The sequence below is a fragment of the Vibrio sp. 2134-1 genome (assembly GCF_033339495.1).
This window is the reverse complement of record NZ_JAWOUS010000023.1, coordinates 1-51,698: the sequence shown is the minus strand read 5'-3', so window position 1 is coordinate 51,698 and position 51,698 is coordinate 1. Positions and strand designations below refer to the sequence as shown.

The following is a 51,698-nucleotide window of genomic DNA, read 5'->3' as shown; positions in this document are numbered from 1 at the left end:
ATGCCAGGCGACAACGTACAGATGACTGTAGAGCTAATCGCACCAATCGCAATGGACGAAGGTCTACGTTTCGCGATCCGTGAAGGTGGCCGTACAGTAGGTGCTGGTGTTGTAGCTAAGATCTTCGACTAATTCATAACGAATTAAACGAAATCTTGCACTGTTCTTCTTTTTGAAGAAAGCGCATCGAAAAGGGAAGCTTAGGCTTCCCTTTTTCATTTCTAGATTACATTTAGTTATAAGTGTTGAAATAAAAGACGTCACTTTTTCGATTTAAAAACAGAGTTTTACCGAATTTATTTCTTAACGCTTTTACTCACCCCTCTTAACCCTTTGATCTTTTCCTGCTGCGGTAAAATCGTTATAACCAAATATTCTGAGCGGACACCATAATGCGACTGGTAACAAGAACTATTCTTGTTTATATTGTTTGTCACAGATTAGTTTTATAGGTTTTTTGAGTATGTACGTTTGTCTTTGCCATGGTGTCTCCGACAAAAAAATCAGGAAGTTGGCGATAGATGAAGGCGTAACAGATATTAAAGGAATCAAAAAGTGCACGGCATTGGGCAGCCAATGTGGTAAGTGCATCAGACAGGCCAAGGAAATTTTAGCGGAAACTAGTTACACGGAATTTAAACAAGCCAGCTAATTGCTGTAAGTATGCAGTAATTATTTGCCTTACATTTTGACACCTTCTCATTTGCTTCTACATTTAAATGAAGCCAAAGAGGAGGGTTTTGTCATGAAAGGCGATCCAATCATCATTCAACATCTCAATAAAGTGCTCGGTAACGAGCTCGTCGCTATTAATCAGTATTTTCTTCATGCCCGAATGTATAAAGACTGGGGCTTAAAGCACCTAGCAGACAAGGAATATCACGAATCTATCGATGAGATGAAACATGCCGATCATCTAATTGAGCGTATTTTGTTCCTTGAAGGCTTACCGAACCTACAAGATTTAGGTAAGTTGATGATTGGTGAAGATACCAAGGAAATGCTCGAGTGTGACTTAAAGCTTGAAATGGCGGCTATTCCAGATTTAAAAGATGCGATTGCCTACGCTGAAGACATTCGAGATTATGTGTCTCGAGATCTCTTCCAAGATATTCTTGAAGATGAAGAAGAACATGTTGATTGGCTAGAGACGCAACTTGGCTTGATTGAAATGTCTGGTATTGAGAATTATCTCCAAGCGCAATACGTGGACGAAGAGTAACGATACTTTCTGAGTTTGCATACTCCAATAATAGTAATAAGAAAGAGCACCTGACTCGAAAATCAGGTGCTTAACCCCGTTATCTGGTCTAATCTCTTTTATTATCGGCTTTTTAAGGATATTGCTCGCAATCTTGCCTATGAAGTTTGATTTCTATCCGATAGAATTTATGCCCCCTTACCTAAAAATAAAAAAGAGAAACGTCCATGTCTGAAGACAACCACCAAGCAGCCACTCCAGAAGAAGAACATCGCCAAAAAGCATTGGATTACCATGCTTATCCAACTCCAGGAAAGATTGCTGTCGAACTGACAAAGCCTGCGGAAACGGCGGGTGATCTTGCCCTTGCATATAGCCCTGGTGTTGCAGAGCCAGTGCGTGAAATCGCACAAAACCCGGATAACGTGTACAAGTACACTGCAAAAGGGAACATGGTTGCTGTTATTTCTAACGGTACCGCTATTCTAGGTCTAGGTAACCTAGGTCCACTTGCATCTAAGCCAGTGATGGAAGGTAAAGCGTTACTGTTTAAGCGTTTTGCAGGTCTTGACTCTATTGATATTGAAGTTAAGCACCGCACGATCGATGAATTTGTTGATACTGTTGCGAGCATTGCAGACACTTTTGGCGGTATTAACCTTGAAGATATTAAAGCACCAGACTGTTTTGAGATTGAAAAACGTTTGATTGAGCGTTGTGATGTACCAGTATTCCACGATGATCAACATGGTACTGCTATTGTAACGGCAGCGGGTATGCTGAATGCAATCGAACTTCAAGGTAAGAAACTTGAAGATTCAACAATTGTTTGTCTTGGCGCTGGCGCTGCCGCTGTAGCGTGTATGGAGCTTCTGATCAAATGCGGCGCAATGCGCGAAAAAATCTACATGCTAGATCGCAAAGGTGTGATTCACACTCGTCGTGATGATCTTAATGAATATAAGCAGCTATTTGCGAACAATACAGATAAGCGCACACTAGAAGACGTGATTGAAGGTGCAGATCTGTTCCTAGGTGTATCTGGTCCAAACCTATTGCCAGCGGAAGCGTTGAAGTTGATGGCAGATAAGCCAATCGTATTCGCATGTTCTAACCCGGATCCTGAAATCAAGCCGGAACTTGCTCACGCAGTTCGTGATGACTTGATCATGGGTACTGGCCGTAGTGATTATCCTAACCAAGTTAACAACGTATTGTGTTTCCCATTCATTTTCCGCGGTGCTCTTGATGTGCGTGCAAGTGAAATCAATGATGAAATGAAACTTGCAGCCGTTGAGGCGATTCGTGAGCTAGCAAAAGAGCCTGTACCTGAAGCCGTATTGAAGGCTGCAGGTGTTGATAAGCTAGAGTTTGGTGCGGACTATATTATTCCAAAACCAATGGATTCACGTTTGCTACCACGTGTTGCAAAAGCGGTTGCTCAGGCGGCGGTTAATTCAGGTGTAGCTCGTATCGAGATGCCTGAAAACTACATGGCAGAGTAATATATCTTTCAGATGTGATACACAAAAATGGGACGCTATTGCGTCCCATTTTTTATGTCATTCATTTGGCTCGAGGCAAGAGTTATTACCTGAAACCTCTTATCAGGCTTTTTTATTCTTCGTCGAATGACTCAAATTCGATGCCCATTTCCGTCATCAGCGCTTTTACTTCTGTTGGAATATCATCAGGACGGTCTTTACGAAGGTCTTCATCTGTCGGAAGTGGCTGACCTGTGTACGCGTGCAAAAATGCCTCGCATAGCAATTCGCTATTGGTTGCATGGCGTAAGTTATTGATCTGACGGCGAGTACGCTCATCAGTTAGCACCTTTAAAACTTTTAGCGGGATAGAGACGGTAATTTTTTTTACTTGTTCGCTTTTTTTGCCGTGCTCTGCATATGGGCTAATGTATTCGCCATTCCAGTCAGCCATTGCACACCTTCATTTATGTAATCGGTTAAAAATAATTTAGGTGCTGATTTTAGCTGCATTTACCGCCATAAGCAAAGACATATAGACGTCTAGAAGTGTTGACGTCTCATTTTTTGACGAGTAAAGTGAACATAACAGCAAAGGAAGCGTGTTGATCACTTTATGTTACTCATTAGATATAGCGCATTCCTATTTAGAAGTCATTACCCGTGAAAGGATACACCCATGAGCACTCGCAAACCTGCGACCATTGCAGTACGCACTGGTATTGAATCAGACAGCCAATATCATGCTGTCGTTCCACCTATTTATCTTTCCACTAACTATGGTTTTCCTGCTTTTGGTGAAGTGCCCAAGTATGATTACACACGATCTGGTAATCCAAATCGCGGACTGTTGGAAAGTGCGCTATCTGAACTCGAGTCTGGAAAAGGAGCGGTTGTTACTAACTGCGGTACGTCGGCATTAAATTTATGGGTTTCCGCTTTTCTCGGCCCAGATGATCTCATTATTGCTCCTCACGATTGTTATGGTGGTACCTATCGTCTTTTTAATACCCGAGCTAACAAAGGCGATTTTAAGGTTCAGTTTGTCGATCAATCAGACGAACAGGCTTTAGATGCTGCATTGGCACAAAAACCAAAACTCATTTTGCTAGAAACTCCGTCAAATCCTCTGGTTCGCGTAGTGGATATTGCAGCTACTTGTGAAAAAGCGAAACAAGTCGGCGCGTTAGTTGCGGTGGACAATACCTTTTTGACACCCGTGTACCAAAAACCTTTAGAGCTAGGTGCGGATTTTGTTATCCACTCCACAACAAAATACATCAACGGTCATTCGGACGTAATTGGTGGGGTAATCATCACCAACACAGAAGCGCATGCAGAAGAGCTTGCATGGTGGGGCAATTGTATTGGTGCAACGGGTACACCATTCGATAGTTACATGACACTGCGAGGTATTCGTACGCTTGGTGCTCGTATGAGAGTACATGAAGAGAGCTCACAGCAGGTACTGGCTTACCTACAGAAACAAGCGTTAGTTAAAACTATCTATCATCCAAGCCTGCCGGAACATCCAGGTCATGACATCGCTAAAAAGCAGCAAACGGGCTTTGGCTCTATGTTGAGTTTTGAGTTTTCTGGTTCGTTTGAACAGTTAAAGGTGTTTGTGAAAGAGCTCCAACTGTTTTCATTAGCAGAGTCATTAGGTGGTGTAGAAAGTTTGATTTGCCACCCAGCATCCATGACGCACCGTGCAATGGGTGAGGAGGCGCTGGCGGAGGCTGGGGTCTCTCATCAACTATTGCGTTTGTCTGTCGGTTTGGAAGATGCACAAGACCTCATCACAGATTTAGAACAAGCGTTCGCTAAAGCTACCCAGTAATAGGAGACGATAACAATGACTGTACAACGTCAGCTGCATAAGTTTGGTGGCAGTAGCTTAGCAAACCCAGAATGCTACTTACGCGTTGTGGGTATTCTCAAGGAGTATTCGACAGAAAATGATCTTGTGGTCGTCTCTGCTGCAGGAAAAACCACTAATCGCTTGATTGAGTTTTTGGAAGGGTTAAATAAAGATGGCCGAATTGCGCATGAAGCGCTTCAAAGCTTGAGACAGTTCCAAACTGAGCTAATAGAAAGCTTGTTGGAGAGTGAAGCAAAAGAAGAGCTGTTAGCTTTATTACATGATGAGTTCAGTACTCTCTCGGAGCTGACTGCACCACTCACTAATGCGCAAAAAGCTGCGGTACTGGGACACGGAGAAGTATGGTCTGCTCGCCTATTGGCCGCGTTATTATCTCAACGTTCTATCCCTGCGGTTGCACAAGATGCACGAGCGTTTTTACGTGCAGAAGCGGGAACTCAACCAGAGGTTGATCGCGCTCGTTCATACCCTTTAATTAAAGAGATCCTCGCGCAGCATAACCATAAACGTGTGGTAATTACTGGCTTTATGGCTCAGAACGAGGCAGGAGAAACCATTCTACTTGGTCGTAACGGCTCTGACTATTCTGCAACGGTCATAGGCGCGCTTGCTGAAGTCAGTACTGTCACGATTTGGAGTGATGTTGCTGGTGTTTATAGTGCCGATCCACGTTTGGTGTCTGACGCTTGTTTATTACCGTTACTTCGATTGGATGAAGCCAGTGAACTTGCTCGCTTAGCTGCCCCAGTGCTACACAGTCGTACGCTTCAGCCTGTGGCGCAAAGTACCATGGACCTTAATCTCAAGTGTAGCTATCTGCCAGAGTCGGGTTCTACTCGTATTGAGCGTGTATTGGCATCTGGTCGTGGCGCTAAAATTATTACTTCACTGGATGATGTTTTATTGGTGCAGTTGTCTTTCATGCATGGGCACGACTTCGAAAAAACACAGAGTGATGTATTACAAGCGTTGCAGCGCGCGCAATTAGAGCCACTGGCATTTGAAGCTCAATCCGATCAGCACACGCTACGCTTGGCTTACACCGCAGAAATCGCCGGTGGTGCATTGAAACACTTGCAAGAGCTTGCGGTAGAGGCTGAAATTAAGCTAAAAGAAGGTTACTCGCTCTTAGCTGCGGTAGGTGCAGGCGTTACGAAAAACGCCAATCATTGCTTTGGCTTTTATCAGAAGCTAAAGCACTCTCCGGTAGAATTTATCTCTGAAACAGACTCAGGGCTGAGCCTAGTCGCTGTTTTGCGCCGTACTGATACTGAGGCGTTGGTTCAAACGATTCATAGCCAGTTGTTCCAAGCGCAAAAACGCGTGGCAGTGGCTTTATGTGGCAAGGGTAATATTGGTTCTAGTTGGTTAAATTTATTTGCGACGCAAAAAAGTGAGCTCGAAAAACGTCATGGTATGAGCTTTGATCTTGTCGCGGTTGTGGATAGCCAAACCTATTGGTTCGATGAGCAAGGTATTGAGGCGGCGAGTGTTGCTGAACGATTTGATGATGAAAGCATAGCAAACAATGGGGATTGGCTGGCACGTTTGGGAGCGCTTAAAAGCTACGATGAAGCCGTCGTGCTTGATGTTACCGCGAGTAAAGAGTTGGCTCAGCGCTACGTAGAAATCGCACAGCAAGGCATTCATTTGATTTCCGCTAACAAAGTTGCCGGTTCCGCAGATAGCCAGTACTACCATCAGGTTCAAGATGCATTCGCTAAAATTGGTCGTCATTGGCTATACAACGCAACGGTTGGTGCTGGGTTACCGATAAACCATACCGTGCGAGATCTTCGTGAAAGTGGGGATGAAATCGTCGCTCTATCGGGTATTTTCTCGGGGACGCTATCATGGCTGTTCCAACAGTTTGATGGTTCTGTGCCATTTAATGATTTAGTCGATCTTGCTTGGCAGCAAGGTTTAACCGAACCTGATCCTCGTTCTGATTTAGATGGCTCCGATGTAATGCGCAAGTTAGTCATCTTGGCTCGAGAGTCGGGCCTAGATATAGAACCAGACAGCGTTAAAGTTGAGTCTTTGGTGCCAGAAGAATTAAGAGAACTGAGCTTAGATGATTTCTTCGATAATGGAGCGTTGTTGAGTGAAATACTTCAAGAGCGTCTGACAAAAGCACAGAGAAACGATCAAGTGCTTCGCTATGTGGCGCGTTTAGAAAAAAATGGTAAAGCAACGGTGGGAGTCGAAGCGTTATCTCGTGAGCACGCGCTCGCCAACTTATTGCCATGCGATAACATTTTTGCCATAGAGAGCAAGTGGTACAAAGATAACCCTCTGGTCATTCGAGGACCAGGCGCAGGCAGAGAAGTGACAGCCGGCGCTATTCAATCCGACCTCAACCGATTGGCTGGTTTATTTTAAAGTTGCGATTGACCTAAAAACCCTGGAATTAATCCAGGGTTTTTTATTCCCCTATCAGTGCCATACTGAAGTCATAACCCGTGCAAAATGGTGAGATGATGCTCAAGTAGAAACTTGAACTATCTTCATTATTAACTTGAGAAAAATTCATAATTACAAGGTTGACATTAAATCGTATTCAATACATTCTGTAGACATATAGACGTCTAAACGTCGATTTTAAGGATTTGTTTTCGTGGCGGAGTGCCGCAGGGAGAGTAAGATGGGATATACGCACGCAGGCCATATCGACGCCTTGAACCAGAATATTGCTGAGTTATCAGATAACATCAATGTATCGTTTGAGTTTTTTCCGCCAAGCAGCGCTAAGATGGAAGAAACACTTTGGAATTCAGTGCACCGTCTTAAAACGCTTCAACCTAAATTTGTTTCTGTGACTTACGGTGCGAACTCCGGCGAGCGTGACAGAACACACTCCATCATTAAAGAAATTAAAGCAACAACCGGATTGGTTGCCGCTCCCCATCTCACTTGTATTGATGCGACTCGTGAAGAGTTGATTAATATTGCCGATGATTATTGGAACAATGGTATTGAAAATATCGTCGCTCTGCGTGGTGATATTCCTCCTGGTGGCGGTGCGCCTGATATGTATGCCTCGGATTTGGTTGAGCTGCTGAAATCACGCCACGATTTCGATATCTCCGTTGCTGCATTCCCTGAGGTTCACCCTGAAGCTAAAAGCGCTCAGTCTGACTTATTGAACCTAAAACGTAAGGTAGATGCAGGTGCAAACCGTGCTATTACTCAGTTCTTTTTTGACGTTGAGTCTTACCTGCGATTCCGTGACCGTTGTGTCGCAGCAGGAATTGACGTAGAAATTGTGCCAGGAATTTTGCCTGTATCGAACTTTAAGCAAGCGTCTCGCTTTGCGGCACAGAACAATGTGAAAGTACCAGGATGGATGAGTAAACAATTCGATGGCTTGGATGATGATCCGGTGACTCGCCAGCTTGTAGGAGCTAGCCAAGCTATTGATATGGTGCGTGTACTGAGTCGTGAAGGGGTTAAGGACTTTCACTTCTACACACTAAACCGTGCAGAGATGACTTACGCGTTATGCCATACGTTGGGTGTTCGTCCTCGCGCAGTAGTCGGTGCGTAAATCTGGTTTCAAAAAGATAAAAGGCTTGCCAAGTGGCAAGCCTTTTTCGTTTTATCAAAGCAAAAGGAGTTTAACCAATCACTTCAAGTTCAGTTAGAACTTCTTCTGCCCAAGTGATCCAAGTTTCACGTAACAGAAGGTTACGGCGAAGCGTTAGACGTTCTAGGCGAGCTTGTTTATCTAAAGTTGACGGCGTTGCGTAGTAAGCCGCTTCAATTTCTTTGTAGTGAGAAACCAGTTTGCGAGACTCTTCAACTAGCTCGGCGAGTTGGTCACGGAATGGAGCTGCAGGTTGAACGGCACATGCCATCAATTTCGCTGAAAACTCATCACGAACTGTTGGGTGTGCAGTTGGTTGATCAAACCACTCTCCTAAAGCGCTGCGACCAGCGTCTGTAATGGAGTAAACCTTGCGGTCTGGTTTGCCTTCTTGGGGTTCTAATACGCAAGTAACCAGTTCTTTCTCAGCCATTTTGTTGAGTTCACGGTACACCTGTTGGTGGCTTGCTTTCCAGAAGTAACCGATGCTAGCAGAGAATTCTTTAGTGATATCGTAACCGGTTGCGTCGCGAGTGCTAAGAACAGTTAAGATTACGTGTGGTAATGACATGTCTTCAATCCAAATGGTCAATAAACTTGTAAACAAGCTACTTATACTTTCAGCTGCGCTCTTACTGGCACTTGAGTTTTTTAATGTATAAGTAGCACCAACAATGTTGGTCCTGTCACCTTAAAGCCGTTTATCACCTAGAGAGATGGGGAGTCCCATCAAGGCTGGAGCAGGTATGATTGGATTTATGAGCTCTCAGCAGGCAAGTAGTATATAAATAATAAGCATGAAGTGGAATAGTAGGACAAAATTACCCTAAAAAACTAACATAATAATCAATAGTGTTAACTTGTGGTTTTTTATTCTTTTGTTTTGGTATTTTTTGGGTCTATTATGGTTTATTTGACTGCTTTTGTTTTGGTGCGATTATCCTGTGATAATAAAAAGCTGAGCATATGCCCAGCTTTTTATTAAAAATGAAACGATTAGCCTGTGTTGCGCATACCAGCAGCAATACCAGCAATCGTCACCATCAACGCTTCTTCCAAGTTTGCAGAGGCTTCTTCGGTTTGACGCGTGCGGTATAGCAGCTCTGCTTGTAGCATATTCAATGGCTCAACGTAGATATTGCGTAAGCGAATCGACTCGAGTCCCCAAGGGTCATGCTGCATCAAGTTTTCATTGTTCTCTACATTCAGTACCGCTTTGATGTCTTCTTGAAGCTGAGCACGAAGTTTTTCACCGAGTGGACGGAGCGACTCATCCACCAATCGCTCATCGTAGTAGCGAGAGATATCAATATTACACTTCGAGTACACCATTTCCAGCATGCCGAGACGAGTTGAGAAAAATGGCCATTCGCGGCACATCTCTTCGAGCAATGCTTGGTGGCCTTTATCGATCGAGTATTGAATCGCTTCACCTGCGCCTAGCCATGCAGGAAGTACCAAACGGTTTTGACTCCATGAGAAGATCCACGGGATTGCACGTAAGCTTTCTACTCCGCCCTTAGGGTTGCGTTTTGCAGGACGAGAACCAAGTGGCAACTTGCCGAGTTCGAGTTCTGGTGTTGCTTGGCGGAAGTAAGGCACGAAATCTGGCTCGCCACGAACCACATTTCGGTAAGACTCACAGCTTACTTCTGATAGCACTTCCATCAAGTCGCGCCATTCTTGTTTTGGCTCTGGTGGCGGTAACAAGTTGGCCTCCAGAATCGCACTTGCGTATAGGTTAAAGCTGTTTACTGCGACATCTGGGAGCCCCAGTTTAAAGCGGATCATCTCGCCTTGTTCTGTTACACGTAAACCGCCTTTCAAGCTTTTTGGTGGTTGCGACAAAAGCGCAGCATGCGCAGGTGCACCACCGCGACCGACTGTGCCCCCACGACCATGGAATAGAGTTAGCTCAACGCCTTCTTCCTCAGCCACTTTAACTAACGATTCCATCGCATGATACTGAGCCCAGCCAGCAGACATAACACCTGCATCTTTCGCTGAGTCAGAGTAACCAATCATGACCATCTGGTGGTTTTGGATAAAACCACGGTAAAGGTCAATCCCCATAAGCTGCTTGATGACCGATTCTGCGTTGTTCAAATCGTCTAGCGTTTCGAACAGAGGACACACATCCATGCGGTAAGGGCAACCCGCTTCTTGTAGCAGTAGATGAACGGCTAGTACGTCAGAGGCGGTACGTGCCATTGAAATAACGTAAGCGCCAAACGCTTCACGCGGTTGTGCTGCAACAATCTTGCAGGTATCCAAAACCTCTTTGACGGGTTCAGACGGTTCCCAATCACGAGGGAGAAGCGGACGTTTAGATGCAAGCTCGTTAGTTAGAAAAGCAATCTTATCTTGCTCACTCCATTGTTCGTAATCACCAATACCTAAGTAGCGAGTTAGTTCAGACAAGACGTCTGAGTGACGCGTGCTCTCTTGGCGGATATCAAGACGTACAAGATGGATACCAAATGCTTTTACGCGGCGTAGTGTATCCAGTAGTGAGCCGTTGGCTATTACACCCATGCCACATTCGTTTAGTGACTGGTAGCAGGCATACAGCGGTTCCCAAAGTTGCTCGACTTTTTGCAGTGGTGCTTTAACAGCCAGCTTTTGACCGTGGATCTTAGCATCGAGAATATCTTTGGTTTCATTGAGCAGAGTGCGTAATTGCTTCAGGATCGCACGGTATGGTTCGTGCTGATCTTCGCCAGCAAGTTCACGGACTTGATCGTTTGAAACTGTCATAGACAGCTCGCTGATCAACTCGTTGATGTCATTGAGATAAAGATCGGCGGCTTTCCAACGAGACAATAGTAAGACTTCACGCGTAACGTTGTGAGTAACAAACGGGTTACCGTCACGGTCACCGCCCATCCAAGAGGAGAAGTGCACTGGGCGAGCATCAATGGGTAAACCTTCTCCAAGGTAAGATTTTAGACGGTCATTCATCTCACGTAGGAAGTCCGGTACTGCTTCCCATAGAGAGTTTTCAACGACCGCAAAGCCCCACTTTGCTTCATCCAACGGAGTAGGGCGTTGTTGTCGAATCACGTCTGAATGCCAGCCTTGGGCAATCAGTTGCTCTAGGCGGCGTTCGGTTTTTCTGCGCTCTTTAGAAGAAAGATCGCTTAGCTCCAACTTTGATAAGCACTCGTTTATCTTGACCAGTTTGTTGATCATCGTGCGGCGCGTAATTTCTGTTGGGTGAGCCGTCAATACCAATTCAATATTCAGATCACGAACCGCTTGGGCAGTGTCCAGTTTGCTCACATCGTTTTGTACCAGTTTAGAAAACAGCGAGTTAATCGCGTCTGGTTCGCAAATGTGCTCTTCACAATGGCGTGAAATCGTGTGGTATTGCTCAGCGATATTGGTGAGGTTTAGAAATTGGTTAAACGCGCGAGTAACGGGCGTTAGCTGCTCATCAGGTAGATGTTTGATTTCTTCGATCAAGCTGTCCCTGTCTGCTTGATTCCCTGCTTGAGCTGATTTGGATAATTTACGAATGGTTTCCACTTTCTCGAAGATTTCTTCGCCATGGGCATCGCGAATGGTGTTACCCAATAAGTGGCCTAACATGCGCACATTACTTTTGAGTGCGGCGTATTTCTCGTTCATTGTCGTCCTGCCTCGTAAAAAAACTACATCCATTGTCCTTGTTAAGACTCCAATCTAGCGAAAAGCACCAGTTATAGTCAAATAAAGCAGACTAAGTTTGCAATTATTCCGCTGTCTCCTGATTTAGAGCAAATTTACGGCAGCCATAGAGTAAGAAGTGAAAATTAATTACAAAATAACAAGTTAAATAAGTGTTAAGACTAGCGCTGAATTGTGAAGATAAAAAGATGCAGCTCAATCGAGCTGCACAGACTTTCGAGCTTAAACGCGTATTAACAGCAGTACTTGACCATTGCCTTTGAAAGCACATCAATTGTGGGGTCGATAAAGTCGAAGGATAGAAACTCATCCGGTTGATGGGCTTGGTCGATTGACCCAGGGCCGAGCACCAAGGTTGGACACAACTGTTGTAGAAATGGTGCTTCAGTACAGTAGTTCACGGTTTCTGAACTGGTTTGGCAGATCTCTTCAACACCACCAATAAATGGGTGGTCATGTTGGCATTCGTAACCCGGAATAGGCTCATGCAATGGAATAATCTCCAGTCTCCCAGGCCATTTCGCTTCGACTTCTTTTAATGCTCCGCGCAACATGTTCTCTAAACCATCAAGGCTAATGCCGGGAAGAGGACGCACGTCGTAATGCAGTTCGCAGCAACCACAAATACGGTTAGCGCTGTCACCACCGTGAATGTGTCCAAGATTTAGGGTTGGGCTTGGAATGGCAAAACCCGGATGGTGATATTCTTTAATCAATTTGTCACGCAGTTGCATCATGGCGAACATGACTTCATGCATGATCTCAATAGCGTTAACGCCAAGCGCTGGGTCCGATGAGTGACCGGACTTGCCTGTTACGCGAATGGCATTTGCCACATGCCCTTTATGACCTCGAATTGGTACAAGGCTGGTGGGTTCACCAATGATGCAGTAATCCGGCTTAAATGGGGCGTTTGCTGTGAAATGTCGCGCGCCCAACATGGTGGTCTCTTCGTCACAAGTGGCTAATACGTAAAGTGGTTTGCTCTGCTTGCTCCAATCGACTTTCTTCACTGCTTCATAAATAAAGGCGAAAAAGCCTTTCATGTCTGCTGTGCCTAAACCGTAGAAGCGGTTGTCTTTTTCCGTCAGTTTATGCGGATCAAAATTCCATCGCCCTTGATCGAATGGCACGGTATCACTATGGCCAGCAAGTAAAAGGCCACCTTCTCCCTCTCCCATACGTGCGATCATATTGTGCTTGCCTGGCTCGACTTCGATCACTTCAACGCTAAAACCCAGATCTTTAAACCAAGATGCGAGTTTTTCGATGACTTTTGTATTGCCCTGATCCCAGCTCGGATCCGTGGAACTGATAGAAGAGGTGCTGATGAGTCCTTCATAGACCTCTAGAAAAGTTGGTAATTGCATGGATTCTTCAAATCTCCTGTTGACAGACAGACCACAAAAATGTAAAACACATATTAAATCATGTTTAATGAATAAAAAATCAAAATAAAGCAAAAATTAAATATGAATAGTCATTTGAGCCTTTAAGTATATGGATGTTACACAATGCTAAAAACCACGATTATTGGAGCCAGCGGTTACACAGGCGCAGAGTTAGCGTTAATGGTTAATAAACACCCACAACTCACGCTATCAGGTTTATACGTTTCCGCCAACAGTGTTGATGCGGGAAAGAGCATCGCGCAGCTGCACGGTAAGCTAGCGGGCATCATTGATATGCCAGTTTTACCACTAAAGGATCCACTGCAAATCGCTCAAGAATCGGACGTGGTGTTTTTGGCAACGGCTCACGAAGTCAGCCATGATTTAGCCCCGACTTTCTTGGAGGCAGGCTGTCAGGTATTCGATTTATCGGGTGCATTCCGTGTGAAAAGTGAAGGCTTTTACGACACTTTTTATGGCTTCGCACATCAACATAACAACTGGCTAGATAAAGCAGCATATGGCTTAGCAGAGTGGAACCAAGAATCAATAAAAACCACTCCTTTGATTGCAGTAGCAGGTTGCTACCCAACCGCTTCACAGCTTGCAATCAAACCTTTATTAGAACATGCGTTGCTTGATACCAACCAATGGCCAGTGATCAACGCAACCAGTGGTGTATCAGGTGCAGGGCGTAAAGCCTCCATGGTTAACAGCTTCTGTGAAGTCAGCTTGCAACCCTATGGTGTATTTAACCATCGTCACCAGCCAGAGATTGCTCAGCACTTGGGTTGCGATGTGATTTTTACTCCGCACCTCGGCAACTTTAAACGCGGCATTCTTGCCACTATCACCATGAAGCTTTCGCAAGGAGTGACAGAATCACAAGTGGCACAGGCGTTTGAACAAGCTTATCAAGGCAAGCCTGCGGTGCGTCTTAAAGGCGACGGTATTCCACGTATTCAGGATGTCGAAAATACCCCTTTCTGCGATATCGGCTGGAAGGTACAAGGCGAACACATCATTGTGATTTCAGCTATCGACAACCTACTTAAAGGTGCATCGAGTCAAGCGATGCAATGTCTCAATATTCATTACGGTTACCCAGAACTGACAGCGTTGCTGTAGTCGTTGAAAGAGGGAAATGCGATGACGCAAACCAATCAAGCTCCTTTAGTCATTAAGCTAGGTGGTGCAGCTCTATCATGCACTCAAACCTTAAGCCAACTTTTTGGTGCCATTGCGGCTTACCAAAAATCGGCACAGCGACAAATCGCCATCGTTCATGGCGGTGGCTACCTAGTTGATGAGTTGATGGCAAAGCTTCAGCTTGAAACCGTTAAGAAAAACGGTTTACGCGTAACGCCTTACGATCAAATTCCTGTGATTGCAGGCGCGCTTGCAGGCACTGCGAATAAGTTACTTCAAGGTCAAGCGATTGCGGACGGTCTTAACGCTGTGGGCCTTAGCCTTGCGGATGGTGGTTTGTGTCTTGTTGAAGAACTTGACCCAGAACTCGGCGCGGTAGGCAAAGCATCACCGGGTGACTCAGCACTATTACAAGCGGTGCTAAACACAGGTGCACTGCCGATCATCAGTTCAATTGGTTTAACCAAAGATGGCCAGATGATGAATGTGAATGCTGATCAAGCAGCAGTCGCGGTTGCGGGCGCATTAGATGCGGAGTTAGTCCTGTTATCAGACGTGAGTGGTGTATTAGATGGAAAAGGCCATTTGATCAAAACCCTGTCAGAGCAGCAAGCTAACTCGTTGATCGATGGACATGTGATCACCGATGGCATGATCGTCAAAGTTAAAGCCGCTTTGGAGGCCGCCAATGATCTTGGCCGTCCAATTGAAGTCGCGACCTGGCGTTACCCAGAAAAATTAGCACAGTTATTCGCTGGTGAAAGTATTGGTACTCAATTCTTGCCTCAATAAGCATCAGCAAAAGAATTCAATATTAGGAAGTCGTAGTTGGCACTGACCGCCGAGCGCAGCGCCAGTTAAGTTTGGAGAAAAAACATGAGCAAAGTGAACGTAAATAAAGTGGTAGTCGCATACTCAGGCGGTCTAGATACTTCAGTAATTATCCCGTGGCTAAAAGAGAACTACGACTGTGAAGTAGTGGCTTTCGTTGCCGATGTTGGTCAAGGTGCCGAAGAGCTAGAAGGCATTGAAGCGAAAGCAAAAGCCTCCGGTGCTTCTGAATGCTACATCGCTGACCTGAAAGAAGAAATGGTCGCAGACTACATTTACCCAACGCTAAAAACCGGCGCGTACTACGAAGGTAAGTACCTGCTAGGTACATCAATGGCGCGTCCAATCATTGCTAAAGCGCAGGTTGAAGTGGCACGTAAAGTGGGCGCGGACGCACTGTGTCATGGCTGTACAGGTAAAGGTAACGACCAAGTGCGTTTCGAAGGTGCATTCGCAGCACTAGCACCGGACTTACAAGTGATTGCACCTTGGCGTGAGTGGGACCTAGTGAGCCGTGAAGAGTGTTTGGATTACCTCGCTGAGCGTAATATTCCTTGTTCTGCGTCTCTTACTAAGATCTATTCACGTGATGCAAATGCATGGCACATTTCGACGGAAGGCGGCGTTTTAGAAGATACTTGGAACGCACCAAACGAAGACTGCTGGGTGTGGACTGTCGACCCAGAGCAAGCGCCAAATGAAGCGGAATACGTCACGCTGAAAGTAGAAAAAGGTGAAGTGGTCGAAGTTGATGGTGAAGCGATGACACCATACAACGCACTGGTTTACCTAAACGAGAAGGGCGCTAAGCACGGTGTTGGCCGTATCGATATCGTGGAAAACCGTCTTGTTGGAATGAAGTCTCGTGGTTGCTATGAAACACCGGGAGGCACCATCATGATGGAAGCGCTGCGCGCTGTAGAGCAGCTTGTGCTAGACAAATCATCATTCGAATTCCGTGAGGAGCTAGGTCTAAAAGCGTCTCACCTTGTATACGATGGCCGTTGGTTTACGCCACTATGTAAATCGATCCTTGCTGCTTCAGAAGAGCTAGCGCAAGACGTTAACGGTGAAGTGGTTGTTAAGCTTTACAAAGGTCAAGCGACAGTGACGCAAAAACGTTCTGACAACAGCTTGTATTCAGAAGAGTTCGCGACTTTTGGTGAAGATGAAGTTTACGACCAAAGCCATGCAGGTGGGTTCATCCGTCTTTACTCGCTATCAAGCCGTATTCGTGCATTGAACAGCCAGAAGAAATAATCCCTTAACATCCATCTTGGATTGAATAAAGACCCGCCATTTATAGGCGGGTCTTTTGGTTTCTAAAAGCGGGTACCTAAATTTGGCTTGAATATATATGTAAAAATATTGAATTTATACTTTATTTTTTATCGAAATTGCCGTAACGTTGACCCATAAGAAAAAGTGAGCAAATGACCATCAAATTGGTTACTACTCATTCGAGAACGTTAGAGTAAGCAATAGTCATCAGGAGAGACGCAATGGCATTATGGGGCGGAAGATTTACCCAAGCGGCAGACACCAGATTTAAAGAGTTCAATGATTCGTTGCGTTTTGACTACCGATTGGCTGAGCAAGACATCGTAGGTTCAATCGCATGGTCTAAAGCTCTGCTTTCTGTTGATGTGCTATCGGCAGAAGAACAGCAAAAACTGGAACTTGCTTTAAATGAGCTGAAGTTAGAAGTGATGGAAGACCCTCACCAAATTCTTCGCTCTGATGCAGAAGATATCCACTCTTGGGTTGAACAGCAGCTAATCAGTAAAGTGGGAGATTTAGGTAAAAAACTCCACACTGGGCGTTCTCGTAATGACCAAGTCGCCACAGACTTGAAACTTTGGTGTCGTCAGCAAGGTCAGCAATTGTTGATTGCTTTAGATCGCCTACAAGCACAAATGGTCCATGTTGCTAAACAGCACCAAGGCACCGTATTGCCAGGCTATACTCATCTTCAGCGTGCTCAACCTGTAACCTTTGCTCACTGGTGCTTGGCTTATGTTGAAATGTTCGAGCGTGACTACTCTCGTCTGAATGATGCCTTACAGCGTCTCGACACTTGTCCACTTGGCTCGGGTGCGTTAGCGGGAACGGCTTATCCGATTGACCGCGAACAATTAGCACATAATCTCGGTTTCCAACGTGCTACGCGTAATTCACTCGATTCGGTTTCAGATCGTGATCATGTGATGGAACTGATGTCGGTGGCGTCGATTTCTATGCTTCACCTTTCTCGTCTTGCAGAAGATATGATCTTCTACAATTCAGGCGAGTCAAACTTCATTGAGTTAGCGGATACGGTGACATCTGGTTCGTCATTAATGCCACAGAAGAAAAATCCAGATGCACTTGAGTTGATCCGTGGTAAGACAGGGCGTGTCTATGGCGCATTATCGAGCATGATGATGACAGTTAAAGCCTTGCCATTGGCGTACAACAAAGACATGCAGGAAGATAAAGAAGGGTTGTTTGACGCTTTAGATACATGGAACGACTGCATGGAAATGGCAGCTCTGTGTTTTGACGGTATTAAAGTGAATGGCGAGCGCACACTAGAAGCGGCGAAACAAGGTTACGCAAACTCGACGGAGTTAGCTGATTACTTAGTGGCGAAAGGCATCCCATTCCGTGAAGCTCACCACATCGTCGGTGTTGCGGTCGTTGGTGCTATTGCTAAAGGTTGTGCGTTAGAAGAACTGTCTATCGAAGAGTTAAAAGCCTTCTCAGAGGTCATTGAAGCGGATGTGTATGACATCCTGACTATCGATTCGTGTTTGGAAAAGCGTTGTGCTTTGGGTGGTGTTTCGCCTCACCAGGTCGCTTACGCGGTAGAACAAGCGGATAAGCGCCTGAGCCAGCGTGACAGCTCGGCGGTGAAAGTGCGTCCTGCACGTTTGACGGACATTGAAACGTTGGAAGGTATGGTTGCTTACTGGGCGAACCTTGGTGAGAATCTTCCGCGCTCTCGTAATGAGCTCGTGAGAGATATTGGCTCTTTCGCGGTGGCTGAGCATCATGGTGAAGTGACGGGTTGCGCTTCTCTATATGTGTATGACTCAGGGTTGGCTGAAATACGCTCTCTTGGTATCGAAGCGGGCTGGCAAGGCCAAGGGCAGGGCAGTGCGATTGTGAACTATTTGGTTGAGAAAGCGCGCCAGATGGCGATCAAGAAAGTCTTTGTTCTAACGCGAACGCCTGAGTTCTTTATGAAGCAAAGCTTTTTACCGACATCGAAGTCATTACTGCCGGAGAAAGTTCTGAAAGATTGCGATCAGTGCCCACGTCAACATGCATGTGATGAGGTAGCGCTTGAGATCAATTTAATGGAGCAAGTGATCCAAAAAACGCATGTGGCATGAACTGAAGTTGTGGAGTGATTTTATTAGCATTCAATGACATAGTCATTTTCCTGCTTACTTACATCAGTATTCGCTAAAAAAATCGAAAAAATTTGGAACCTTTGAGAGGAAGCCCGGTCTATTAAAGTACCACTGCTTTTTCTTAGAAGAATCTAAGAGAGCCCCAGAACTGACATTGGTTTTGGGGCTTTTTTCTATCTGTCACTTTTCTCTTTTTTATTCGCCTTTTTTTGTCCCCGTCGACGCTGCCAAGGCAAGATGACAAAACGCATCCATAAGTGTAAAAACAACAAAACGTTGAAAGCGAAGCCGGCAAAGATCAAAGCGATCGACTCGATGCTTTGTGGATCATCTTTGAGCGTAAACCACCATACAATCCAACACAGTACAGAAAGTACCGTCAATTGATCCAAGCATCGTTGGCAACGTCCAAGTTTTTTCCAAAACCAATGTTCTTCGCAGCGGCGACAAGTCATAGTGTTTTCCAAACCATTAGTGTTGCTTCAGATTATATATCTAACTATATGGTGGAAAGCGTTTCTTGTACCGGACTTAGAGAGCTATGACACAACCAAAAATGGAAAGTTAGCTTTGTAAAAGCTTTGTGGCACGTAATTGATGTATGGTGCTCTGTCAGTCTTTAACAGGAAATATAATGATGTCGACAGAGTTGAAACTTGCGCTAAGTATCGCTGGTGGGTTCTTTATGATCGGTGTTGTCGCGATTTGTATGGTTAGCCGCTATGCAATGATGGCAGCGTAAGAGAGATTTCATTGCGCCAAAGTAGTAAAGCAAAACCTCGTTGATGACGAGGCTTTGCTTATATTTAGATAGAAGCCTGAAAGCGTTAGCAGCCAGGGCCGCAGTCAAGACAATGTTTCACCATTTCTGGCCCTAAGTGTAGTTTTGCATTCAAATCACGTAGAGCGGTGCGGACGCCTTCTTCAATCACTGGGTGATAGAAGGGCATATCTAACATCTCAGAAATCGTCATCCTATTTTGGTGCGCCCATGCTAAAAGGTGAGCAAGATGCTCTGCATTCGGGCCCATCATTTCTGCACCTAAAAAACGTCCAGTGCCTTGCTCTCCGTAGACATGCAGAATGCCTTTATTACGAAGCATGACGCGCGAACGTCCTTGATTTTCAAACGAGACTTCACCGGTTGCGAAACATCCACATGTGCCTAGACGTGTTTCTAGTTGTTTATATGTTTCGCCAACCATAGCAATTTGAGGGTCGGAGAACACGGCTGAAATTGGTGAGCGACGCAGACCCGCACGAATATCTGGGAAACGGCCTGCGTTGTCTCCAGCAATACGGCCTTGGTCAGCGGCTTCGTGCAGCAGTGGAATTTGGTTACTTGCATCACCTGCGATGAAGATGCTCTCTACCGAAGTTTGCAATGTATAGTGATCCGCCGTTGGTACGCCACGTTCATCGAGCGCCACATTGGTGTTCTCGATCGCCAGCTTATCGACGTTTGGACGACGACCCGTTGCGGCCAATACGTAATCGACAACGAAAGTTTCTAATTCGCCATCATGGTTGATGAATTGGATTTCGACCTTGTCTTCGCCGTCATTGTCTGACGAAGCAATGCGTTTCATGCTTTCGACTTTTACATCTGCATCAAGGTAGAACTCTTCCTTAAAGGCTTTATCTGCATACGCCATCACCTCTGGGTCTGTCAGTGGGCCCACTTGTCCTCCAAGGCCAAAGAGCTTCACGTTCACTCCTAGGCGGTGTAAAGCCTGACCCAATTCAAGGCCGATGACTCCTGGGCCAAATACTGCCACGGACTCTGGTAAGTCATCCCAGTCAAATACATCATCGTTAATCACTAGGCGATCACCCAGTTCATTCCAAGCTGCCGGATATGTCGGACGAGATCCTGTCGCAATAACAATGCGCTGTGCGGTGACCTGAGTATGATCATCTATGATGAGAGTGTGGTCATCGGCAAACTTCGCGTAGCCCGATAGTTTGTCTTCAGCGGGAATATCATCGACACTTTCAAGCACAAAGCCAACAAAACGATCGCGTTCGCGCTTTACACGATCCATAACTTCTCGTCCGTTAATTAGTACTTCACCTTGCGGGTGTATCCCAAATCCAGGTGCTTTTTCGATTTGATGAACACTTTCTGCTGCCGCAATTAACAGCTTAGACGGCATGCATCCGACACGAGCACAGGTTGTTCCGTAGGGACCGCCCTCAATCATTACCACGCTGTTGGTATGAGCTTTTGCTGCTCGATAAGCACCAAGACCAGCCGTCCCGCCACCAATAACCGCTACGTCGACATTAACTTGTTTCATCGTGAACTCTCGCTTTTGTTTTAAGCCAAGCTAGCAACATTGAGCTTGGAGAGTGAATTGGATAAGTAGTCACCTTATTGGCAGATGACTACTTATCTAGACTAGTAGAAGAAGTGGTTTAGGGTTGGCCTCCGAGCCAAAGGCACCGGAGACCGAGGGTGTAGGCTATGGACAGCTTAGCCTAGATACGCTTCTAGCTCTTCGCTACCGCCGATGTGCTTGCCACCGATAAAGACTTGTGGAACAGTCGTGCGACCAGATATAGCTCGTAGACTAACTGTTGTTGCGTCTTTACCCAGAATCACTTCTTCATATTGAAGACCGTGGTCAATCAGATTTTGTTTCGCTTTCATACAGAAAGGGCAGCCTGGTTTAGTGAACACCGTGATGGATTCTTGCGTTTTGTAGTCAGGCGCTATGTAGTTCAGCATCGTATCTGCGTCTGACACCTTGAATGGGTCACCTGGTTCGTTTGGCTCAATGAACATTTTTTCCACTACGCCATCTTTTACTAGCATGCTGTAACGCCATGAACGTTTGCCAAAGCCGATGTCATTTTTATCCACTAACATACCCATGCCATCGGTGAATTCACCATTACCATCCGGGATGAAGGTAATGTTTTCTGCTTCTTGGTCTTGTTTCCATGCATTCATCACGAACGTATCATTGACCGAGACACAAATAATCTCATCCACTCCGTGCTCTTTAAATACAGGGAACAATTCGTTGTAACGAGGTAGATGGCTTGATGAACAGGTTGGAGTAAATGCACCCGGTAAGCTAAATACGATGACGGTCTTACCTTTAAATAGCTCATCGGTCGTTACATTCACCCAAGCGTCACCTTGACGAACTGGAAAAGTAACTTGAGGGACTTGTTGACCTTCTTTAGATACAAACATAATGATTTCCTTTAACTATTTTAAATTATGCGTATAGAGCTTAGCGTTTTTCGTCGCTCTGTTTCGTTTTGTTGAGCCCATTATTGTAAAAATCCTTTGATAGCTCTAATCGTTTGGTGTTATGGTTTTGATAGGTATTAGCTATTGTTATAGAAGCGAAGCGTGAATTATGAATATTCGAGATTTTGAGTACTTAGTTGCACTTGCGGAACATAAGCACTTTCGCAAAGCGGCAGAGGCATGTTTTGTTAGTCAGCCAACACTGAGTGGGCAAATTCGTAAACTAGAGGATGAACTCGGGACCACGCTTTTAGAGCGAAGCAGCCGACGTGTTTTGTTTACCGATTCAGGGTTACAGCTGGTGGAGCAGGCTAAACGCATCTTAAGTGAAGTGAAAACCTTCAGAGATATGGCAAGCGGTCAAAGCGGAGCCATGACTGGACCGATGCATATTGGTTTCATCCCGACGGTTGGGCCTTATCTATTACCCAAAATTCTGCCGCAGATAAAAGAAGCATTTCCTGAGCTGGAGCTATTTCTGCACGAAGCTCAGACACATCAATTAGTGCGTCAATTGGAAGAAGGCAAACTAGATTGCTTAGTTTTAGCTTCGGTTGATGAAACTGCGCCATTTAAAGAGATCGAAGTGTATCAAGAGCCATTAAGTGTCGCAGTGCCATGTGACCACGAGTGGGCCTCTCTCGACCATGTTGATATGTTGGAGCTGAATGGTAAAACCGTTTTAGCGTTGGGAGACGGCCACTGTCTGCGAGATCAAGCGTTAGGTTTTTGTTTTGCCGCTGGTGCAAAAGACGATGAGCGTTTTAAAGCCACCAGCTTGGAGACGTTACGCAACATGGTTGCTGCCGGTGCGGGGATTACGTTATTGCCTCAGCTTTCTATCCCTAATGAGAAGCAAAAAGATGGCGTATGCTACGTACCAGCTGTTAACCCAACCCCCTCGCGTAATATCGTTCTCGTATACCGTCCGGGCTCACCATTACGAGCTAGGTTTGAAGCTTTAGCAGCGAAGATTAAAGAGTTGTTGGCTTCTTATCCATCATTGAATGCTGCAGCATAAGAAGCAGACATAAAAAAGGGAGAGCTTGATGCTCTCCCTTGTGCTTTTGTGATTTAGAACAGTTCTTCTGCGCCAGAGCCTGAAGAATAAATACTATCTTCTAAACGGTCGCCAGCGTATTCGGTAGGCTCCGTGCCTTTTTCAAAGTATTCGAACATTGATGTGCTATCTACCTTGTGCGTTAGCATACCGCTGTTGCGATCAATACGAACTCGAATAATATCCTCTGGAATATTTTTACCTTGCTCCGGCGTCCCTTCTAGCGCAACACGCATGAAGTCAATCCAAGCAGGCTCTGCGGTTTTCGCACCCGACTCGGCACCAGAAATTTGGCCTTGCCCTAGGTTGCTGTTAACAGTGGTGCGGCCAAGTGCACGTGAGTGATCATCAAAGCCAACCCAAGCTATCGCAACGACACCAGGTCCATAGCCATTGTACCAAGCATCCTTGGAATCATTCGTTGTACCCGTTTTACCCCCGATATCACGACGACCAAGTTTTTGCGCGCGCCAGCCTGTACCATTCCAACCTGTGCCTTCACGCCAGTTACCGCCACCCCAAATGTTGCTGTACATCATCTCACGCATTAAGAATGCATTCTGTTCAGAGATAACTTGCGGTGCATATTGAGGTTCATCATTTTCAAGGGCATTGTCTGTTGCTAGGCCATCAATTGCGACGTCTTGTTCGCCAAATTCATCAGCGTAGCGATTTTCTGGCTGCTCGCTCATTTGCGGGCAATCCTTATGACAAACACTCTTTGGATTGGCTTTAAACAGTACTTCACCGAATGCATCTTCCACGCGTTCTACATAGAATGGTTCAACGTAATAACCACCGTTCGCAAACACAGAGTAACCTTGTGCCACTTTCATTGGTGTTAAGCTGCCAGCTCCGAGTGCGATGGTCTCAGAGCGTGGTACTTGGTTAATATCAAAACCGAAACGAGTAAGGTACTGACGTGTCTCCTCGAGGCCAACTTCACGGAGTGTACGCACTGCCATGACGTTTTTTGATTGAGCTAAGCCGAGGCGAAGACGCGTTGGACCACCATAAGTTGGTGGTGAGTTTTTTGGTCGCCAAGCTGAACCAGAACCTGCATCCCACTTGTTAATCGGCGCATCGTTAATCAAAGTGGCTAGAGTCAGCCCTTTGTCAATTGCTGCCGAGTAGATGAAAGGCTTGATACTTGAACCAACCTGACGCACTGACATGGTTGCACGGTTAAACTTGCTGTGCACAAAGTTGAAACCACCAACCAGCGACAATATCGCGCCATTTTCTGGGTTCATCGCAACAAACGCGGTGTTTGCTGTCGGCACTTGGCTCAGTTTCCAGCTCAGTGTTGTGTTGTCATCTTCATCGGTTTCACTTACTTCGCGAACCCAAACTTGTTGACCTGTCGCTAGCACATCATGCGCTGACTTTGGTGTTGAGCCTTGGCGGTTATCAGTAATGTACTTACGCGCCCAGTGCATTCCAGTCCAAGGGATGGTTTGCTCTTCATGGTTCTTAACCCATACTTGTGCCGTCTTATCATCGACTTTCGTCACAACCGCAGGGTAAAGGTCACCATAAGTTGGCTGTTTCTTCAGGTGCTTTTCTATTTGCTCATTGTCCCAGGCCGCTTCCCCTTCTTTCCAAAGCACACTTTCTGCACCACGGTAGCCATGACGTTCATCGTATGACAAGAGGTTATTTACCGCAGACGTATTTGCAGCATCTTGCAGTTTAGAATCCACAGTCATGTAGATATTCAAGCCAGAGGTATAAGCTTCTTCTTCACCGTATTCTTTTACTGCCCATGCACGAGCCAACTCTGCTACGTAAGGTGCGGAAAGCTCAATCTCAGCGCTATGATAACGCGCCACAATAGGCTCATTGCGTGCTTCGTCATACTGCTCTTGTGTAATGTATTTCTCATCAAGCATTCGCATTAATACAACGTTACGGCGTTTTGTTGCGCGCTCAAGAGAGTAAATTGGGTTCATGGTTGATGGCGCTTTTGGCATACCAGCGAGTGTTGCAATCTCACTTAACGTCAATTCATCAAGGCTCTTGCCAAAATACACTTGAGCGGCAGCACCAAAGCCATATGAGCGGTAACCAAGGAAGATTTTATTGACATAAAGCTCCATGATTTCTTGCTTACTTAAAAGCTGCTCAATATGGATAGCAATAAAAATCTCTTTAATCTTACGCATGATCTTCTTCTCATTAGATAAGAAGAAGTTACGAGCTAGCTGTTGCGTAATCGTACTTGCACCCTGTTTAGCCGAGCCTGAAACCGCAACAACAACCGCTGCACGAGTGATGCCGATAGGGTCGATACCAGGATGCTCATAGAAACGACTATCTTCGGTTGCGATGAGCGCGTGAATTAAGTCTTGAGGAATTTCGTCATAAGTAACAGGAATACGACGCTTTTCACCGAACTGTGCGATCAGCTTCCCGTCTTGACTAAACACCTTCATAGGTGTTTGTAATTCAACGTCTTTTAGAGTTGCAACATCTGGCAATTCAGGCTTCACGTACTGATAGAAGCCAAATATTGTGGTGACTCCAAGAATTATGCAAATCAATGTTAAAAATAATAAACGCTTTATGAACTTCACCGGAGAATCCCTGATTGGTTGAGGCTGTGTAACGGCAAACCCTTGTACTCTTAGGTCAAAAATTTAGCACATAAGAGATATTAACTCTTATTTGGATGCTAATAACAACCTTTGCACGAAGAAATTTCGGAGCGAGAGTAAGAGATGGATAAGCTAATCGTTACCGGCATCGATATAGGCCATAACAGCCTCAAAGCCGTAGTACTTAAACCCACAGGCAACAATTACGCTCTGTTGGGTTACAAAGAAATATTACTAAAGGAAGGTATTGTCGCTGAAAATAACACCATAAATCATCAAGAAATTGTAAAGACCCTCAAGCAGATAAAAAAAGAACTGCCTTTTGGTGCTAAAAAAGTTGCGATCTCAGTTCCTGATAACTCGGTAATTAGCAAGAAACTGCAAATAGAACAAAATCTTGAAGAGAGTGAAGTTGAGTTTGCAGTGATACAAGCCTTTTCTCATCAATCGCCATTCCCTGTCGAAGAGCTGAGTTTAGACTTCGTTCGTCTTCGCGCTGAGGGCGGGCAGAGTGGCAGTGATAGCTATCAAGTGTTTGCGACAAGAAAAGATGTGGTAGAAGGCCGAGTCGATGCATTACAAAAGTCCGGACTAAAACCTGTTTTAGTGGACGTGCATTCGCAAAGCCTTGGTCATATCTGGAAGCTCACCGCCGATCGCTTTCCTGACAAAAACAAATACTGCTTACTCGATATTGGCACTTTATCGAGCTCCTTCACCATGTTTACCGAACAAGGTGAACTGTTTCACAAAGAGTTTGCTTACGGCACACGCGGAGCAAACAGCGCTTCTCCAGTCGATTTTCTGTCCGATGATGCTCAGGAGAAAACAGAGCTGTTTAACCGTCAAATCGTAGAGCGAGTAAAGCGCCAGATGCAGCTCTATACCTCAATCAATGGCTCACAAAACATCAAGGGTATCTGGTTATCAGGGGAAGGGGCCTCCACTCCCATGCTCGCAGAGGAGTTGTCTCAACAATTGTCGTTAGAGTGTGAATTGCTAAATCCGCTAGGGCTATTTGAGATGAAGGTGTCTAAGCGTAAGCGTCGTGCTGTGGATTGGCAGCATTTCTCAACAGCAGCCGGACTGGCCGTTCGTGGCATTCATTGGCTAGGAGGCGCCCGTGCTTTATCGCATTAATTTACTTCCTTGGCGAGAGAATCAAAGAGAAGAGCACCGACGTCGTTTCATCAGTTTGGTCGCATTAGGTATGTTGGTCGCTGTTGGCATCCAGTGGGGTATTGGAAAGTTTTTTGAGTACCAACAAGATCAACAACAGGAGCGGCTCGATTACCTCACTCACTACATTGCCGAACTCGACCAGCGTATTGAAGCAATGAAAATTGCAGAGCAAGAGCACAGCAAAATCCTCGAACGTCTAAAGGTCGTTGAAGGTTTACAAAACGGACGAAACAAAACGACCGAGTTCATGAACTTAATGCCTGCCGTTATCCCTGAAGGTGTATATGTCGACAAGATCAAAATGAATGATCTGGAAATTGAGATCTCTGGGATCTCAGATAGCACTCCAAAACTTGCCACGATGCTAGACAACATGGAGCGCTCGGCCAAGTTGAACGACGTAGAAATGCATTCCATCGTTCACGGCAAAGCCCGTTTTGGGAAAGAGTTTCAAACATTCAAAGTGTCTTTCATGTTCAAAGTAACGGAGAAGAAATTGGAGGCTCAACGTGGTTGATTGGCAGGATCTCGAAATAGATGAAATGGCCGAGTGGCCATTGTTGCCCCAGATTGTAGTAATCGCGCTTCTGATCATGGTGATTCAAGGCTTAGGTTATTGGTTTTACCTTAAACCGAAAGACGAACAGTTGAATCACTTGATCCAGCAGGAGCAGACACTCAAGGTGGCATTGAAGATCAAAGCGAACAAAGTGGCAGCGTTGCCTCAGCTTCAATCTCAATTGGATGAACTTACCACCCGTTACGAGTTATTACTGCAGCAACTGCCTGCGCAAAAAGAGCTGGCTACAATGCTCGCTTCAGTGAATGAACTTGGCATCGACAATAAGCTGACTTTCACCCGAATCGACTGGGGCGAAAAACAATCAGAGCACTTCCTTTATCGTCTCCCTTTAAACATAGAGTTAACGGGCGACTTTCATGACATCGGCCATTTTTCTCAGGCGATAGCGACGCTACCTCGAATCATCACGTTTAAAGATGTGACTTGGCAACGTGTCAGCCAAGAGAGCGAAACCCTGCACTTTCGGGTGCGCGCTAACACCTATCAGTTTAAGCCGGAGGAGACGAAAAATGACAAGTAAGTCTTTGTTGCTGGTACTGATGGGTTCTCTATTGATGGGTTGCCAGGCGAATGATGAATCATTGACGGATTTTATTCGAGGAGTGGAAACACAGGCGCGTCGAGAGGTCGAGAAGCTTAAGCCCGTAGACAAGTATGTTGCAGTCACGTACGCACCGGAAGTACAGCGTGCACCCTTTGAATTACCCAAAGAAGCCACCATCGCGACTCAGCCAGTTGCAAGAAAAGATTGTTGGCAACCGCCCTCAAGAAGGCGAACTGGAAAATTAGAAAGATTCCCATTAAGCCAATTACGTTTGAAAGGGGTCATGGGCATGGATAACACGGTTTCTGGCCTCGTTCAGGCTCCCAATGGCACCGTCTATAAAGTTAAGCCGGGTCAATACCTTGGACGCAATAATGGCAAAGTGACCCATGTCAGCCACTCCTATTTGTTGATTAATGAAACGTTGCCCGACGGCTTAGGATGTTGGCAAAAACGTAAAGTTAAGTTGGCTTTGAGATAGCCCCATTTATTTTTGATATTGAGTAATGAAAATGAGACAAGGATTAACACGTACACCAAGGATACTTACTGGGCTCTTCTCCTTATGGTTGTTTGTATTTTTAGCCCCTTTAGCTGCAGCAGAAGAAGTTTCGTCCAATGCCCTAAAAAGTATCGACTTTCGAACTAATAAAGATAAAGACGCCGTGATTGTCGTCGAATTGGCGTCACCGGCCGCGATTGTAGATATCAAGCGTGTACAGGAAGGGTTAAGTATCGATTTGCTTAACACTTCAGTAAAAGACGAGCAATTGTATCTCCTAGACGTGAAAGACTTTTCGACTGTGGTTGAGAGCGTAGAAGTGTTTCGCGACACCTCGACGACGCGCTTGGTTGCGCACATCAATGAAGAATACATGCATGATTACCGTTTAACGGGGCGTTTTTTGGAAATCAAAGTAGCGAAGATCAAACCCAATGAGAAAGCCCCAGATAAAAGCATTTTAGAAAGAGAAGGTAAGCTTATTTCGATTAACTTCCAAGATATTCCTGTGCGAAACGTCTTGCAGCTTATTGCTGATTACAACCAATTCAATTTGGTTGTCTCCGACTCTGTAGAAGGCAACCTCACGCTTCGTCTTGATGGTGTCCCTTGGCAGCAAGTGCTGGATATTATTTTGCAAGTTAAGGGGTTAGATAAGCGTGTTGATGGCAACGTGATTTTAGTTGCTCCGACTGATGAGCTGGACTTGCGTGAGAAGCAGCAGTTAGAAAAACAAAAACTGACGGAAGAAATGGGAGAGCTTTCATCTGAAATCATCAAAGTTAATTTTGCTAAAGCATCAGACATTGCGGAGATGATCAATGGAGAAGGAAATATCAGCATGCTGTCAGAGCGCGGCAGTATGACCATTGATGAGCGAACTAACTCGTTATTGATTAGAGAGTTACCTGAAAACATCGAGGTGATTCGAGAAATTATTGAGTCTTTGGATATTCCAGTTAAACAGGTTCAAATTGAGGCGCGTATTGTGACCATCAATGAAGGTAACATGGACGAGCTAGGTATTCGTTGGGGTTTTACGTCTATTAATGGCAGTAATACAGTGGGCGGTTCTATTGAGAACAACCTTGCCACGATCGGTCTCTATAATGGAGAAGGGGGTGATGACGGTGGTGACGGTGATGGAGTAGGGATCGATGACTTCCTAAATGTAAACTTAGCTGCAACCAGTCCGAATGCGACCAGTCTTGCTTTCCAAGTTGCGAAGTTAGGTTCAGACACCTTGTTGGATCTTGAGCTTTCTGCTCTGCAACAAGAGTCTAAAGCTGAGATTATCTCGAGCCCACGTTTGATCACTACCAATAAGAAGCCTGCCTATATTGAACAAGGTACAGAGATTCCTTATCTTGAGTCATCATCAAGTGGTGCAACGACGGTGACGTTCAAAAAGGCGGTATTAAGTTTGAAAGTGACCCCGCAAATCACACCGGATAACCGCTTAGTGTTGGATTTAAGTGTCACGCAAGATAGACCAGGACAAGTCGTGAAGACAGGCACTGGTGAAGCTGTTGCGATTGATACTCAACGTATCGGGACGCAAGTGTTAGTGAATAACGGTGAAACGGTCGTTCTTGGTGGTATTTTTCAGCACAGCATTACTAACTCGGTGGACAAAGTGCCTTTGTTGGGCGATCTTCCGCTATTAGGTGCGCTTTTTCGTCGAAGTTATGAAAATGTTGGTAAAAGTGAGCTGTTAATTTTCGTCACGCCTAAGGTGGTGATTCAGTAGTTCTGTCTCGGGAAAAACTGATTAAATCAAAAATAAAGTTGCAATAGTGGCACCATGCTTGGATAATTTCGGGTCTTATCACGAATTATCTGTGAGGAACTGGTGCCACAAGCCTTGTAGAACAGCAGTTTAGCTGTGTTTTCTTGTGGCGATCTTATTGAATCAATGTTGTAAATTACTGCTAAACATGGCTGAGAAACGTAATATTTTCCTTGTTGGCCCAATGGGCGCCGGCAAAAGTACAATTGGTAGACATCTAGCACAGCAACTGCATATGGAGTTTGTTGACTCCGATACAGTGATCGAAGAACGCACTGGTGCAGACATCTCTTGGGTTTTTGATGTAGAAGGTGAAGAAGGCTTCCGCAAGCGTGAAGAAGCGGTACTTGAAGACCTAACACAAGAGCAAGGCATCGTGCTTGCGACTGGCGGTGGCTCTGTTAAGAGCAAAGAAAACCGCAATCGTCTTTCGGCACGTGGTGTTGTTGTTTACTTAGAAACGACGATTGAAAAGCAACTTGCGCGTACAAACCGCGACAAGAAGCGTCCTTTACTTCAAACGGATAACCCTCGCGAAGTACTGGAGCAATTAGCTGAAGAACGTAATCCTTTATATGAAGAAGTAGCGGATTACACTGTTCGCACTGACGATCAAAGTGCAAAAGTGGTAGCCAACCAGATCGTAAAAATGCTAGAAGAGAGATAAGTCTTTATCTTTTTTTTAATTGGAGCAAACCGATGGAACGGATTACGGTCAACCTAGCTGAGCGTAGCTACCCAATCTCTATTGGCGCCGGGTTATTTGAGGACCCGGCGTACCTCTCTCAAGTTCTCTCAAACAAAAATGCAAAACAAAAAGTTGTTGTGATCAGTAATGTCACAGTGGCGCCTTTGTATGCAGACAAAATTTTAAAGCAACTCGAGCAGCTCGGTTGTAGTGCATCCTTGTTAGAATTGCCTGACGGTGAACAGTACAAAAACTTGGATGTATTTAATCAAGTAATGAACTTCTTACTGGAAGGGAGTTATGCTCGTGATGTTGTGATCATCGCGTTAGGTGGTGGTGTTATTGGCGACCTTGTGGGTTTTGCGTCTGCCTGTTACCAGCGTGGGGTCGACTTTATTCAAATACCGACCACATTACTATCCCAAGTGGACTCTTCGGTTGGTGGAAAAACCGCGGTTAACCATCCGTTGGGTAAGAACATGATAGGTGCGTTTTACCAACCTAAAGCCGTGATCATTGATACCAACTGCCTGTCGACGTTGCCTGAACGTGAGTTCGCTGCGGGTATCGCCGAAGTCATTAAGTACGGCATTATTTACGATGCAGATTTTTTTGTATGGTTAGAAGACAATCTTGAGCGCTTGTATACGTTGGATGAAGAAGCACTAACTTATGCGATCGCACGTTGCTGTGAAATAAAAGCGGAAGTGGTGGCTCAGGATGAGAAAGAATCGGGCATCCGTGCTTTGCTTAACTTAGGTCACACCTTTGGTCATGCGATTGAAGCGGAACTTGGCTATGGCAATTGGCTGCATGGTGAAGCGGTATCTTCCGGCACTGTTATGGCGGCCAAAACGTCGCATCTACGCGGTCTGATCTCGGAAGAGCAATTTGAGCGTATTGTTGCGATTTTGCGTCGTGCAAAACTGCCTGTGCATACTCCAGACAGTATGAATTTCGATGACTTCATCAAGCACATGATGCGAGATAAGAAAGTCCTCTCTGGTCAATTACGATTGGTTTTGCCTACAGGCATTGGCACTGCCGAGGTAATTGCTGATACGACGCAAGACGTACTCAAGCAGGCAATAGACTTCGGTCGCGATATTTAACCTTGTAATGGCGCCTTTGGGCGTCATTCTTGTAGTGTATTAAGGTTATTAGATGAGTGTTGCTCACGTACTGGAATTAGATTCTCAAATCGAGTTGCTTGATAGATTAGGTCTACTGACTAACTTTGGTTCCAATCTCATTGCGATTAATGGTCATGATGGGTATGGGAAATCTTGGTTAGCGCAGCGATACCTTGAAGTGGGTGCCAGTAACAAGAATCAATGTTTGTTACTTTGTCATTCTAATCAAGACGATGTGCAGCATCGCGTCCTTATTTTGAGTCAACTGGTTTCAGACGCATTGTTTAATCAGCAAGAGCCTTTACTTGATAGCCTTGAAAGGCTTTTAGGTGATGAGCCGTGTGACATTGCAATTGTTGTAGATGATGCGCATTTATTGAGTGAGACACTTATCTCTGAGCTTTGGATGCTGGTCCTAGAGGCGCACCATAAGCCAAATTGGACCATCAATGTCTTACTGTTTACACAGTCTGGACGTTTAGAAGGTTTGCTAGCACGTCTCAGTTATGGACAAGAGATAAAGCCTGTTGAGCTTGATATTGATATGTTGTCCGAAGTGGAAGCTCGTCGTTTCTTTGAGTCACTTGTAGCGCGCTACGTCGATGATGAGTCTGAGAAACGGGTTCGAGATGCATTTAAAAAAGTCGACCCAGTACCGGGGGACATCATGGCGTTAGGAGAGATGAAAGTGGAAAAAAGGATCATTATCCGCTCGATTGTCGGTTCACCCCTGAATATTGCGTTGGTGGTATTAGTATTACTGTTGCTTGCTGCTGGTGGCTATTGGTGGATGCTTAGTCAACCAAGTCCTGATGATAAGGCGCAGCAAATTGCTGGCAGTTTAGAGCAAACGGCTATTCCAACTTTTGAAGAGTCAGGAATCAGTGCAGCGCAGTCTTCACTGCAACCTGTAACCGATGGCTCTAGCAGTCTTGATAAGTCTGGTGCGGTTGATGATTCTGATTCATTACCGCCAGCAGTGACAGAAGAAGTAGCGAGCGTAGGCAGTGATGACAATCAACAAAGAGTGGTGATTGAGTCGAATGTGGTCGATGCATTGCTTGAAGGTAAAGCTGATTCAGCAGACACAAAAGCGATTGATGAAGTCGGAGGTACTGAGAAGACAGAAACCGCCGATGAAACTAGTTCCCCTTTGATTAAAGTTGTAAAACCGAATCAAGATATGACGCAAGCACCTGCTCAGTCAGAAGAGGGTGAGGCAAACCAACCTGTTGTGAAATTTTCATTTGCTCGTGAAGAACTAAAAGCGCTATCGCCAAGAGCTTATACTTTACAACTCGCAGCTATGACCTCAATGGAAGATGTACAATCCTTTCTCAATGAGCATCAACTGAATAATCAAGTGCGAATTTATCCTACCGTTCGTAATGACACCGAGTGGTATATCATCACATATCAAGATTATCCGACAATTCAAATGGCTCGTGATGCCGTCGCAAGCTTGCCAGATTCGGTTAAGTCGGTGAGTCCTTGGGCAAAATCACTCCGTCAGGTTCACCGTGAAATTGAACGAGTGAAATAAACCTGAGCTTCCCTGAAAAATATGTTACATTCCGCAGCCTTAATTTTTGGTCGATAGATAGAGCAGTAGATGAAAAAGCAACGAGCCTTTCTTAAATGGGCAGGAGGAAAATACGGACTGGTTGAAGACATCCAACGTCATTTGCCGCCGGCTCGAAAGCTAGTTGAACCTTTTGTTGGTGCGGGCTCAGTGTTTCTGAATACCGATTATGACCATTATCTACTTGCAGATATCAATCCAGATTTGATCAATCTGTACAACCTGCTGAAAGAACGCCCTGAAGAGTATATCTCTGAAGCGAAGCGTTGGTTTGTCGCTGAGAACAACCGCAAAGAAGCCTACCTACACATTCGCGCTGAGTTTAATAAAACCGATGACGTGATGTACCGCTCTTTAGCGTTTTTGTACATGAACCGCTTTGGTTTTAATGGCCTATGCCGTTACAACAAAAAAGGTGGCTTCAATGTACCGTTTGGCTCTTACAAAAAGCCGTATTTCCCTGAGGCGGAACTGGAGTTTTTTGCAGAAAAAGCCAAAAAAGCTACGTTTGTTTGTGAAGGTTATCCTGAAACATTTCGTCGTGCGCGCAAAGGGAGCGTCGTGTATTGCGATCCACCTTATGCGCCGCTTTCAAATACGGCAAATTTCACCTCATACGCAGGTAATGGTTTCACGTTGGACGACCAAGCTGCATTAGCCGACATTGCTGAAAGAACAGCGACTGAACGTGGCATTCCTGTGTTGATTTCTAACCACGACACTACCTTGACACGTCGGTTGTATCACGGTGCGGATCTTAATGTGGTAAAAGTAAAGCGTACCATTAGCCGTAATGGTAATGGTCGTAATAAAGTTGATGAGCTACTTGCGCTTTTTCATGCCCCAGACATGGATAAATCAAACTCTTAATTCTCACACTATTATATCTAAATAGTGGATCTCCCCACTGGCTTCGGTAGAATTGCGCGCAGATTGTTTGCTCATTACTACTGAGGTCAGGTATGAAAGATTTTCTTATTGCTCCATCCATTTTATCGGCAGATTTTGCTCGTCTCGGTGAAGATGTAGAAAAAGTACTCGCAGCGGGTGCGGACGTGGTGCATTTCGACGTTATGGATAACCACTATGTACCAAACCTGACTTTTGGTGCGCCTGTGTGTAAAGCACTACGCGATTATGGCATCACAGCGCCAATCGATGTTCACCTAATGGTAAAACCCGTTGACCGTATTATTCCTGATTTCGCAAAAGCGGGTGCGTCGATGATTACGTTCCATGTAGAAGCTTCTGATCATGTAGACCGTACACTGCAGTTAATTAAAGAGCACGGCTGTCAGGCTGGTGTGGTACTAAACCCAGCAACGCCACTTGCAAGTCTTGAGTTTATTATGGATAAAGTCGACATGATTCTACTGATGTCGGTAAACCCTGGTTTTGGTGGTCAATCATTCATTCCTCATACACTAGATAAACTGCGTGCCGTTCGTAAGATGATTGACGAGTCTGGCCGTGATATCCGCTTAGAAATCGATGGCGGTGTGAAGGTTGACAACATTCGTGAAATTGCAGAAGCGGGCGCAGACATGTTTGTCGCAGGCTCGGCGATTTTCGGTGAGCCAGATTATAAACAAGTGATCGATCAAATGCGCGCTGAACTGGCTGAAGTTAAATAAGCACCGATAAGCCAACGCAATAACACGCTGATTTTAAAGGCTGCTAGCTTGTTGGCAGCCTTTGTGTTTTCTAGTATTAGAAGAAATTAAATATCCGCTGCGCTGAGCAAATAATCACTTGCCTATTTTACGCCCTTTCTGTACTATTCGTGCTCCTTAAACTCAGTCAATTATCTTTAGTTCCTTGCTTCCTCTGGACGACTGAGCCATTTGTGGAAGCTGAATAATCCGTAAGGAGCAACCAATGCGTCATTACGAAATCGTATTCATGGTGCACCCAGATCAAAGCGAGCAAGTTGCTGGCATGATCGAGCGTTACACTGGTTCAATCACTGAAGCTGGCGGTAAAATCCACCGTCTAGAAGACTGGGGCCGTCGTCAACTGGCTTACCCAATCAACAAGCTTCACAAAGCTCACTACGTTCTTATGAACGTTGAAGCTGACCAAGCTGTAATTGATGAGCTAGAAACTGCTTTCCGTTTCAACGATGCAGTTCTACGTAACATGATCATGCGTACTAAAGCAGCGATCACTGAGCAATCTATCATGCTTAAGCAAAAAGAAGAGCGTGCTCCACGTCGTGAAGAGCGTTCTGAAGCTAAGCCTGAAGCTAAGTCAGAAGCTGCTGAGTAAGTTTTCTTATGGCCAATCGAATGGAGCTGAGCGGCACCATTGCCAAACCGCCCATTCGTAGTAAAAGCCCTGGTGGTATTGAACACTGTCGGTTTTGGCTGGAGCATCGCTCTACTATTATCGAAGCTGACTTACCTCGACAAGTTTATTGTCGTATGCCGGTAGTCGTCAGCGGGCTTGGGTCACAAGCACTAACTCAGAATTTAGTTCAAGGCAGTAACATTAAGGTAAGTGGTTTTGTCACTTATCAAACCGGCCGAAATGGCGTGGGAAAATTAGTGTTACACGCCGACAACATTACTCAAATTTAAGATCAGGAGATAGCCCATGGCTCGTTTCTTCCGTCGTCGTAAATTCTGCCGTTTCACTGCAGAAGGCGTACAAGAGATTGATTACAAAGACGTAGCAACTCTTAAAAACTACATCACTGAAGCTGGTAAAATCGTACCTAGCCGTATCACTGGTACAAGCGCTAAGTACCAGCGTCAACTAGCACGTGCTATCAAGCGTTCACGCTACCTAGCTCTACTACCGTACACTGACAAGCATCAGTAATCGGTTCATTTTATTAAGAAAGAGGATTAAGCAATGCAAGTTATTCTACTTGATAAAATTGGTAACCTAGGTGGTCTTGGCGATACTGCAAACGTTAAATCTGGCTACGCTCGTAACTTCCTTATCCCACAAGGTAAAGCAGTTATGGCAACTAAAGCTAACGTTGAAATGTTTGAAGCTCGTCGTGCTGAACTAGAAGCTAAAGTTGCTGAGCAACTAGCTGCTGCAGAAGCTCGCGCAGAGAAAGTTAACGCTCTAGAAGCTGTAGTTATCGCTTCTAAAGCTGGTGACGAAGGCAAACTATTCGGTTCTATCGGTACTCGTGACATCGCTGACGCTATCACAGCTGCAGGCGTTGAAGTTGCTAAGAGCGAAGTTCGCCTTCCTGAAGGTGCTCTACGTACAACTGGTGAGTTCGAGATCAGCGTTCAACTTCACTCTGAAGTTTTCGCAACTGTGAACCTACAAGTTGTTGCTGCTGAGTAATTCAGTATCAAGACGAAATACTAAAAAGCACCTCCTCGGAGGTGCTTTTTTTATTTCTAAAACTGAGAGAAAAAGGGTTAAAAAGCGAAAAGTAAATTAACGGAAAATACGCTGTCCGCTTTGCTTAAGCCTTCAGGAACTTTATCGTGATACTGACGAGAGTGCGCCAGTTTCAGTGCAATATCTTCAGTAATATCATTGGTTACACTGAGTTCACTATCAGTACGTGTGTTACTTCTACCTGTTACCAACGTAATATCAGCTGCGAAACTTAAATTATCCAACGCATGCCAAGTTGTGTTGATATTTCCTCGAAAAATGCCTTCTCTAACGATATCGGGAAAGACAATATCGTCATCATCTATTTCGTCTAAGTTTGGCTCTTGATAGCGAAAACCAGGGCCTACTTCTACCTCTAAAATGAAGTTCTCAGTGTAGGAGAACTGGTAACCCAAACCACCTGACAACGTATAGTCTTTAAAATAAGCACTGTAGCGAGAATCCACCCCTTTAAAGCTGCCATACAAATATGTCTTAGGGCCTAACTTGTAGTCACTCTGTAGGGAGTAGGTGGATGAGCGTTTGTCTTCTTCACCGTCTTTGTACAAGTTGTAGTACTTCCATTCACCATTAGAACGGTGTCGACCTGACGTATATTCAGCACTCAAACGAGCATTCAGGGAACGAGAGTCCGTGTTACCTGTATGAGCTTGATAGCCGAACTCCACCTCGGTTTTTAGTGGGTCGGGTACATCAATATTTTGCTCTGGCTGTACTGATTCGTCAGCATACGATGCACTAGCGCACAGTAGGCTAAAGCTAAGTAACCAGTATCGGGACACATCAACCTCGAACGTAATCAAAAAGGAGGGGCATGATACTGATACAGATATTTGGTTGGGTCAATGGTAGGTTAATTTTTATTAGAGCTAGACGGAAGAACCAGGCTATTACCCGGGTGGTTCACATGATGATTTCTTAACAAGTAATTGTCGCTTCGGGGAAGCATCTCAGTTAGGTTAAGGTTATAATCGTGGGTCAATAGTAGTTATCGAGCAAAGTCATGGCGGAAAACAGAAATCGCAAACCTTCAGACAGTCAGGTCGACGCAATCAAAGTGCCACCTCACTCACTAGAAGCCGAGCAATCAGTAATTGGTGGTCTTTTACTGGATAATGAACGTTGGGACACCGTTGCCGAACGTGTTGTGAGCAGTGATTTCTATAGTCGTCCACACCGCCTGATTTTTGAAGGTGTAAAAACCATTCTTGAAGCGGGTAAACCTCTCGATCTTATTACTTTATCGGAATATCTAGAGCGTCACGAGTTGTTAGAAGATGTAGGCGGTTTTGCTTACCTCGCTGACTTGGCGAAGAATACGCCAAGTGCAGCTAACATCAATGCGTATGCTGATATTGTCGCTGAGCGCGCGATTGTTCGTGGCCTTATTGGTGTCGCGAATGAAATTGCGGACGCGGGCTATGACCCTCAAGGTCGCAGTTCTGAAGATTTAATAGACATGGCGGAGAGTAAAGTTTTTGCTATCGCCGAGTCTCGAACTAGTGAAAACGAAGGACCACAAAACGTCGACAACATCCTTGAAAAGACGTTAGAACGTATCGAGTTGTTGTATAAAACGCCACAAGATGGTGTTACCGGGGTCGATACCGGTTTCACAGACCTCAATAAGAAAACCGCAGGTTTGCAAGGCTCTGATTTGGTGATTGTCGCAGCGCGTCCATCGATGGGTAAAACGACCTTTGCGATGAACTTGTGTGAAAATGCGGCCATGCAACAAGAAAAGCCCGTACTTATTTTCTCGTTAGAGATGCCAGCTGAACAGTTGATGATGCGTATGTTGGCCTCTTTGTCTCGTGTTGACCAAACCAAGATCCGTACGGGTCAGCTAGATGACGAAGATTGGGCGCGTATTTCTTCTACTATGGGTATCCTGATGCAGAAGAAGAATATGTACATTGATGATAGCTCTGGTCTAACTCCGACCGAAGTGCGTTCGCGCGCTCGCCGTATCGCTCGTGAACATGGCGGTCTATCGATGATCATGGTCGACTACCTTCAGTTGATGCGCGTGCCTTCGTTAACCGATAACCGTACTCTTGAGATTGCTGAGATCTCTCGCTCTCTTAAGGCGCTGGCAAAAGAGCTAAATGTGCCTGTTGTGGCACTGTCGCAGCTAAACCGTTCCCTAGAGCAACGTGCGGATAAACGACCAGTAAACTCGGACTTGCGTGAATCCGGTTCCATCGAGCAGGATGCCGACTTGATCATGTTCATCTACCGTGATGAGGTTTATCACCCAGATAGTCCGTACAAAGGTACGGCCGAAATCATTATTGGTAAACAGCGTAACGGTCCTATCGGCTCTGTTCGCCTCACTTTCCAAGGTCAACATTCGCGTTTCGACAACTACGCGGGTCCTGCATTCGATATTGATGATGAGTAATTCCATGAGCTATATGAAAGCGGCCAAGGCGTGCATTGATTTGTCTGCGTTGCAGCACAACTTACAGCGCGTAAAAGCTCAAGCGCCACAAAGTAAAGTGATGGCTGTCGTCAAGGCCAATGGTTATGGTCACGGATTACGTCATGTCGCAAAACATGCTAACCATACGGATGCGTTTGGCGTGGCTCGCATTGAAGAAGCATTGCAACTGCGCGCTTGTGGAGTAGTAAAGCCGATTCTATTGCTAGAAGGTTTTTACTCTCCTGGTGATTTACCTGTTCTTGTGACGAACAACATCCAAACCGTGGTGCACTGTGAAGAGCAGCTTATCGCCTTGGAGGAAGCAGACCTTGAAACTCCGGTTGTCGTGTGGCTGAAGATTGACAGTGGCATGCACCGCCTTGGGGTTCGTCCTGAACAATATGACGACTTTGTAACGCGGCTGAAGGAGTGTCCAAATGTAGCGAAACCGTTGCGTTACATGAGCCACTTTGGCTGTGCAGATGAGCTGGATAGCGATATTACCCCACAACAGATTGAGCTGTTTAAATCGTTGACTTCTGGTTGCCAAGGGGAACGTTCACTGGCGGCATCTGCGGGGTTATTGGCATGGCCTCAAAGCCATTTAGATTGGGTTCGTCCGGGTATTATCATGTATGGTGTGTCGCCATTCGATGACAAAACGGCGCAAGATCTTGGGTATCAGCCTGTCATGACACTTAAATCCCACCTTATTGCGGTACGTGAAGTGAAGAAGGGCGAAAGTGTTGGCTATGGTGGTATTTGGACCAGTGAGCGAGATACAAAAGTTGGGGTCATCGCTGTAGGGTATGGCGACGGTTACCCAAGAAGTGCTCCAAACGGTACGCCGGTGTGGGTTAATGGCCGTAAAGTACCTATTGCAGGTCGAGTTTCCATGGATATGCTGACGGTCGATTTGGGACCAGACGCAACGGATAAAGTCAGCGACGAAGCGATTCTTTGGGGGAAAGAGCTCCCAGTAGAAGAAGTGGCGGGTCACATTGGTACGATTGCGTATGAACTCGTGACTAAGCTAACGCCTCGCGTCGAGATGGAATACTCCAAATAAACAACGAAAGGCTAACCCAAGGTTAGCCTTTGTTTTATCTACTCACCGTTAATCGTAGCAATAACGCGGCGGCCGCCACCAAAGTCTCGATGCTCACCCAAGTAAATACCTTGCCATGTTCCTAAAGCTAATCGACCATTTTGGATTGGTACCGTCACACTACTGCCAAGCAGTGATGCTTTAATATGTGCCGGCATGTCGTCGTCACCTTCATAGGTGTGCTGATAATAAGGAGCACGCTCTGGCACAAACTTATTGAAGTGCGCTTCCATGTCCATACGCACGGTTGGATCAGCATTCTCATTTAAGGTCAAACTGGCGGAGGTGTGCTGAATAAATAAGTGTAATAAACCTACTGAAAGTTCGTTTATTTGTGGTAATTGTTGTTCAATTTCATCAGTTATCAGGTGAAAACCGCGGCTTCTCGCTTTTAATTGCAGTGTTTTTTGTGCCCACATACGTGTTCCTTTGGAAATTTATAAATTGGCGTCTATCCTATTCCAATTAGAGCCTGTCATTAGTAAATGATATGATTCTTGTCATCGTAAATGAATTGTTCAATTTCAGGGCAGGGAACGTGACCTAACTCAATGTGAGTGTAAAAGCTCTCGGTCATAATTGGCGCCTGAAAAAAAATTACAAAGACTTGTTTTGTGGCAATTTGCCCAAACATCTAATTTATATTCTATTTGCTAAATCGGGGATTCCACAGTTTTCGCTAGACTGTAAGGAATGGAACCTACTGTAACATCGGGATAAAGACCATGTTGAAAAATATCAATCCAACGCAAACACAAGCTTGGAAAGCGCTAACGGCGCATTTCGAATCTGCACAAGATATGGATCTTAAAGAGCTGTTTGCTCAAGACGCAGCGCGTTTCGACAAATACTCTGCACGTTTCGGCTCAGACATCCTAGTCGATTACTCAAAGAACCTCATCAATGAGGAAACTCTGAAGCACCTGTTTGCTCTTGCGAAAGAGACCGAGCTGAAATCTGCAATTGAAGCGATGTTCAGTGGTGAAGCGATCAACCAAACAGAAGGTCGCGCTGTTCTTCACACTGCACTACGTAACCGCGCTAATACTCCAGTTATGGTAGATGGCGAAGACGTAATGCCAGCAGTGAACGCGGTTCTAGAAAAAATGAAATCATTCACTGAGCGCGTTATCGGCGGTGAATGGAAAGGTTACACAGGCAAAGCAATTACTGATATTGTGAACATCGGTATCGGCGGTTCTGACCTTGGCCCTTACATGGTGACGGAAGCTCTAGCGCCATACAAAAATCATCTAAACCTTCACTTCGTATCTAACGTTGATGGTACACACATCGTTGAAACGTTGAAGAAAGTTAACCCAGAAACGACGTTATTCTTGATCGCGTCTAAGACGTTTACAACGCAAGAAACCATGACTAACGCGCACACTGCTCGTGATTGGTTCCTAGAATCTGCGGGTGATCAGGCTCATGTGGCTAAACACTTTGCTGCGCTTTCAACAAACGCGACAGCCGTGTCTGAATTTGGTATCGATACAGCGAACATGTTTGAATTCTGGGACTGGGTTGGTGGCCGTTACTCACTATGGTCTGCGATCGGTCTATCAATTGCACTAGCAGTAGGTTTCGACAACTTTGTTGAGTTGCTTGATGGTGCTCACGAGATGGACAAGCACTTCGTATCAACAGATCTAGAAAGCAATATTCCAGTGATTCTTGCTTTGATTGGTATTTGGTACAACAACTTCCACGGTGCGGAGTCAGAAGCTATCCTACCTTACGATCAATACATGCACCGTTTTGCAGCATATTTCCAGCAAGGCAACATGGAATCAAACGGTAAATACGTTGACCGTGACGGCAATGCTGTAACTTACCAAACTGGCCCAATCATTTGGGGTGAACCAGGTACCAACGGTCAGCACGCGTTCTACCAGCTAATTCACCAAGGTACTAAGCTTATCCCATGTGACTTCATTGCACCTGCAATTAGCCACAACCCAGCTAGCGATCATCACCAAAAACTGATGTCTAACTTCTTCGCGCAAACTGAAGCTCTAGCGTTTGGTAAAAATGAAGAAACCGTGAAAGAAGAGTTGGTGAAAGTAGGTAAGAATGCTGAAGAAGTGGCAGCGATTGCGCCATTCAAAGTGTTTGAAGGTAACCGTCCAACAAACTCTATTCTAGTGAAACAAATCACGCCTCGTACGCTAGGTAACTTGATCGCAATGTACGAACACAAAATTTTCGTACAAGGTGTTATCTGGAATATCTTCAGCTTTGACCAGTGGGGCGTGGAGCTAGGTAAACAACTGGCTAACCAAATCCTACCTGAGCTTGCAGACGAGTCTCAAATCAGCTCGCATGACAGCTCAACAAACGGTCTAATCAACGCATTTAAAGCGTTCAAAGCTTAATGTTTGAATAGATAAAGAAAAGGTCAGCAAATGCTGACCTTTTTATTGCCTGAGGCAAAAACAAAATAGGTTGGCCAGTGCCAACCTATTTTTTCTCTTTTATTCGAAGCAAATTTCGATAAAGGCATTTCCCCATTGGGAAGAGAAAGGCATGATAATAATTGAGCCTTCACACTTGTGGCGAATCGTATGACCTCGGCCCGAAACCACAACCGGTGTTGCCATATCAAAGTCAAAACCACTTTCCGCCAGAATGCGTTTCGCACCACCAGTAACCATGTTGGTGATCTCACCCACCATATCGGTCACTTCTTCATTGAGCCCATTTGGACGTTCACCAAGCATGTTCTGCATGATTTCTAGGGCGAGTGCTTCATCAAAGGTGATCGACATTGAACCACGAGTTTGTGGGCCTACCATACCAATCAGACCAGAAACGTCACCTCGTGCGATCTCATCTTTTTTGATTCGCGGTTTTTGTGGCTTCAGCTCAAGAGAAGCCATAGTTTTTAGCACGTTCATTAAAGAAGCTAAAAACGGGTTTACAAATTCAGCGCGCATAACGTTCTTCTATACTTTTTCTTTCGTCTCGGAGGAACAGGCCTGGCATTCACCATGAGTTTCAATAACTTGGTTGGTCAGTTTGAATCCATGCTTCTCGGCGTTTTCGGCTAACAAGGATATCAGCGTCTCATCTTCGAGTTCAACGACATCACCACATTTATCGCAAATTAGTAATTGGAAAAAGTGCTGCTGAGTATTGAAAGAACAACAAGTAATAAAGCTATTTGTCGATTCCACTCGGTGGATGAAGCCTTGCTCTAGGAGAAAATCTAATGCTCGATAAACAGTGGGCGGCTTAGCCTGAGGCTCACTCTCTTTTAGTTGCTCCAATAGCTCATACGCACTTGAGGCGCGGCGATTAGAACAAATGAGTTCAAATACGCGTCGGCGTTGCGGAGTCAGTCGTACTCCACGCTCTGCGCAGATACTTTCAATTTGTTCAATGATTGTTGGGTTCAAACCTTTCACCATAACTATCGGACGTGCTCTATGATAAATCATTTCTATACGAAGTTCGTTTAGAAATGCTTCATTTTACCCACTATCAGAACGAAAATCATGAATTAAAGCAAGTCGGTGGTGGTGTGAAGGCGGAATAATCATCACAGAATGAATCAACGAATGACAGATTCGTATTACTTCTGCGTATTCCTAAGCACTTGGCTAGCCAGCCAACCAAATCATTCTCGCTGAAACTAGCACCCAGAGGTGCTTGGGTATACAATACCCGACTTATTTTTTGAGCGTACTGCTGCGCTCGACCTTGGCAACATAAAAACGGGTGTTTATATTATGACTCATTCTTGCAGGCTCTCCGTAGCACCAATGTTGGATTGGACTGATCGTCATTGTCGCTACTTCCATCGCTTAATGACCAAAGAGACCCTGCTGTACACTGAAATGGTGACGACAGGTGCGATCATTCATGGAAAAGGAGATTTCCTGGCTTATAACGAAGAAGAGCATCCGTTAGCCCTTCAACTTGGTGGTTCAAACCCAGCAGATTCGGCTACGTGTGCCAAGCTAGCGCAAGAGCGTGGCTACGATGAGATTAACCTAAATGTGGGATGTCCATCTGACCGCGTACAAAACGGTCGATTTGGTGCTTGCTTAATGGCTGAACCGCAGTTAGTTGCGGATTGTGTCGCAGCAATGAAAGACGTGGTCGATATCCCTGTAACAGTCAAGACTCGCATTGGTATTGATGATCAAGACTCTTACGAATTCCTAACGGATTTCGTTTCTATTGTTTCAGAAAAGGGTGGCTGTGAGCAGTTCACTATCCACGCACGTAAAGCATGGTTAAGTGGTCTAAGCCCAAAAGAAAACCGTGAGATCCCACCATTGGATTACCCACGCGCTTACCAATTGAAGCAAGACTTCTCACACCTAACGATTGCGATTAACGGTGGCGTGAAATCATTAGAAGAAGCAAAAGCACATCTTCAGCATCTTGACGGTGTGATGATTGGTCGTGAAGCATACCAAAGCCCATATTTACTGGCATCGGTAGACCAAGAGTTGTTTGGCTCTAATGCTCCAGTGAAGAAACGCAGCGAAATTGTTGAAGAGATGTATCCATACATTGAAGCGCAATTAGCGAAAGGTGCGTACCTTGGTCATATTACCCGCCACATGTTAGGTTTGTTCCAAAGCATGCCCGGTGCTCGTCAATGGCGTCGTCATATCAGTGAAAATGCGCACAAACCAGGTTCTGGTCTAGAAGTATTGCAAGACGCGCTAGCTAAGATTCCAAAAGAATTGAATGTGTAAAATTCGCCAGTGAATGGCTAAAATTACCAACTAAAGAATGATAAAGCCAGAGTGCAGAAATGCCTCTGGCTTTGTTTTTTTATTAAAAATCATAGTCTTAAATTCATTTCTGTAAGTTGGTATGGAAACTGCTCTGTTTATTGAAAACAAATGGAGAAGTGATTATGTTGGAGCTAATCTTTATTTTAGTCTTTGCGGCGACCTTGTTGGTTACGGGTATCACAATGATGACCGTATTCGCAGCAACTGGTATTGCGTTAGTTGTGATGTTTTTACTGGGAATGGTTGGAGCGGTACTCAAACTATTACCATGGTTAATCGTGATTGCATTGGGTATTTGGTTCTTCAAGAATTACGTTGCTCAGCCCCGCTATAAATAATGAGTAACATCATTTAGTTGATGGAGAGGCGTGAGAATATGGTATATTTCCTCTCACGTCCTCTACGTGAATATCAGCTATCTCGGAGTAAATACTACATGACAAATAAAGCGAACATCGCTTTAACGGCATTATCGTTGGCAGTATCTTTTCCTGTTTTTGCAGAGTACTCTGTATCGACAAAAGTCGGTGCAGAGGTATGGGCTGCCGACACTAAAGTTAATGAAGTGAGACGAGATAGCAGTACCGCAGGCACTTTTTACGCGGCGATTGAACATGATGTAAAATACGTCCCTAATGCGCGCCTTCGTTACTCAAGTGTTGATGGGGATTACATGGGGTTCGATAAGCTCGATTTAACCTTGTATTACCACGTTCTAGAGCATGATTTATTGCACTTTGATGCGGGTCTCACGTTCAGTAATTTAAGTGACACTAAATACATTGATGCTGGCTCAAGCAGGCGTGTAGAAGAATTTGATGAGCTGATTTGGGCTTGGTATGGTTACGCAGAAATTCAAGTTCCGGATACAAACTTTGATGTGATTGGTGAGATAAACTTTGGTGACAACAAAGGTATCAAAAGCACCGATTTCATGGCAGGTGTTCAATACAATGTACCGCTCGAAAAAGCTCGACTGGCTTTTCGTGGAGGTTACCGTGTGATTGATTTAGAGTCCGATAAATTCATGTCGGATCTAGGGAAAGAGTTTATTTTTGCTAACGGCTTCTTTGTGAGTGCGGAATACGCGTTCTAAACTCAGCCATACTAGATATTCGATTTACTTAAAACGTCGCTTTATAAGCGGCGTTTTTTTATATCACTTCATTATATCCAATCGAAATTTCTCCCTATTTGGCTGACTTAGACCATGCTTACCTAGGAGCAATGTGAAAGTTAAAGCAGGGATAGCGATGACAATAAATGAACTAAGACATCTATTCCGTGAAAATCAGCTTATCGAAGCGATTATTGAGCCTGCAATCCAAGAGGGTGGTTGGGTTGTAGAGTTCAGACATGCGCGCGGTGGTTTTGTTTTTCTAACGGACAGTCACGGCGAAGAATGTCTTTATGAAGATTTGGATACTGCGTCAAAATCGGCAATGGCAGTAGGCTTTCAACAAGTCCGCATTGAAGATCGATGAGCAAAAAGTAAGCCGTTCTTACTTCCAAAAAGTTATAAAACATTCACTTCTATTCTTTCTTGTTATTAAGGAGAGTGGGTACTCTATCGTCACGCAATGAATAGGGATGTCGTGATAATGTCTTTTCAAAAGAATGAGTATTCTCACAAGAATGTGTCTGAAGATAATAATGGGCAAGGAGGAAATCCTCCAATCGCAAGCCCTCTGAATGACCAACAAATTAGCTCACTCCAACAAACTGTCTCTGAGTTGTCTTCACAGCAACTTGCTTGGGTCAGTGGGTATTTTTGGGGATTAGCTCAAAATCAACCAAACACAGCGGTAACGCCAATTGCACAAGCAACGGCAGCCGTATCAGCGAAGCCAGCAGGTAAGTTGAGTATTATTTTTGCTTCCCAAACGGGCAATGCTAAAGGTGTTGCTGAAGCTCTGGAACAGGAAGCAAAAGCAGAAGGAATTGCAGTCGAACTTTTTGATGCAAGCGATTACAAAGGTAAAAACTTAGCCAAAGAAACGCATGTCATTATTGTGGCATCGACTAACGGCGAAGGCGAAGCGCCAGACAATGCCATTGAGCTACATGAGTTTTTGCAATCGAAGAAGGCTCCTAAGCTGCCAAACCTGCAATATGGTGTTATTGCATTGGGAGATTCTAGCTACGAGTTCTTCTGTCAGACCGGTAAAGACTTCGACACTTACCTATCAAAGCTAGGCGCGACTCCATTTATCGAGCGTCTTGATTGCGATGTGGATTATGAAGCCCCCGCAACTGAATGGCGTAAGAATGCGTTAGACAAGGTAAAAGATACACTTTCTTCTGGCTCTGAAGCGGATGTGGTTCAACTTCCTGTGGGTCAAGCTGCGACTGCGCACTCTCCTTACAATAAACAAAATCCGTACACTGCGACGTTACTGACCAGTCAAAAAATCACGGGCCGTGACTCTGGAAAAGACGTTCGTCATATAGAAATCGACTTAGAAGGCTCGGGCTTAACGTATCAGCCTGGTGATGCACTAGGTGTGTGGTTTGAAAATAGCTCGGAACTTGCAAATGCCATTCTTGGTAAGGTCGGTTTGTCTGGGGTTGAGACTGTTGACGTTGATGGTGAAAGCTTGTCAATCCACAGTGCTCTTGTGAGTAAATATGAAATCACAACATCTAACCCACAGCTCATCACAAAGTTTGCCGAGTTATCCGGTAGCAAGAAACTACAAAAGTTAGTTGAAGATAAAGATAAGCTTCGCGAGTACTCTGCAAATACTCAAATCGTTGATGTACTGGCAGAAAAGAAAACCAAGTTAACCGCAGATGAATTGATTGGTTTGCTTCGTCGTCTTACTCCACGCCTTTACTCTATTGCATCAAGCCAAGAAGAGGTCGATGAAGAAGTACACCTAACGGTTGCTTTGGTTGAGTACGAACAAAACGACGAAAAACGATATGGTGGAGCGTCTAGTTTCTTAGCACAGCGTCTCGAAGAGGGAGATGAAGTTAAAGTATTTGTTGAGCATAACAACAACTTTAAACTGCCGGAAGATGATAGCACTCCAATTATCATGGTTGGTCCTGGCACAGGGATCGCACCATTCCGAAGCTTTATTCAGGAACGTGAAAACCGTGATGCTGAAGGCAAAAACTGGTTGTTCTTTGGTGATCGCACGTTCACTCAAGACTTCTTATACCAAGTGGAATGGCAAAAGTATCTCAAGTCAGGAGTACTAAGCCGATTGGATGTTGCCTTTAGTCGTGACCAAGTAGAAAAGGTTTACGTACAACATCGCATCTTAGAAAACGCAGCTCAAGTGTGGCAGTGGATCCAAGAAGGCGCTTATATCTATGTCTGCGGTGATGCAACGCGTATGGCAAAAGATGTGCACGACGCATTGGTTATCGTTGCTGAACAAGAAGGCAAGATGCCGCGTGACGATGCAGAACAATTTATTAATGACCTACGTAAAGCGAAACGTTATCAGAGGGATGTGTACTAATGACTTTTTCTACGGACAATAATAAGCAGGTTGTATTAGGTGAAGAGTTAGGGCCGCTATCTGATAACGAGCGCCTGAAGCGAGAAAGCAACTTATTACGTGGCACCATTGAGCAAGATTTACAGGACCGTATTACTGGTGGCTTTACTGCCGACAACTTCCAGTTAATTCGTTTCCACGGTATGTATCAACAAGACGATCGTGATATCCGTAATGAACGCACAAAGCAAAAACTGGAACCATTACATAATGTGATGCTTCGTGCTCGTATGCCTGGAGGCATCATCACGCCAACGCAATGGTTAGCGATCGACAAGTTCGCAACGGAGCACTCTTTATATGGAAGTATTCGTCTGACGACTCGCCAAACGTTCCAGTTTCATGGGGTATTAAAACCGAATATTAAGTTGATGCATCAAACGCTCAACAGTATTGGCATTGATTCGATTGCAACCGCGGGTGATGTAAACCGTAACGTGTTGTGTACCACTAATCCAGTGGAGTCAGAGTTACACCAAGAAGCTTACGAATGGGCGAAGAGAATCAGTGAACACCTGCTTCCGAAAACACGCGCTTATGCAGAGATTTGGCTAGACGGTGAAAAAGTAGAAAGCACGGAAGAAGACGAACCGATTCTAGGCAAGAACTACTTACCACGTAAGTTTAAAACCACAGTGGTTATCCCACCGCAAAATGACGTAGATGTACACGCTAACGATCTCAACTTCGTAGCGATTGCAGATAACGGCAAGCTGGTTGGTTTTAACGTCCTGGTCGGCGGCGGCTTAGCGATGACGCATGGCGATACATCAACTTATCCGCGCCGCGCTGACGACTTTGGCTTTATTCCGCTGGACAAGACACTTGATGTTGCCGCAGCTGTAGTAACAACTCAGCGCGACTGGGGTAACCGTTCAAACCGTAAGAACGCAAAAACCAAATACACATTGGATCGTGTAGGTAGCGATGTCTTTAAAGCGGAAGTCGAGAAACGTGCTGGTGTTAAGTTTGAGCAAAGCCGTCCATATGAATTCACAGAACGTGGTGACCGTATTGGCTGGGTAGAGGGAATTGATGGTAAATATCATTTAGCGCTTTTCATCGAAAACGGTCGCTTATTAGACTTTCCAGGTAAACCACTTAAGACGGGTGTTGCTGAAATTGCCAAAATCCACAAAGGAGATTTCCGCATGACAGCAAACCAAAACCTAATTGTTGCGAGTGTACCTAAAAACGAAAAAGCGAAGATTGAAAAGATCGCTCGTGAACATGGCTTAATGGACGACGGCGTAAGTGAACAGCGTAAGAACTCAATGGCTTGTGTTGCTTTTCCAACTTGTCCGCTAGCGATGGCAGAAGCTGAGCGTTTCCTTCCTCAGTTTGTTACTGATGTGGAGGGGATTCTGGAGAAGCACAACCTACCAGAAAATGACAACATCATTTTGCGTGTAACTGGGTGTCCAAATGGTTGTGGTCGCGCAATGTTGGCTGAAATTGGTCTAGTTGGCAAAGCGCCGGGTCGTTACAACTTGCACCTAGGTGGTAACCGTGCCGGTACTCGAGTACCAAAAATGTATAAAGAGAACATCACGGATAAGCAAATCTTAGAAGAGATTGATCTGCTGGTGGCTAGATGGTCGAAAGAGCGTGAAGAAGGCGAAGCCTTTGGCGATTTCACTATTCGTGCTGGCATTATCCAAGAAGTGCTCGTATCAAAGAGGGACTTTCATGCTTGATTCTGTAGCATCCAAGCTTGAGCTCACAGAGTTACTGACATTAACAAAGACGGAGCAAATCCTCCGTCTTGCTCAAATTAATGTCGAGCTCGAAAAGCTTTCAGCACAAGAGAGAGTTGCGTGGGCTTTAGATAATCTAGAAGGCGAGTTCGCGGTTTCTTCTAGTTTTGGTATTCAAGCCGCGGTTATGCTTCATTTAGTTACTCGCGCCAAAGCGGACATCCCCGTCATTCTAACCGATACTGGTTACCTGTTTGCTGAGACGTACCGATTTATCGATGAGCTGACAGATGCTCTCAACCTAAATTTAAAAGTTTATCGAGCCAAAGAAAGTGCGAATTGGCAAGAAGCTCGATATGGAAAATTATGGGAGCAGGGTGTAGAGGGAATTGAAAAATACAACAAGCTCAATAAAGTTGAGCCGATGCGTCGAGCGTTAAAAGAGCTTAATGTTGGAACGTGGTTCTCTGGATTGCGTCGAGAGCAAAGTAAATCTCGTGCAGGTTTACCGATTCTATCAATTCAGAACGGTGTGTTTAAATTTCTACCAGTAATTGATTGGACTAATAAAGACGTTCATTACTACTTAGAACAACACGGCCTTAAATATCACCCATTGTGGGATGAAGGTTACCTTTCAGTTGGTGATACACATACCACTCGTAAATGGGAGCCGGGAATGTCAGAGGAAGAAACTCGATTCTTTGGCTTAAAGCGAGAATGTGGCCTACACGAAGATGATGGCTCTGAACAAGATGGGTCTGGCATATAGCCATAATGCTCTTTAAATAGAGTTTAGGTTAAGTTTAATAAAGATAGCTGCAATAAAGCAGCTTTCTTTATTTATGGTACTTGAAAAAACACGCCTCAAAGAACAACTCTGTGGATAAGTTGTGTGAGAGTTTGGGGTAAAGTTGAATAAATAAAGGTTTGATCGAAAACTCATCGTTTAACCATTATTTTTGCAATTTTTGAAAAATAACACTTGCCAATGTGAGCGCGATCTCTATAATGCCTCCTCGTCGACAGGGCAAGGCCTCACAAGGGGTTAAGCAAAGTTGATAAGGCTGAAAAGAAAAACGAAATAATTTGAAGAAAGTGTTTGACACAATAAATTATCTCGCTAGAATGGCCGCCTCTTCCGAAGTGATGTCAATCACAAAGAAGAGTTGCTCTTTAACAATATAGACCTATCAATCTGTGTGGGCACTCGTTGATGATAATCCAATTCGATACCTCGGTATCAAATTAGGTTTCAATGAAACGAAGTGACCATTGAATCTTCGGATTCAGCACAGTCAATTCAAACATTAC

The 51,698-nt window shown here is 45.0% G+C and carries 47 protein-coding genes and 1 pseudogene; 36 read left to right on the top strand and 12 right to left on the bottom strand.

Features of this window, described 5'->3' with window-relative positions; translation table 11 throughout:
• The 4 genes and pseudogenes from tuf to R7R78_RS20485 form a co-directional block, all read left to right on the top strand.
• Positions 1-132, top strand: a pseudogene (gene tuf / locus R7R78_RS20500) (elongation factor Tu); the annotation flags it as partial.
• A 331-nt stretch (positions 133-463) separates the two neighbouring features.
• Positions 464-652 (top strand): (2Fe-2S)-binding protein, encoded by a 189-nt coding sequence (locus R7R78_RS20495; protein WP_005381360.1) that lies wholly within the window; start codon positions 464-466, stop codon positions 650-652.
• 93 nt (positions 653-745) lie between these two features.
• Entirely contained in the window at positions 746-1,222 is a 477-nt protein-coding gene (gene bfr / locus R7R78_RS20490; protein ID WP_005381359.1) for a bacterioferritin, read from the top strand.
• A gap of 206 nt (positions 1,223-1,428) precedes the next feature.
• A complete protein-coding gene (locus R7R78_RS20485; RefSeq protein WP_005381358.1) occupies positions 1,429-2,706 on the top strand; it encodes a malic enzyme-like NAD(P)-binding protein in 1,278 nt (425 codons plus the stop codon).
• Between the two features lie 112 nt (positions 2,707-2,818).
• Here R7R78_RS20485 and metJ read toward each other — a convergent pair whose 3' ends face one another.
• Positions 2,819-3,139 (bottom strand): met regulon transcriptional regulator MetJ, encoded by a 321-nt coding sequence (metJ, locus tag R7R78_RS20480; protein ID WP_005381353.1) that lies wholly within the window; start codon positions 3,137-3,139, stop codon positions 2,819-2,821.
• Between the two features lie 225 nt (positions 3,140-3,364).
• Between metJ and R7R78_RS20475 the strand changes: the two genes are divergently transcribed.
• The 3 genes from R7R78_RS20475 to metF all read left to right on the top strand — a co-directional run bounded on the left by R7R78_RS20475 (position 3,365) and on the right by metF (position 8,114).
• On the top strand, positions 3,365-4,525 hold the full coding sequence (locus tag R7R78_RS20475) for an O-succinylhomoserine (thiol)-lyase (protein ID WP_158174194.1): 1,161 nt from the start codon (positions 3,365-3,367) through the stop codon (positions 4,523-4,525).
• A 15-nt stretch (positions 4,526-4,540) separates the two neighbouring features.
• Positions 4,541-6,949: a bifunctional aspartate kinase/homoserine dehydrogenase II gene (locus R7R78_RS20470; RefSeq protein WP_017633523.1), complete on the top strand. Its 2,409-nt coding sequence runs from the start codon at positions 4,541-4,543 to the stop codon at positions 6,947-6,949.
• A 262-nt stretch (positions 6,950-7,211) separates the two neighbouring features.
• A complete protein-coding gene (gene metF / locus R7R78_RS20465) occupies positions 7,212-8,114 on the top strand; it encodes a methylenetetrahydrofolate reductase (protein ID WP_005381345.1) in 903 nt (300 codons plus the stop codon).
• Between the two features lie 70 nt (positions 8,115-8,184).
• Here metF and R7R78_RS20460 read toward each other — a convergent pair whose 3' ends face one another.
• The 3 genes from R7R78_RS20460 to argE all read right to left on the bottom strand — a co-directional run bounded on the left by R7R78_RS20460 (position 8,185) and on the right by argE (position 13,192).
• On the bottom strand, positions 8,185-8,724 hold the full coding sequence (locus R7R78_RS20460) for a PadR family transcriptional regulator (RefSeq protein ID WP_005382791.1): 540 nt from the start codon (positions 8,722-8,724) through the stop codon (positions 8,185-8,187).
• 425 nt (positions 8,725-9,149) lie between these two features.
• On the bottom strand, positions 9,150-11,783 hold the full coding sequence (ppc, locus tag R7R78_RS20455; RefSeq protein ID WP_005381336.1) for a phosphoenolpyruvate carboxylase: 2,634 nt from the start codon (positions 11,781-11,783) through the stop codon (positions 9,150-9,152).
• Between the two features lie 272 nt (positions 11,784-12,055).
• Positions 12,056-13,192, bottom strand: coding sequence for an acetylornithine deacetylase (gene argE / locus R7R78_RS20450; RefSeq protein WP_086047070.1), 1,137 nt, complete (start codon positions 13,190-13,192; stop codon positions 12,056-12,058).
• A gap of 144 nt (positions 13,193-13,336) precedes the next feature.
• Between argE and argC the strand changes: the two genes are divergently transcribed.
• The 4 genes from argC (at position 13,337) to argH (ending at position 18,570) form a co-directional block, all read left to right on the top strand.
• Positions 13,337-14,341, top strand: a complete 1,005-nt coding sequence (gene argC, locus R7R78_RS20445; protein WP_225474184.1) for an N-acetyl-gamma-glutamyl-phosphate reductase — start codon at positions 13,337-13,339, stop codon at positions 14,339-14,341.
• Between the two features lie 21 nt (positions 14,342-14,362).
• Positions 14,363-15,154 carry an acetylglutamate kinase gene (gene argB / locus R7R78_RS20440; RefSeq protein WP_005381333.1) on the top strand — a complete coding sequence of 264 codons (792 nt, stop codon included), beginning with the start codon at positions 14,363-14,365 and terminating at the stop codon, positions 15,152-15,154.
• An 84-nt stretch (positions 15,155-15,238) separates the two neighbouring features.
• Positions 15,239-16,453, top strand: a complete 1,215-nt coding sequence (locus tag R7R78_RS20435) for an argininosuccinate synthase (RefSeq protein WP_017821738.1) — start codon at positions 15,239-15,241, stop codon at positions 16,451-16,453.
• 242 nt (positions 16,454-16,695) lie between these two features.
• Positions 16,696-18,570 (top strand): argininosuccinate lyase, encoded by a 1,875-nt coding sequence (argH, locus tag R7R78_RS20430; RefSeq protein ID WP_167415490.1) that lies wholly within the window; start codon positions 16,696-16,698, stop codon positions 18,568-18,570.
• A gap of 194 nt (positions 18,571-18,764) precedes the next feature.
• On the opposite strand, the gene R7R78_RS20425 is transcribed toward argH, so the two are convergent.
• The 3 genes from R7R78_RS20425 to R7R78_RS20415 all read right to left on the bottom strand — a co-directional run bounded on the left by R7R78_RS20425 (position 18,765) and on the right by R7R78_RS20415 (position 21,796).
• A complete protein-coding gene (locus R7R78_RS20425; protein WP_017633527.1) occupies positions 18,765-19,046 on the bottom strand; it encodes a DUF3624 domain-containing protein in 282 nt (93 codons plus the stop codon).
• A 372-nt stretch (positions 19,047-19,418) separates the two neighbouring features.
• Positions 19,419-20,891 (bottom strand): dihydrolipoyl dehydrogenase, encoded by a 1,473-nt coding sequence (locus R7R78_RS20420; RefSeq protein WP_225474183.1) that lies wholly within the window; start codon positions 20,889-20,891, stop codon positions 19,419-19,421.
• A 176-nt stretch (positions 20,892-21,067) separates the two neighbouring features.
• Positions 21,068-21,796, bottom strand: a complete 729-nt coding sequence (locus R7R78_RS20415) for a redoxin family protein (RefSeq protein WP_053350732.1) — start codon at positions 21,794-21,796, stop codon at positions 21,068-21,070.
• A 169-nt stretch (positions 21,797-21,965) separates the two neighbouring features.
• Here R7R78_RS20415 and oxyR point away from each other — a divergent pair, with 169 nt between their 5' ends.
• On the top strand, positions 21,966-22,877 hold the full coding sequence (gene oxyR, locus R7R78_RS20410; protein ID WP_225474182.1) for a DNA-binding transcriptional regulator OxyR: 912 nt from the start codon (positions 21,966-21,968) through the stop codon (positions 22,875-22,877).
• 53 nt (positions 22,878-22,930) lie between these two features.
• Here oxyR and R7R78_RS20405 read toward each other — a convergent pair whose 3' ends face one another.
• On the bottom strand, positions 22,931-25,492 hold the full coding sequence (locus tag R7R78_RS20405) for a penicillin-binding protein 1A (protein ID WP_005381325.1): 2,562 nt from the start codon (positions 25,490-25,492) through the stop codon (positions 22,931-22,933).
• Between the two features lie 144 nt (positions 25,493-25,636).
• Between R7R78_RS20405 and pilM the strand changes: the two genes are divergently transcribed.
• The 14 genes from pilM to rplI all read left to right on the top strand — a co-directional run bounded on the left by pilM (position 25,637) and on the right by rplI (position 36,825).
• Complete coding sequence (pilM, locus tag R7R78_RS20400) at positions 25,637-26,653, top strand: type IV pilus biogenesis protein PilM (protein WP_005381324.1); 1,017 nt, start codon at positions 25,637-25,639, stop codon at positions 26,651-26,653.
• Complete coding sequence (locus R7R78_RS20395; RefSeq protein ID WP_005381323.1) at positions 26,637-27,212, top strand: PilN domain-containing protein; 576 nt, start codon at positions 26,637-26,639, stop codon at positions 27,210-27,212. The genes pilM and R7R78_RS20395 overlap by 17 nt, the downstream gene beginning before the upstream one ends.
• Positions 27,205-27,798 carry a type 4a pilus biogenesis protein PilO gene (locus R7R78_RS20390; RefSeq protein WP_005381322.1) on the top strand — a complete coding sequence of 198 codons (594 nt, stop codon included), beginning with the start codon at positions 27,205-27,207 and terminating at the stop codon, positions 27,796-27,798. The genes R7R78_RS20395 and R7R78_RS20390 overlap by 8 nt, the downstream gene beginning before the upstream one ends.
• The gene (locus R7R78_RS20385) at positions 27,788-28,303 is read left to right on the top strand and encodes a pilus assembly protein PilP (RefSeq protein WP_005381321.1); all 516 of its coding nucleotides are present in this window, start codon (positions 27,788-27,790) and stop codon (positions 28,301-28,303) included. Before R7R78_RS20390 ends, R7R78_RS20385 begins: the two co-directional genes overlap by 11 nt.
• A gap of 25 nt (positions 28,304-28,328) precedes the next feature.
• Positions 28,329-30,074, top strand: coding sequence for a type IV pilus secretin PilQ (locus R7R78_RS20380; RefSeq protein ID WP_031779065.1), 1,746 nt, complete (start codon positions 28,329-28,331; stop codon positions 30,072-30,074).
• 187 nt (positions 30,075-30,261) lie between these two features.
• Positions 30,262-30,780, top strand: a complete 519-nt coding sequence (gene aroK, locus R7R78_RS20375) for a shikimate kinase AroK (protein ID WP_005381319.1) — start codon at positions 30,262-30,264, stop codon at positions 30,778-30,780.
• Positions 30,781-30,812: 32 nt separating this feature from the next.
• Entirely contained in the window at positions 30,813-31,913 is a 1,101-nt protein-coding gene (aroB, locus tag R7R78_RS20370) for a 3-dehydroquinate synthase (protein ID WP_225474181.1), read from the top strand.
• Positions 31,914-31,965: 52 nt separating this feature from the next.
• On the top strand, positions 31,966-33,477 hold the full coding sequence (locus R7R78_RS20365; protein WP_225474180.1) for an SPOR domain-containing protein: 1,512 nt from the start codon (positions 31,966-31,968) through the stop codon (positions 33,475-33,477).
• A gap of 69 nt (positions 33,478-33,546) precedes the next feature.
• Positions 33,547-34,386 carry a Dam family site-specific DNA-(adenine-N6)-methyltransferase gene (locus R7R78_RS20360; RefSeq protein ID WP_005381301.1) on the top strand — a complete coding sequence of 280 codons (840 nt, stop codon included), beginning with the start codon at positions 33,547-33,549 and terminating at the stop codon, positions 34,384-34,386.
• Positions 34,387-34,478: 92 nt separating this feature from the next.
• On the top strand, positions 34,479-35,150 hold the full coding sequence (gene rpe, locus R7R78_RS20355; RefSeq protein WP_005381300.1) for a ribulose-phosphate 3-epimerase: 672 nt from the start codon (positions 34,479-34,481) through the stop codon (positions 35,148-35,150).
• Positions 35,151-35,394: 244 nt separating this feature from the next.
• Complete coding sequence (gene rpsF, locus R7R78_RS20350; RefSeq protein WP_005381299.1) at positions 35,395-35,784, top strand: 30S ribosomal protein S6; 390 nt, start codon at positions 35,395-35,397, stop codon at positions 35,782-35,784.
• Positions 35,785-35,792: 8 nt separating this feature from the next.
• Positions 35,793-36,095 carry a primosomal replication protein N gene (gene priB, locus R7R78_RS20345; RefSeq protein WP_005381298.1) on the top strand — a complete coding sequence of 101 codons (303 nt, stop codon included), beginning with the start codon at positions 35,793-35,795 and terminating at the stop codon, positions 36,093-36,095.
• 16 nt (positions 36,096-36,111) lie between these two features.
• A complete protein-coding gene (gene rpsR / locus R7R78_RS20340) occupies positions 36,112-36,339 on the top strand; it encodes a 30S ribosomal protein S18 (RefSeq protein ID WP_000090472.1) in 228 nt (75 codons plus the stop codon).
• A gap of 33 nt (positions 36,340-36,372) precedes the next feature.
• Positions 36,373-36,825 carry a 50S ribosomal protein L9 gene (rplI, locus tag R7R78_RS20335; protein ID WP_005381278.1) on the top strand — a complete coding sequence of 151 codons (453 nt, stop codon included), beginning with the start codon at positions 36,373-36,375 and terminating at the stop codon, positions 36,823-36,825.
• A 77-nt stretch (positions 36,826-36,902) separates the two neighbouring features.
• Here the strand turns inward: rplI and R7R78_RS20330 are convergent, their stop codons facing one another.
• Complete coding sequence (locus tag R7R78_RS20330; RefSeq protein WP_005381276.1) at positions 36,903-37,667, bottom strand: DUF481 domain-containing protein; 765 nt, start codon at positions 37,665-37,667, stop codon at positions 36,903-36,905.
• A gap of 221 nt (positions 37,668-37,888) precedes the next feature.
• Here R7R78_RS20330 and R7R78_RS20325 point away from each other — a divergent pair, with 221 nt between their 5' ends.
• Both R7R78_RS20325 and alr read left to right on the top strand, forming a co-directional pair.
• Complete coding sequence (locus tag R7R78_RS20325) at positions 37,889-39,289, top strand: replicative DNA helicase (protein ID WP_005382759.1); 1,401 nt, start codon at positions 37,889-37,891, stop codon at positions 39,287-39,289.
• Positions 39,290-39,302: 13 nt separating this feature from the next.
• A complete protein-coding gene (alr, locus tag R7R78_RS20320; protein WP_225474185.1) occupies positions 39,303-40,379 on the top strand; it encodes an alanine racemase in 1,077 nt (358 codons plus the stop codon).
• Between the two features lie 38 nt (positions 40,380-40,417).
• Here alr and R7R78_RS20315 read toward each other — a convergent pair whose 3' ends face one another.
• Entirely contained in the window at positions 40,418-40,837 is a 420-nt protein-coding gene (locus R7R78_RS20315; RefSeq protein WP_005381271.1) for a secondary thiamine-phosphate synthase enzyme YjbQ, read from the bottom strand.
• A gap of 306 nt (positions 40,838-41,143) precedes the next feature.
• On the opposite strand from R7R78_RS20315, the gene pgi reads away from it, so the two are divergent.
• Positions 41,144-42,796: a glucose-6-phosphate isomerase gene (gene pgi, locus R7R78_RS20310; protein WP_005381270.1), complete on the top strand. Its 1,653-nt coding sequence runs from the start codon at positions 41,144-41,146 to the stop codon at positions 42,794-42,796.
• Between the two features lie 99 nt (positions 42,797-42,895).
• Here the strand turns inward: pgi and R7R78_RS20305 are convergent, their stop codons facing one another.
• Both R7R78_RS20305 and zur read right to left on the bottom strand, forming a co-directional pair.
• Positions 42,896-43,357: a chemotaxis protein CheX gene (locus R7R78_RS20305; protein WP_005381269.1), complete on the bottom strand. Its 462-nt coding sequence runs from the start codon at positions 43,355-43,357 to the stop codon at positions 42,896-42,898.
• A gap of 9 nt (positions 43,358-43,366) precedes the next feature.
• The gene (gene zur, locus R7R78_RS20300) at positions 43,367-43,831 is read right to left on the bottom strand and encodes a zinc uptake transcriptional repressor Zur (RefSeq protein ID WP_005381268.1); all 465 of its coding nucleotides are present in this window, start codon (positions 43,829-43,831) and stop codon (positions 43,367-43,369) included.
• Positions 43,832-44,152: 321 nt separating this feature from the next.
• Here zur and dusA point away from each other — a divergent pair, with 321 nt between their 5' ends.
• The 7 genes from dusA (at position 44,153) to R7R78_RS20265 (ending at position 51,156) form a co-directional block, all read left to right on the top strand.
• Entirely contained in the window at positions 44,153-45,133 is a 981-nt protein-coding gene (gene dusA, locus R7R78_RS20295) for a tRNA dihydrouridine(20/20a) synthase DusA (RefSeq protein WP_225474179.1), read from the top strand.
• Between the two features lie 164 nt (positions 45,134-45,297).
• Positions 45,298-45,513: an envelope stress response protein PspG gene (pspG, locus tag R7R78_RS20290; RefSeq protein WP_005381266.1), complete on the top strand. Its 216-nt coding sequence runs from the start codon at positions 45,298-45,300 to the stop codon at positions 45,511-45,513.
• A 98-nt stretch (positions 45,514-45,611) separates the two neighbouring features.
• Positions 45,612-46,271: a TIGR04219 family outer membrane beta-barrel protein gene (locus R7R78_RS20285; RefSeq protein ID WP_213874986.1), complete on the top strand. Its 660-nt coding sequence runs from the start codon at positions 45,612-45,614 to the stop codon at positions 46,269-46,271.
• A 157-nt stretch (positions 46,272-46,428) separates the two neighbouring features.
• Positions 46,429-46,659, top strand: coding sequence for a hypothetical protein (locus R7R78_RS20280; protein WP_005381264.1), 231 nt, complete (start codon positions 46,429-46,431; stop codon positions 46,657-46,659).
• A 117-nt stretch (positions 46,660-46,776) separates the two neighbouring features.
• Positions 46,777-48,648, top strand: coding sequence for an assimilatory sulfite reductase (NADPH) flavoprotein subunit (locus R7R78_RS20275; protein WP_005381262.1), 1,872 nt, complete (start codon positions 46,777-46,779; stop codon positions 48,646-48,648).
• On the top strand, positions 48,648-50,384 hold the full coding sequence (gene cysI / locus R7R78_RS20270; protein ID WP_225474178.1) for an assimilatory sulfite reductase (NADPH) hemoprotein subunit: 1,737 nt from the start codon (positions 48,648-48,650) through the stop codon (positions 50,382-50,384). The genes R7R78_RS20275 and cysI overlap by 1 nt, the downstream gene beginning before the upstream one ends.
• A complete protein-coding gene (locus R7R78_RS20265; RefSeq protein WP_005382748.1) occupies positions 50,377-51,156 on the top strand; it encodes a phosphoadenylyl-sulfate reductase in 780 nt (259 codons plus the stop codon). The genes cysI and R7R78_RS20265 overlap by 8 nt, the downstream gene beginning before the upstream one ends.
• Positions 51,157-51,698: the final 542 nt, after the last annotated feature.

Excerpts from the sequence above, each read along its gene's own strand:
- R7R78_RS20495 (WP_005381360.1), top strand. The coding sequence starts at position 464 with ATGTACGTTTGTCTTTGCCATGGTGTCTCCGACAAAAAAATCAGGAAG.
- bfr (WP_005381359.1), top strand. The coding sequence starts at position 746 with ATGAAAGGCGATCCAATCATCATTCAACATCTCAATAAAGTGCTCGGT.
- R7R78_RS20485 (WP_005381358.1), top strand. The coding sequence starts at position 1,429 with ATGTCTGAAGACAACCACCAAGCAGCCACTCCAGAAGAAGAACATCGC.
- metJ (WP_005381353.1), bottom strand. The coding sequence starts at position 3,139 with ATGGCTGACTGGAATGGCGAATACATTAGCCCATATGCAGAGCACGGC.
- R7R78_RS20475 (WP_158174194.1), top strand. The coding sequence starts at position 3,365 with ATGAGCACTCGCAAACCTGCGACCATTGCAGTACGCACTGGTATTGAA.
- R7R78_RS20470 (WP_017633523.1), top strand. The coding sequence starts at position 4,541 with ATGACTGTACAACGTCAGCTGCATAAGTTTGGTGGCAGTAGCTTAGCA.
- metF (WP_005381345.1), top strand. The coding sequence starts at position 7,212 with ATGGGATATACGCACGCAGGCCATATCGACGCCTTGAACCAGAATATT.
- R7R78_RS20460 (WP_005382791.1), bottom strand. The coding sequence starts at position 8,724 with ATGTCATTACCACACGTAATCTTAACTGTTCTTAGCACTCGCGACGCA.
- ppc (WP_005381336.1), bottom strand. The coding sequence starts at position 11,783 with ATGAACGAGAAATACGCCGCACTCAAAAGTAATGTGCGCATGTTAGGC.
- argE (WP_086047070.1), bottom strand. The coding sequence starts at position 13,192 with ATGCAATTACCAACTTTTCTAGAGGTCTATGAAGGACTCATCAGCACC.
- argC (WP_225474184.1), top strand. The coding sequence starts at position 13,337 with ATGCTAAAAACCACGATTATTGGAGCCAGCGGTTACACAGGCGCAGAG.
- argB (WP_005381333.1), top strand. The coding sequence starts at position 14,363 with ATGACGCAAACCAATCAAGCTCCTTTAGTCATTAAGCTAGGTGGTGCA.
- R7R78_RS20435 (WP_017821738.1), top strand. The coding sequence starts at position 15,239 with ATGAGCAAAGTGAACGTAAATAAAGTGGTAGTCGCATACTCAGGCGGT.
- argH (WP_167415490.1), top strand. The coding sequence starts at position 16,696 with ATGGCATTATGGGGCGGAAGATTTACCCAAGCGGCAGACACCAGATTT.
- R7R78_RS20425 (WP_017633527.1), bottom strand. The coding sequence starts at position 19,046 with ATGACTTGTCGCCGCTGCGAAGAACATTGGTTTTGGAAAAAACTTGGA.
- R7R78_RS20420 (WP_225474183.1), bottom strand. The coding sequence starts at position 20,891 with ATGAAACAAGTTAATGTCGACGTAGCGGTTATTGGTGGCGGGACGGCT.
- R7R78_RS20415 (WP_053350732.1), bottom strand. The coding sequence starts at position 21,796 with ATGTTTGTATCTAAAGAAGGTCAACAAGTCCCTCAAGTTACTTTTCCA.
- oxyR (WP_225474182.1), top strand. The coding sequence starts at position 21,966 with ATGAATATTCGAGATTTTGAGTACTTAGTTGCACTTGCGGAACATAAG.
- pilM (WP_005381324.1), top strand. The coding sequence starts at position 25,637 with ATGGATAAGCTAATCGTTACCGGCATCGATATAGGCCATAACAGCCTC.
- R7R78_RS20385 (WP_005381321.1), top strand. The coding sequence starts at position 27,788 with ATGACAAGTAAGTCTTTGTTGCTGGTACTGATGGGTTCTCTATTGATG.
- R7R78_RS20380 (WP_031779065.1), top strand. The coding sequence starts at position 28,329 with ATGAAAATGAGACAAGGATTAACACGTACACCAAGGATACTTACTGGG.
- aroK (WP_005381319.1), top strand. The coding sequence starts at position 30,262 with ATGGCTGAGAAACGTAATATTTTCCTTGTTGGCCCAATGGGCGCCGGC.
- aroB (WP_225474181.1), top strand. The coding sequence starts at position 30,813 with ATGGAACGGATTACGGTCAACCTAGCTGAGCGTAGCTACCCAATCTCT.
- R7R78_RS20365 (WP_225474180.1), top strand. The coding sequence starts at position 31,966 with ATGAGTGTTGCTCACGTACTGGAATTAGATTCTCAAATCGAGTTGCTT.
- R7R78_RS20360 (WP_005381301.1), top strand. The coding sequence starts at position 33,547 with ATGAAAAAGCAACGAGCCTTTCTTAAATGGGCAGGAGGAAAATACGGA.
- rpe (WP_005381300.1), top strand. The coding sequence starts at position 34,479 with ATGAAAGATTTTCTTATTGCTCCATCCATTTTATCGGCAGATTTTGCT.
- rpsF (WP_005381299.1), top strand. The coding sequence starts at position 35,395 with ATGCGTCATTACGAAATCGTATTCATGGTGCACCCAGATCAAAGCGAG.
- priB (WP_005381298.1), top strand. The coding sequence starts at position 35,793 with ATGGCCAATCGAATGGAGCTGAGCGGCACCATTGCCAAACCGCCCATT.
- rpsR (WP_000090472.1), top strand. The coding sequence starts at position 36,112 with ATGGCTCGTTTCTTCCGTCGTCGTAAATTCTGCCGTTTCACTGCAGAA.
- rplI (WP_005381278.1), top strand. The coding sequence starts at position 36,373 with ATGCAAGTTATTCTACTTGATAAAATTGGTAACCTAGGTGGTCTTGGC.
- R7R78_RS20325 (WP_005382759.1), top strand. The coding sequence starts at position 37,889 with ATGGCGGAAAACAGAAATCGCAAACCTTCAGACAGTCAGGTCGACGCA.
- alr (WP_225474185.1), top strand. The coding sequence starts at position 39,303 with ATGAAAGCGGCCAAGGCGTGCATTGATTTGTCTGCGTTGCAGCACAAC.
- R7R78_RS20315 (WP_005381271.1), bottom strand. The coding sequence starts at position 40,837 with ATGTGGGCACAAAAAACACTGCAATTAAAAGCGAGAAGCCGCGGTTTT.
- pgi (WP_005381270.1), top strand. The coding sequence starts at position 41,144 with ATGTTGAAAAATATCAATCCAACGCAAACACAAGCTTGGAAAGCGCTA.
- R7R78_RS20305 (WP_005381269.1), bottom strand. The coding sequence starts at position 43,357 with ATGCGCGCTGAATTTGTAAACCCGTTTTTAGCTTCTTTAATGAACGTG.
- zur (WP_005381268.1), bottom strand. The coding sequence starts at position 43,831 with ATGGTGAAAGGTTTGAACCCAACAATCATTGAACAAATTGAAAGTATC.
- dusA (WP_225474179.1), top strand. The coding sequence starts at position 44,153 with ATGACTCATTCTTGCAGGCTCTCCGTAGCACCAATGTTGGATTGGACT.
- pspG (WP_005381266.1), top strand. The coding sequence starts at position 45,298 with ATGTTGGAGCTAATCTTTATTTTAGTCTTTGCGGCGACCTTGTTGGTT.
- R7R78_RS20285 (WP_213874986.1), top strand. The coding sequence starts at position 45,612 with ATGACAAATAAAGCGAACATCGCTTTAACGGCATTATCGTTGGCAGTA.
- R7R78_RS20280 (WP_005381264.1), top strand. The coding sequence starts at position 46,429 with ATGACAATAAATGAACTAAGACATCTATTCCGTGAAAATCAGCTTATC.
- R7R78_RS20275 (WP_005381262.1), top strand. The coding sequence starts at position 46,777 with ATGTCTTTTCAAAAGAATGAGTATTCTCACAAGAATGTGTCTGAAGAT.
- cysI (WP_225474178.1), top strand. The coding sequence starts at position 48,648 with ATGACTTTTTCTACGGACAATAATAAGCAGGTTGTATTAGGTGAAGAG.
- R7R78_RS20265 (WP_005382748.1), top strand. The coding sequence starts at position 50,377 with ATGCTTGATTCTGTAGCATCCAAGCTTGAGCTCACAGAGTTACTGACA.